The organism is thiotrophic endosymbiont of Bathymodiolus puteoserpentis (Logatchev), from assembly GCF_900127505.1.
Classification (GTDB): domain Bacteria; phylum Pseudomonadota; class Gammaproteobacteria; order PS1; family Pseudothioglobaceae; genus Thiodubiliella.
The window spans coordinates 53,102-96,398 of record NZ_UEXF01000055.1 but is presented as its reverse complement, the minus strand read 5'-3'; the positions used below and the strand labels follow the sequence as shown (position 1 = coordinate 96,398).

Annotated in this window: 40 protein-coding genes and 1 tRNA gene; 27 read left to right on the top strand and 14 right to left on the bottom strand. The window is 40.4% G+C overall.

Annotated features, from left to right (window positions below; translation table 11 throughout):
• Positions 1-4,352, bottom strand: a 4,352-nt coding sequence (locus BHECKSOX2_RS07220; RefSeq protein WP_180323709.1) for an invasin domain 3-containing protein, incomplete at its 3' end; no start/stop codon positions are given.
• Positions 4,353-4,457: 105 nt separating this feature from the next.
• On the opposite strand from BHECKSOX2_RS07220, the gene gshB reads away from it, so the two are divergent.
• Positions 4,458-5,423 (top strand): glutathione synthase, encoded by a 966-nt coding sequence (gene gshB / locus BHECKSOX2_RS07215; protein WP_139683055.1) that lies wholly within the window; start codon positions 4,458-4,460, stop codon positions 5,421-5,423.
• A 147-nt stretch (positions 5,424-5,570) separates the two neighbouring features.
• Here gshB and crcB read toward each other — a convergent pair whose 3' ends face one another.
• From crcB to BHECKSOX2_RS07200, 3 genes are read right to left on the bottom strand one after another with little or no spacing between them, the layout of a single operon-like run.
• The gene (gene crcB, locus BHECKSOX2_RS07210; RefSeq protein WP_139683054.1) at positions 5,571-5,963 is read right to left on the bottom strand and encodes a fluoride efflux transporter CrcB; all 393 of its coding nucleotides are present in this window, start codon (positions 5,961-5,963) and stop codon (positions 5,571-5,573) included.
• Positions 5,963-7,216 (bottom strand): replication-associated recombination protein A, encoded by a 1,254-nt coding sequence (locus BHECKSOX2_RS07205; RefSeq protein WP_139683053.1) that lies wholly within the window; start codon positions 7,214-7,216, stop codon positions 5,963-5,965. Before BHECKSOX2_RS07205 ends, crcB begins: the two co-directional genes overlap by 1 nt.
• Positions 7,213-8,172 (bottom strand): FAD:protein FMN transferase, encoded by a 960-nt coding sequence (locus BHECKSOX2_RS07200; RefSeq protein WP_139683052.1) that lies wholly within the window; start codon positions 8,170-8,172, stop codon positions 7,213-7,215. Before BHECKSOX2_RS07200 ends, BHECKSOX2_RS07205 begins: the two co-directional genes overlap by 4 nt.
• Here BHECKSOX2_RS07200 and BHECKSOX2_RS07195 point away from each other — a divergent pair.
• Genes BHECKSOX2_RS07195 through BHECKSOX2_RS07180 form a run of 4 tightly spaced genes read left to right on the top strand, consistent with a single transcriptional unit; the run spans position 8,159 to position 11,344 of the window.
• Complete coding sequence (locus tag BHECKSOX2_RS07195; RefSeq protein ID WP_139683051.1) at positions 8,159-9,391, top strand: lytic murein transglycosylase; 1,233 nt, start codon at positions 8,159-8,161, stop codon at positions 9,389-9,391. The two genes, BHECKSOX2_RS07200 and BHECKSOX2_RS07195, sit on opposite strands and share 14 nt — an antisense overlap.
• Positions 9,381-9,800, top strand: a complete 420-nt coding sequence (gene ruvX, locus BHECKSOX2_RS07190; RefSeq protein WP_139683050.1) for a Holliday junction resolvase RuvX — start codon at positions 9,381-9,383, stop codon at positions 9,798-9,800. Before BHECKSOX2_RS07195 ends, ruvX begins: the two co-directional genes overlap by 11 nt.
• A 6-nt stretch (positions 9,801-9,806) precedes the next feature.
• Positions 9,807-10,769 (top strand): aspartate carbamoyltransferase catalytic subunit, encoded by a 963-nt coding sequence (locus tag BHECKSOX2_RS07185; protein ID WP_139683049.1) that lies wholly within the window; start codon positions 9,807-9,809, stop codon positions 10,767-10,769.
• Positions 10,770-10,780: 11 nt separating this feature from the next.
• Positions 10,781-11,344, top strand: a complete 564-nt coding sequence (locus BHECKSOX2_RS07180) for a UPF0149 family protein (protein WP_090714630.1) — start codon at positions 10,781-10,783, stop codon at positions 11,342-11,344.
• A 245-nt stretch (positions 11,345-11,589) separates the two neighbouring features.
• Here BHECKSOX2_RS07180 and BHECKSOX2_RS07175 read toward each other — a convergent pair.
• Positions 11,590-11,665: transfer RNA gene (locus tag BHECKSOX2_RS07175), tRNA-Phe, on the bottom strand.
• A 35-nt stretch (positions 11,666-11,700) separates the two neighbouring features.
• Complete coding sequence (gene trxB / locus BHECKSOX2_RS07170) at positions 11,701-12,645, bottom strand: thioredoxin-disulfide reductase (protein WP_090715548.1); 945 nt, start codon at positions 12,643-12,645, stop codon at positions 11,701-11,703.
• A gap of 65 nt (positions 12,646-12,710) precedes the next feature.
• Between trxB and BHECKSOX2_RS07165 the strand changes: the two genes are divergently transcribed.
• Positions 12,711-14,969: a DNA translocase FtsK gene (locus tag BHECKSOX2_RS07165; protein WP_139683048.1), complete on the top strand. Its 2,259-nt coding sequence runs from the start codon at positions 12,711-12,713 to the stop codon at positions 14,967-14,969.
• Complete coding sequence (locus BHECKSOX2_RS07160; protein WP_139683047.1) at positions 14,959-15,555, top strand: outer-membrane lipoprotein carrier protein LolA; 597 nt, start codon at positions 14,959-14,961, stop codon at positions 15,553-15,555. The genes BHECKSOX2_RS07165 and BHECKSOX2_RS07160 overlap by 11 nt, the downstream gene beginning before the upstream one ends.
• Positions 15,556-15,557: 2 nt before the next feature.
• On the opposite strand, the gene hisF is transcribed toward BHECKSOX2_RS07160, so the two are convergent.
• Positions 15,558-16,325 carry an imidazole glycerol phosphate synthase subunit HisF gene (hisF, locus tag BHECKSOX2_RS07155; protein ID WP_139683046.1) on the bottom strand — a complete coding sequence of 256 codons (768 nt, stop codon included), beginning with the start codon at positions 16,323-16,325 and terminating at the stop codon, positions 15,558-15,560.
• Between the two features lie 39 nt (positions 16,326-16,364).
• Here hisF and uppS point away from each other — a divergent pair, with 39 nt between their 5' ends.
• From uppS to BHECKSOX2_RS07135, 4 genes are read left to right on the top strand one after another with little or no spacing between them, the layout of a single operon-like run.
• Positions 16,365-17,054 (top strand): polyprenyl diphosphate synthase, encoded by a 690-nt coding sequence (uppS, locus tag BHECKSOX2_RS07150; protein ID WP_139683045.1) that lies wholly within the window; start codon positions 16,365-16,367, stop codon positions 17,052-17,054.
• Positions 17,005-17,844, top strand: a complete 840-nt coding sequence (locus BHECKSOX2_RS07145) for a phosphatidate cytidylyltransferase (RefSeq protein WP_218973230.1) — start codon at positions 17,005-17,007, stop codon at positions 17,842-17,844. The genes uppS and BHECKSOX2_RS07145 overlap by 50 nt, the downstream gene beginning before the upstream one ends.
• Positions 17,841-18,992, top strand: coding sequence for a 1-deoxy-D-xylulose-5-phosphate reductoisomerase (locus BHECKSOX2_RS07140; RefSeq protein WP_139683043.1), 1,152 nt, complete (start codon positions 17,841-17,843; stop codon positions 18,990-18,992). Before BHECKSOX2_RS07145 ends, BHECKSOX2_RS07140 begins: the two co-directional genes overlap by 4 nt.
• Complete coding sequence (locus BHECKSOX2_RS07135) at positions 18,985-19,800, top strand: peptidoglycan DD-metalloendopeptidase family protein (RefSeq protein ID WP_139683042.1); 816 nt, start codon at positions 18,985-18,987, stop codon at positions 19,798-19,800. The genes BHECKSOX2_RS07140 and BHECKSOX2_RS07135 overlap by 8 nt, the downstream gene beginning before the upstream one ends.
• 2 nt (positions 19,801-19,802) lie before the next feature.
• On the opposite strand, the gene BHECKSOX2_RS07130 is transcribed toward BHECKSOX2_RS07135, so the two are convergent.
• Positions 19,803-20,408: a hypothetical protein gene (locus BHECKSOX2_RS07130; RefSeq protein WP_139683041.1), complete on the bottom strand. Its 606-nt coding sequence runs from the start codon at positions 20,406-20,408 to the stop codon at positions 19,803-19,805.
• A 74-nt stretch (positions 20,409-20,482) separates the two neighbouring features.
• On the opposite strand from BHECKSOX2_RS07130, the gene BHECKSOX2_RS07125 reads away from it, so the two are divergent.
• The 8 genes from BHECKSOX2_RS07125 to ribF are packed head-to-tail and all read left to right on the top strand — an operon-like array spanning position 20,483 to position 27,620.
• The gene (locus BHECKSOX2_RS07125) at positions 20,483-21,358 is read left to right on the top strand and encodes a phosphoribosylaminoimidazolesuccinocarboxamide synthase (RefSeq protein WP_139683040.1); all 876 of its coding nucleotides are present in this window, start codon (positions 20,483-20,485) and stop codon (positions 21,356-21,358) included.
• Positions 21,355-22,155, top strand: coding sequence for a DUF2797 domain-containing protein (locus BHECKSOX2_RS07120; protein ID WP_139683039.1), 801 nt, complete (start codon positions 21,355-21,357; stop codon positions 22,153-22,155). Before BHECKSOX2_RS07125 ends, BHECKSOX2_RS07120 begins: the two co-directional genes overlap by 4 nt.
• A gap of 3 nt (positions 22,156-22,158) precedes the next feature.
• Positions 22,159-22,482 carry an FKBP-type peptidyl-prolyl cis-trans isomerase gene (locus tag BHECKSOX2_RS07115; protein ID WP_139683038.1) on the top strand — a complete coding sequence of 108 codons (324 nt, stop codon included), beginning with the start codon at positions 22,159-22,161 and terminating at the stop codon, positions 22,480-22,482.
• 19 nt (positions 22,483-22,501) lie between these two features.
• Complete coding sequence (gene alaC, locus BHECKSOX2_RS07110; protein ID WP_139683037.1) at positions 22,502-23,689, top strand: alanine transaminase; 1,188 nt, start codon at positions 22,502-22,504, stop codon at positions 23,687-23,689.
• 15 nt (positions 23,690-23,704) lie between these two features.
• On the top strand, positions 23,705-24,541 hold the full coding sequence (locus BHECKSOX2_RS07105; protein WP_139683036.1) for an ATPase: 837 nt from the start codon (positions 23,705-23,707) through the stop codon (positions 24,539-24,541).
• The gene (gene metA, locus BHECKSOX2_RS07100) at positions 24,541-25,596 is read left to right on the top strand and encodes a homoserine O-succinyltransferase MetA (RefSeq protein ID WP_139683035.1); all 1,056 of its coding nucleotides are present in this window, start codon (positions 24,541-24,543) and stop codon (positions 25,594-25,596) included. Before BHECKSOX2_RS07105 ends, metA begins: the two co-directional genes overlap by 1 nt.
• On the top strand, positions 25,596-26,696 hold the full coding sequence (gene mutY / locus BHECKSOX2_RS07095; RefSeq protein WP_139683034.1) for an A/G-specific adenine glycosylase: 1,101 nt from the start codon (positions 25,596-25,598) through the stop codon (positions 26,694-26,696). Before metA ends, mutY begins: the two co-directional genes overlap by 1 nt.
• 9 nt (positions 26,697-26,705) lie before the next feature.
• Positions 26,706-27,620, top strand: a complete 915-nt coding sequence (ribF, locus tag BHECKSOX2_RS07090) for a bifunctional riboflavin kinase/FAD synthetase (protein WP_139683033.1) — start codon at positions 26,706-26,708, stop codon at positions 27,618-27,620.
• On the opposite strand, the gene pyrC is transcribed toward ribF, so the two are convergent.
• From pyrC to secA, 4 genes are all read right to left on the bottom strand, one after another.
• The gene (gene pyrC / locus BHECKSOX2_RS07085; RefSeq protein WP_245391349.1) at positions 27,617-28,666 is read right to left on the bottom strand and encodes a dihydroorotase; all 1,050 of its coding nucleotides are present in this window, start codon (positions 28,664-28,666) and stop codon (positions 27,617-27,619) included. The two genes, ribF and pyrC, sit on opposite strands and share 4 nt — an antisense overlap.
• Before the next feature lie 129 nt (positions 28,667-28,795).
• Positions 28,796-30,436, bottom strand: a complete 1,641-nt coding sequence (locus BHECKSOX2_RS07080; RefSeq protein WP_139683031.1) for an RNA-binding domain-containing protein — start codon at positions 30,434-30,436, stop codon at positions 28,796-28,798.
• The gene (locus BHECKSOX2_RS07075; protein WP_139683030.1) at positions 30,433-31,512 is read right to left on the bottom strand and encodes an anhydro-N-acetylmuramic acid kinase; all 1,080 of its coding nucleotides are present in this window, start codon (positions 31,510-31,512) and stop codon (positions 30,433-30,435) included. Before BHECKSOX2_RS07075 ends, BHECKSOX2_RS07080 begins: the two co-directional genes overlap by 4 nt.
• Positions 31,499-34,207 (bottom strand): preprotein translocase subunit SecA, encoded by a 2,709-nt coding sequence (gene secA, locus BHECKSOX2_RS07070; protein ID WP_139683029.1) that lies wholly within the window; start codon positions 34,205-34,207, stop codon positions 31,499-31,501. The genes BHECKSOX2_RS07075 and secA overlap by 14 nt, the downstream gene beginning before the upstream one ends.
• A gap of 79 nt (positions 34,208-34,286) precedes the next feature.
• On the opposite strand from secA, the gene BHECKSOX2_RS07065 reads away from it, so the two are divergent.
• The 6 genes from BHECKSOX2_RS07065 to BHECKSOX2_RS07040 all read left to right on the top strand — a co-directional run bounded on the left by BHECKSOX2_RS07065 (position 34,287) and on the right by BHECKSOX2_RS07040 (position 38,311).
• Entirely contained in the window at positions 34,287-34,589 is a 303-nt protein-coding gene (locus tag BHECKSOX2_RS07065) for a hypothetical protein (protein WP_180323708.1), read from the top strand.
• Between the two features lie 85 nt (positions 34,590-34,674).
• Positions 34,675-35,310: a ubiquinol-cytochrome c reductase iron-sulfur subunit gene (gene petA / locus BHECKSOX2_RS07060; RefSeq protein ID WP_139683027.1), complete on the top strand. Its 636-nt coding sequence runs from the start codon at positions 34,675-34,677 to the stop codon at positions 35,308-35,310.
• Between the two features lie 4 nt (positions 35,311-35,314).
• Positions 35,315-36,538 carry a cytochrome b gene (locus tag BHECKSOX2_RS07055; protein ID WP_139683026.1) on the top strand — a complete coding sequence of 408 codons (1,224 nt, stop codon included), beginning with the start codon at positions 35,315-35,317 and terminating at the stop codon, positions 36,536-36,538.
• 3 nt (positions 36,539-36,541) lie between these two features.
• Positions 36,542-37,228 carry a cytochrome c1 gene (locus tag BHECKSOX2_RS07050; protein ID WP_139683025.1) on the top strand — a complete coding sequence of 229 codons (687 nt, stop codon included), beginning with the start codon at positions 36,542-36,544 and terminating at the stop codon, positions 37,226-37,228.
• Positions 37,229-37,305: 77 nt separating this feature from the next.
• Positions 37,306-37,938, top strand: coding sequence for a glutathione S-transferase N-terminal domain-containing protein (locus BHECKSOX2_RS07045; protein WP_139683024.1), 633 nt, complete (start codon positions 37,306-37,308; stop codon positions 37,936-37,938).
• Positions 37,939-37,948: 10 nt separating this feature from the next.
• On the top strand, positions 37,949-38,311 hold the full coding sequence (locus tag BHECKSOX2_RS07040; protein WP_139683023.1) for a ClpXP protease specificity-enhancing factor: 363 nt from the start codon (positions 37,949-37,951) through the stop codon (positions 38,309-38,311).
• Here the strand turns inward: BHECKSOX2_RS07040 and bioD are convergent.
• Positions 38,303-38,944 (bottom strand): dethiobiotin synthase, encoded by a 642-nt coding sequence (gene bioD / locus BHECKSOX2_RS07035; protein WP_139683022.1) that lies wholly within the window; start codon positions 38,942-38,944, stop codon positions 38,303-38,305. The two genes, BHECKSOX2_RS07040 and bioD, sit on opposite strands and share 9 nt — an antisense overlap.
• A gap of 37 nt (positions 38,945-38,981) precedes the next feature.
• On the opposite strand from bioD, the gene BHECKSOX2_RS07030 reads away from it, so the two are divergent.
• Positions 38,982-39,938, top strand: coding sequence for a dihydroorotate dehydrogenase (locus BHECKSOX2_RS07030; protein WP_139683021.1), 957 nt, complete (start codon positions 38,982-38,984; stop codon positions 39,936-39,938).
• A 4-nt stretch (positions 39,939-39,942) separates the two neighbouring features.
• On the top strand, positions 39,943-42,393 hold the full coding sequence (gene leuS / locus BHECKSOX2_RS07025) for a leucine--tRNA ligase (protein ID WP_139683020.1): 2,451 nt from the start codon (positions 39,943-39,945) through the stop codon (positions 42,391-42,393).
• A 104-nt stretch (positions 42,394-42,497) separates the two neighbouring features.
• Here leuS and BHECKSOX2_RS07020 read toward each other — a convergent pair.
• A partial coding sequence (locus BHECKSOX2_RS07020) for an IS1595 family transposase (RefSeq protein WP_180323707.1) occupies positions 42,498-43,297 on the bottom strand: 800 nt, incomplete at its 5' end.

The following is a 43,297-nucleotide window of genomic DNA, read 5'->3' as shown; positions in this document are numbered from 1 at the left end:
CCAGTCGTTAGGTTATTGCCGTTAGCATCCTTAGCTTGCATGGTGATCGTTGAAATGCTTGTACCATCTGCAGCTACACCGCTTGGGTTGGCAGTTAGGGTTGAGTGCGTTGTATCAGCAGTCGTATAAATTGTAAGCCCCCCACCAGGTGTCGAATTATGTGCAGCAAAGCTTACATCAACCGTATCATCTACATTAGAACCACCAAAGGCTGCACTTACCGTTACCGTCTCAACAGTGCTGTTAGTAATAGTAGCTGTGTAAGTGCCATCAGCGTTATCGCTCACTGCTGATAGTGTTGCAGAACCGGTCGCAGACATCGTTACTGTTAGACCACCAGTCGTTAGGTTATTGCCGTTAGCATCCCTCGCTTGCATAGTGATCGTTGAAGCACTTGTGCCATCTGTACCCACATACACATAGCTATCATCTGAATTTAAAGTGGTTACACCGCCTATAAGGATTACATTATCTACAGTAATACTGGTTGGGTTGGCAGTTAGGATTGAGTGCGTTGTTGTAGCTATGCCTGCTTGTGAGTCGAAGATTTCAGATTTAATAAAGTTTACATTAACCGTATCACCTACATTAGAACCACCAAAGGCTGCAGTTACCGTTACCGTCTCAACAGTGCTGTTAGTAATAGTAGCTGTGTAAGTGCCATCAGCGTTATCGATCACTGCTGATAGTGTTGCAGAACCGTTCTCAGACATCGTTACTGTTAGACCGCCAGTCGTTAGGTTATTGCCGTTAGCATCCTTAGCTTGCATGGTGATCGTTGAAATGCTTGTACCATCTGCAGCTACACCGCTTGGGTTGGCAGTTAGGGTTGAGTGCGTTGTATCAGCAGTCGTATAAATTGTAAGCACCCCACCAGGTGTCGAATTATGTGCAGCAAAGCTTACATCAACCGTATCATCTACATTAGAACCACCAAAGGCTGCACTTACCGTTACCGTCTCAACAGTGCTGTTAGTAATAGTAGCTGTGTAAGTGCCATTAGCGTTATCGCTCACTGCTGATAGTGTTGCAGAACCGGTCGCAGACATCGTTACTGTTAGACCACCAGTCGTTAGGTTATTGCCGTTAGCATCCCTCGCTTGCATAGTGATCGTTGAAGCACTTGTGCCATCTGTACCCACATACACATAGCTATCATCTGAATTTAAAGTGGTTACACCGCCTATAAGGATTACATTATCTACAGTAATACTGGTTGGGTTGGCAGTTAGGATTGAGTGCGTTGTTGTAGCTATGCCTGCTTGTGAGTCGAAGATTTCAGATTTAATAAAGTTTACATTAACCGTATCACCTACATTAGAACCACCAAAGGCTGCAGTTACCGTTACCGTCTCAACAGTGCTGTTAGTAATAGTAGCTGTGTAAGTGCCATTAGCGTTATCGCTCACTGCTGATAGTGTTGCAGAACCGTTCTCAGACATCGTTACTGTTAGACCGCCAGTCGTTAGGTTATTGCCGTTAGCGTCCTTAGCTTGCATAGTGATTGTTGAAGTACTTGTACCATCTGCAGCTACACCGCTTGGGTTGGCAGTTAGAGTTGAGTGTGCTTTTGTAGCTACGCCTACTGGTGAGTCGGAGACTTCAGATGCAATAAAGTTTACATCAGCCGTATCACCTACATTAGAACCACCAAAAGTTGCAGTTACCGTTACCTTCTCAGCAGTGCTGTTAGTAATAGTGGCTGTGTAAGTGCCATTAGCGTTATCGCTCACTGCTGATAGTGTTGCAGAACCGTTCTCAGACATCGTTACTGTTAGACCGCCAGTCGTTAGGTTATTGCCGTTAGCATCCTTAGCTTGCATGGTGATCGTTGAAATGCTTGTACCATCTGCAACTACACTGCTTGGGTTGGCAGTTAGGATTGAGTGCGTTGTTGTAGCTATGCCTGCTTGTGAGTCGAAGATTTCAGATTTAATAAAGTTTACATCAACCGTATCACCTACATTAGAACCACCAAAGGCTGCAGTTACCGTTACCTTCTCAGCAGTGCTGTTAGTAATAGTAGCTGTGTAAGTACCATCAGCATTATCGCTCACTGCTGATAGTGTTGCAGAACCGCTCTCAGACATCGTTACCGTTAAACCGCCAGTCGTTAGGTTGTTGCCGTTAACATCCTTAGCTTGCATGGTGATCGTTGAGGTGCTTTTGCCATCTGCAGCTACACTAGTTAGGTTGGCAGTTAGAGTTGAGCGCGCTGTTGTAGCCACGCCTGGTGCGTTATTGACTAAAATTTGAATCTCAGATGTAGTGTCTGACTTGGCTGGTGTTGCTAATGCTACTCGTGCATTAACTTCTGCTAAACTACTAACACCAGTGACGCCTGCATAGATGTAGTCTTGCGCGGTTGGTGCACCGCTGGTGCCATCATAAAGACTGATTTTGAGAATCGCCAAGTTGCCCATTATTGAGCCTTCTCCCGTTGCTGAACCTGCTGCACCTGTATTGCCACTAGCTGCACCGTTCGTGAAATTATTATTACCGCCACTGGTTTTAAGATTATTAATAGCTGTCATTACATTGACAGTTTGTGTGCCTATATTAAGCCCTTCAATAGTATTTTGGCGGCTACCATTCATGCCTTCCAGATCATTAACAAGCACTGTAATGGTAGTATTTGGCGATGCATCAGCCGAGTTCTCACCCATTTGTGAAATAGCAGCCAAAATAAGTCCAAATCGACCTGAATTGTCATTCTGTGCAACCGCTATATTAAGGTCGGTTGGAATTGTAGCAATAACATCAGTATTACCAAGACCAAATGCTACTGCAACATTATCATTTTCTGCAGCAATTTTCTCCTTAATTACAGATAAATTACCAGCAGCAGTATCGGCCATTCGATAAGCAATCTCAGAGAGTGGTGAGGCAACCAACACTAAATCGCCTCCAGAATACACCACAGCTGAATGAAGCGTTGGCGCATTAGCTGTTAGACCAGTTGCCTCATCAACATAACTACCGCCTGTACAGACTGAATGATATAGAGAATTTGTCGACAGTTTAACATCTGGTAAATTAACTCTACCATTGGTCGTAGTTATGCCAGAACCACCTGCTACAGCAACACCTGAAGCATTATAAAGCGTACAACTTGCACCCACTGTGGTTGCATTGTATGCCCCTAAAATAATTTTGGCGCCTGCAGAAACTTTTTCAACACGAATCTTATTAGACCGCTCAACTGGATTAAGGTCGATTAAATTAACAATACCTGTATTTCTAAAAGGTTTGCTATCAATACTAAAGTTGGTAAATGACCCATTATCTTTAAGTGGCAACTGTGTTGTTAGGCGCATATAACTAGCCCTGTCTGCAGTGTTGGATTTCTCAGTACCAAGCTCAACATTAATTGATGGCGTAAGCTCAACCTCCACACCAAAAATAGTGCCCTTGATATCTGAACCCTGTTTTCCATCCCAATGATAACGAGTGCCTTTGATTTTTGCCCATGGCAAATACGGCATTTGACCTGTTAACTTAAGGTCATATCCTGCTAATGCCTCTTCGGTAGAATCACCAATATCTTTTCTATGTGAAGTTGGATAATAACTATTAACATGAGCACTAAAGTTAGAACGCTGATATTCCAAACCAAGACTTAGTCGCTTATGTCTAGATTTAGTTTCATAATCACTAAATAAATTAATACCGGCTATTGCAGTACCATCTTCAATCAAAACACGATGACCGATACCTAAATTAATAGTGCTACGGCGCTCACCGTGATTCTCACCTGAGGCTAACTGACCTTGAAAAAAAGTTAACTCCTTACTGTCGCTATCTAACTTAGATAAAGGCTGAATGGTTTTAATGCTATAAGTTGGATTTTTAGATTCAATTTTATGAATACTAATCTCACTACGACCAGGACCAAATTTATTGACAAACTGGTTAGCTTTGTCACTAATCAAACCTTCGGTAGTATTGATAGCTTTGTTTTTGAGATGGTTTTCTACATCTGTGGTGATTTTGCTACCTAGCTTATTGGCATTGTTTGAGTTGGTAGAGCCTATGGCAGAGCGTACCGTACCTGCGACTTCTTTGAGAAAAGTCGTGGCTTGGTTGTCTTTCTTGGTGGTATTGCTCTGCTTGTGTGTGTAAGGCTTACTAAGGTCTAGATAGGCTTCTTTGTTAAATTCTTCTTTGTTTAACTCTTTTTTGTTAGGTTGCTGAGAGTTATCAGCAGAAAAAGTATTAAAAGACAATGTGACTAAAAAGCCAAGAGCAAGAAAGTACTTGAATTTGTTAAGCCCATTGAATGTTGGGGTTAACTGAGGTTTTGTTTTTGCATTTACCATAGTCAAACTGCTTGTTGTTTTAAGATTAATCATGGATTATACTGCTATTTGCTATTCCCTTGTAAATTTTTTAAAACCTAACAAAAATGCACGGTATTTGAATGCCAAGTTAATACGCACTAGCAAAAGACCTTTATAATGCCTACTATGAAAATTGCTGTACTGATGGATAATATTGCCAATATCAATCCAAAAAAAGACTCTTCACTAGCCATGATGCTAGAGGCTACGCATCGAAAGTGGGAAATTTATACTTTGGATACAACCGACCTATTCGCAAATAAAGACGGTGTTTATGCACACGCTTCACAAACCACTGTGGCTGATAATCTTCAACACTGGTTTGAAAAAAAACCCAGTCAAATAATGGCATTAAGTGCATTTGATGTTATTTTGATGCGCAAAGACCCACCGTTTGATATGAATTATATCTATGCCACTTATTTTTTAGAACAGGCAGAAAAACAAGGGGTGTTGATTGTCAACAAACCACAATCCTTGCGTGATGCTAATGAAAAATTATTTGCGCTGAATTTTCCACACTGCATACCAAAGACCTTAGTAAGTAGCAATCAAGCACAAATTAAAACTTTTATTGAAGCCCAACGAACTGTAGTAGTCAAGCCACTAGATGGCATGGGCGGGCATGATATTTTCAAATTTGAAACAGGTACAGGTGATAGTGAGATAAACACCACATTAGAACGCTTGACAAACAATAATAAGCGTCCAATTATGGTGCAAGAATTTTTGCCTGAAATTGTTAAAGGTGACAAACGCATTTTATTAATTGATGGCAAGCCGATTGATTATGCCTTAGCACGCATCCCTGAAAAAGGTAGATTTAAAGGCAATTTAGCCGCAGGTGCAACGGGCATTGGACAACCTTTAAGTAAGCGTGACTATTGGCTGTGCGAACAAATAGCACCTACTTTAAAAGCTAAAGGCTTAATGTTTGTCGGATTAGATGTAATCGGCAACACCATCACCGAGATTAATGTTACTAGCCCAACCTGCATTCGTGAACTAGATACACAATTTAATTTAAATATTGCCGGTGTGTTATTTGATGCAATTGAGCAAAAGATTAAACCTCAGAAATAACCTCAAAATCATTCAAACTACCCGTAATAGCAAAACCAATGACTTTGCTTGTGTTTTGATATCAAGATTAATAACTTGCAATCGTTGTATCTTTATTTATGCAAAGGTCTCATAGTATATAGCTCGCTGTAAACTATTGTTTTAATTTTAACTGCTAAACAGATACCGAGCCAATATAACACCCAGACCTGCTGCCAATAACGATAATAATATATTAAATAAAATATTGATACTGGCTTGTCCATAATGCCCAAGACTAATCATCTCTACTGACTCCCAAGACAAAGTTGACATCGTGGTTAATGAACCCGTTAAACCGATCAACAACATTAATCGGTATGTCTCATTAAGTGCCGCTTTTTCCAATATGACGACTGCCAAAATGCCTGCTATAAATGAACCAATAACATTGGCACTGAGCGTTCCATAGGGAAGGGTATTGCCAAAAGTTGCATTCATAAACTGTGTTAAATAATAACGCATACTTGCGCCAATAGTCGCACCTAATCCAATTGCCAAAACTGTTGGGAAAAAAGTCATTATGAACCCCTTAATTGTTTTAATTTTTCACTAATTTTAATCTCTAAACCACGCTGCGTTGGTGCGTAATAATTTTGCTCGCCCAACGCTTCAGGAAAATAAGTTTGTCCTTTTGCCACAGCGTCTTGTTCATTATGTGCATAACGATAACCTTCACCATAACCCAAGTCGTTCATCAACCCAGTGGGGGCATTGCACAAATGCTTCGGCACAGGTAGATCTCCCGTTGCTTTTGCTTCGCTCATTGCTTGATTAAAGGCCTTATAAACTGCATTTGACTTAGGTGCAACGGCACAATACACCGCCGCTTGTGCAATTGCTCGATTGCCTTCTTTCTCACCTACTCGCTCAAACACCTGCCAAGCATTTAGCGTGATTTCTAACGCCCTAGGGTCGGCATTACCAATATCCTCTGAGGCGATGGCTAACAGTCGCCTAGCAATAGTTTTTGCATCGCAACCTGCCACCAGCATTCTTGCCATCCAATACAAAGCCCCATCAGGTGATGAGCCACGCACTGATTTGTGAAAGGCGGAAAGTTGTTGATAAAAAATATCCCCACCCTTATCAAAAACACTAATTTTTTCTTGCAACAACTGCCCCACTGAATCCACATCCAATTTGTCCAACTTAGCCAATGCAATTTGCTCAACAATATTAATCAGTCGTCTGGCATCACCACCACTCGCATTGATAACACTGTCTTGTGCGGGTTTTTCCATGGTTGTTAGATTTTCGTGCGTCAAGGCTCGTTGCAAAATTTGCGCCAACTCATCTGCCTTTAATGACTCAAGCACATAAACACTCAGGCGAGAAAGCAAAGCAGAATTCAGTTCAAACGACGGATTTTCTGTTGTCGCGCCAATCAGTGTAATTAGCCCTGATTCGATATGTGGTAAGAATGCGTCTTGTTGTGCCTTATTAAAACGGTGAATTTCATCAACAAATAAAACAGTTTGCTGTTTAATATTTTGAAATTTTTTAGCGTTTTCTACTACAATTCTCAACTCTTTAACACCATCCAATACCGCACTAAGCTGGGCGAAATGCCCCTCAACTTGTTTGCAAATAATGCGTGCTAAAGTGGTCTTCCCTGTGCCTGATGGCCCCCACAAAATCATTGAATGCAACTGTTTATTGTCAATCGCCTGCTTTAATGGATGCCTATCACGCAACAAATGCGACTGCCCAAAGAACTCATCTAAGATTTGTGGCCTTAAACTCTCAGCCAAAGGTTTCAATAAAGGTTTCATAAGTTAATTTTTGTCACTTTAAAATGTGCCTGTTGATTTAAAATCAAAATTACTGATAGACCCCGCTGTTTTGCTAAAGCTGTGGCTCTTTGACTGCCCATTGCCATCATGGCCGTGGCGTAAGCATCTGCTACCATTGTTTGTGGATGAATGATGCTCACTGATGCCAAATCACTATTAGCAGGTAGTCCGGTGTGTGGATTAAGAATATGCATATAACGCTTGCCTTGCCAAATAAAATAATGACGATAATTACCAGAAGTGGCAATTGCTTGGTTTTTTAGAGTCATGGCAATTGGCGCTGCCTTGTTTGGGTGTTCCACGCCCACTGTCCACGCTTTCCCCTCATTGCTACCAGCGCTTCGTACTTCGCCACCAATTTCTACCAAATAGTTTTTTGTATTGAGCAGTTTGGTGATTTCATCTACGCCATACCCTTTGGCAATGGCTGATAGGTCAATATAGATATCTCTGGTTTTTTTAACCATTTTGTGAGTGTCATCTTTAAGCATTAAATACGCAATTGAGCTGTTTTCAAATGCTTGTTGCACTTGAGATTGGGTTGGTCTTTGCGCGGTTTTATTAGCGCCAAAACCCCACACATCAACTAAATGTCCAATGCCGGGATCAAAATAGCCATCGGTTTGTTGATAGATTTCTTTGGCTGCTTTTAAAACATAAAACAACTCACCAGAAACTTTAGTCCACTTATTGACTGGCTGTTGATTAACCACAGATAATTCAGATTTAGCATCCCAAGTTGAAAAGATTTGATTGATTTGCGCAAGCCTGTCGTCAATTTTTTGCTGAGATATGCCCTTGTCACCAATCGTTTTCACCGTATAAGTGGTGCCCATAATTGAGCCAGTAAAGGTGTTGATTTTTTCACTCACGCCACAAGCACCAAGCACCAGAACAATGCTGATAAGGTATAATTTTGCTATGCTTCGATTCATATTTCTCTTTATTTTCACGATTTCAGCAGGTTTAAGCAATTTAAGCCTTGCTAAGACAGATGATACCCTTAGCGCTGATACCACGCAAAATTTTGAAGCATTCTTGGCACAGATCCGCATCAAAGCAATCAAACAAGGTATCTCAGAAACAACACTAGAGCGTGCTTTTAACGGATTAACGCTCAACCCAAAAGTCATTCAATACGACCGCAATCAAGCAGAATTCACCTTAAACTTTTGGCGTTATATCAATTCAAGAGTGAGCAATAATCGCCTAGAAAAGGGCAAGATTAAGCTTGAAGAAACTCGCCCTCTGTTAGAGCGCATTTATAAAAAATATGGCGTGCAGCCTTCAATCTTAGTGGCCTTTTGGGGGTTGGAAACCAACTACGGCAAACATGTAGGGAAAATGGCACTTGTGCGTTCATTGGCAACATTGAGTTTTGATTTGCGTAGACGCGCCTTTTTTACCAAGGAGTTATTAATTTTGCTCAAACTGATTGACCAAGAAAAACTACCCCACAACGCACAAGGCTCTTGGGCAGGTGCCATGGGTAATACACAATTTATGCCAAGCAATGTTGAAGCCTACGGCGTGGATGCAGACAAAAATGGCAAATTAGACCTCTGGGATAGCAAGGAAGATATTTTTCATTCAAGTGCTAATTTTCTAAAGCGCATTGGTTGGCATAGAGGCGAACGCTGGGGTCGTGAGGTAACAGTGCCTGAAGATTTTGATTTTTCATTGTCAAACTTAAAAATCAAAAAAACCATTAGAGAATGGGCGTCTTTAGGGGTTAAACCCGCAAATGGCAAAAAAAATACTCGCTCATTGCCCTCACCACTTAAAGCATCATTGATTTTACCAATGGGACATAAAGGCCCTGCTTTTTTGATTTATAGAAACTTCCATGCCATTCTCAGATGGAACCGTTCAATTCTCTATGCCTTATCTGTTGGTCATCTATCTGATCGCCTTAATGGACAATCTGTGCTTATCGCTGAATCTGCTGATGAGCCATCGCTGAGTCGTGACGATGTATTTGCTATTCAAACCATGCTCAATGAATTAGGTTTTGACGCTGGTAAACCTGATGGGTTTTCAGGTCCAAAAACTCGCAACGCTACTCGTGAGTATCAGCGTGCAAACAATTTAGCCATTGATGGTTATGTTGGCTACCAGTTATTACAAGCGTTAAAGAAACGAAATGAGCATTGAAACCTACTTAGGCTTTGATGTGGGGACAAAACGCACGGGAGTTGCGATTGCTAATAGCCTAACACACACAGCAAACGGCATTGGTGTGGTTGAAAATAACAAAAATGGCGCTATCAATTTTGCAAGATTTGATGCAATTATCAATGCACATAATGTGGATTTATTTGTGGTTGGTTTGCCCCTTAATAAAGATGGCAAAGAGCAAGAAATGACCTTTATTGCTAAGTCATTTGGACGCAAATTGACCAGCAGATACAAGTTAGAAACTGTGTTTATTGATGAGTATTTATCATCATCTGATGCCAAAAAACAACTAAAATATAACCATTATCATCCGAATGCAAAACGCGGTGATGTAGATAAACGCTCAGCTGCGTTAATTTTGCAAACTTGGCTAGAGGACAACTAAACACTGATGAATAAAGATTTGATTAGTAATGATATTCAACTAGACTCATCTGGAAAGTTAATCCATCTATTAGGTCTTGAAGGGCTTTCTAAGAATCATTTAACCCACATTTTAGATGTTGCTGATGGTTTGCTTGATGTTCAAGGTAATTTAAAAAAATCCAAAGCGCTCGACGATATGAGCATTGCTAACTTGTTTTTTGAGCCCTCTACCCGAACACGAAATACTTTTGAAATTGCTGGAAAACGCACCAGTGCCAATATTATCAATGTTGATTTAGCCAACTCAGCCACCAAGAAAAACGAATCCCTATTAGATACCATGCACACGCTCAAAGCGATGCAAATCGATATGTTTGTTATTCGCCACAAACAAAGTGGCTTGCCACATCATGTAGCTGAAAACATTGATGGTGTTTCTATTTTAAATGCGGGCGATGGTATTAACGCTCACCCAACACAAGCATTATTAGATATGTTGACCATTCGCCAACACAAACAAAGTTTCGAGGATCTATCCATAGCCATTGTGGGCGATATCACTCACTCACGCGTGGCACACTCTGATATTCAAGCACTCAAAACCTTAGGGGCAAGTGATATTCGTCTCATTGCGCCAGCAGGTTTGCAATACGACTCTAAGCAATGTGCGACAGTTAAATGTTTTGATAATATTGAAGAAGGCATCAAAAACTGTGATGTGGTGATGGTGTTGCGCCTACAAAAAGAACGCATGTTAGAAGCCGATATTCCTAACGAACAAGAATACTTTGACAATTACGGCTTAACACCTGAACGCCTAGCATTGGCAAAATCGGATGCCATTGTGATGCATCCTGGTCCGATTAATCGTGGCGTTGAAATTGATTCCTCTGTTGCCAATGGCAAGCAATCTGTGATTCTTCAACAAGTAAGCAATGGTATTGCGGTGCGTATGGCAGTGATGGAAATCTTGGCTGGAAACTCTTAATGGAAGACTTTATGACAGACAATAACCTCATTGACTACGACGAAGTCAAGAGCACTCTGTACAACTTAAATACTGATGATACTATTGCCAATGCACACGGAATCTTATGTGGTTTTTCCTGTGTTAAGCCTGAGCTTAAGTTAGACGATTGGCTAAATGAAATCTTGGTGAGTATCGATTTAAACAATGTGAATGAAAAGGATGCTCACGAACAATTAGCAAAAATCTACAACACCACGCTATCGCAACTTAGCGACACCACACTCAACTTTCAACTGCTGATTGCCGATGAAAACTCTAAACTCAGAGAGCAAGCTGATACGCTTATTCAGTGGTGTCAGGGATTTTTAGTTGGCTTAGGCTTACAAAAAGTATCCACCACTGATGAAGATGTCTTGGAAATGATTAAAGACTTCAGTGAAATATCTAAACTTGATGGTAATGTTTTAGATGATGAGCAAAACGCACAAGACCTCAGTGAAATTATTGAGTTTGTGCGTATGGGTACCTTGCTCATTCAAGAAACCCTGCAACCTTCCAAGCAAGATTATATCTCTCCAGACACGCTACATTAAGCTTAATTACTGATAATCCAAAAAAAACCCTTGCCAGAGCAAGGGTTTTAGAGGAATTAGTATGTCACCATTTATTTATCTACTTGAGGAGAGGATAAAATTTCATTGGGGGAAAAATGGTGACATGTGAATATTATATCACGAAAATATAATATTACAAGTCTAGTATATATATAAATTCTAATATAGTTTTGTAGAGCACAAATAAAAAAAGCCCGTAAAGATACGGGCTTTTTTAAAAAATATGGTGGCCACACCTAGAATTGAACTAGGGACACAGGGATTTTCAGTCCCTTGCTCTACCAACTGAGCTATGTGGCCTTACGACAAAGATGGCATTATACCTATAATTAAAACTACTCACCTAAAAATCTTTCAGCATCAAGTGCTGCCATACAGCCTGAACCTGCTGAAGTAATGGCTTGACGATAAATATGGTCTGCTACATCTCCCGCTGCAAATACCCCTTCAACACTGGTCTGAGTAGCATTGCCTTGTGTGCCACTTTGTATCTGAATATAGCCATGATTCATTTCTACACTGCCTTCAAAAATACCCGTATTTGGTGTATGCCCAATAGCAATAAACACACCATGCACATCAATATCTTTAGTGCTGCCATCATTGTTCTTCAGCCTCAACCCTGTCACGCCTGCATCATCGCCCAATACCTCATCAAGGTTGTTATTGTATTCAATGGTAATATTGCCCGTTTTTGACTTCTTAATAAGTTGCTCAGACAAAATCTTTTCACTAGAGAATTTATCTCTACGATGCACAATAGTAACATGGTCTGCTATGTTTGATAAGAATAATGCCTCCTCTACTGCGGTATTACCTCCACCAATCACAGCAACCTTCTGCCCACGATAAAAGAAACCATCGCAAGTTGCACAAGCGCTTACACCTCTACCTTTGAAGGCTTCTTCTGATTCTAGACCTAAGTAACGCGCACTTGCGCCTGTGGCAATAATCACAGCATCAGCAGTGTAAGTTGTATCAGCACTGTTTAATTTAAAAGGCTTAGATGAAAAATCAACTTCAGTAATAGTGTCATTAATAATTTCAGTGTTAAAACGCTCGGCGTGTTGCTGCATACGCGTCATTAAATCAGGGCCTTGCACACCTTCATTGTCACCCGGCCAATTATCCACATCGGTGGTGCTCATTAACTGACCCCCTTGCTCCATACCGCTAACAATAACTGGGTTAAGGTTTGCTCTGGCCGCATAAATAGCCGCAGAATAACCCGCAGGGCCAGAACCAACAATTAAAACTTTACAGTGTTTATTCTTGCTCATTTAAATACCAATCCTTTATACTTATACAAATTAAAATAGCTATTATAAAGCAAACACAAATCACCTTGAAAAAAAATAACAAACTCACCTCTCGCAATATTTCCCAGCCTCGCTCACGCATAAAAAGCGAGATATTTTTTATCGCACTTACCACCTTCGGCTTAGTATTCCTTGTTGCGCTTATATCTCATTCACCAATAGAAACACCACTGTCTAGCGCACTTGAAGAGCCAATAACAAATTCAGCAGGGATTGTTGGCGCCTACTTAAGTGATATTGGCTTATCATTTTTAGGTTATAGCGCCTACCTGATTCCAATCTCATTAATTTGGCTGGGTTATAAAATCCACAAAAATGCTGAGCAAAAGCCTGCCAACCCCAATGTGGCTAGAGTTCGATTTATTGCAACGATTGTACTGATTATCTCGTTTTCAGCATTACTTGCATTACTTGCACAACTTTCCACAAACAAGGGCCCTGCAGGTGGTGATATTGGCAATATATTACACAACTACTTTGGCGTATTATTTGGCTCAATATCCATTGTTGTTTATCTTGGCGTTATTATGATTAGCACTGGTATTGCTAGCCCACCACTATGGAAAAATGTCTTTGCCTTCATTGCCACTTTGTTTGCAAAATTCAAAATGAAAAGCTCTAAAGCTAAAGCGACCATCACGCCTACATCAAAGCTAGCAACCAAAAAAATAGGCCTATTTGGCAAGCTAAGGCCTACTAAAACAAAACCAGTAAAGAGAAAAACCACAGCTACTACAAGCAACGCCAGCCTGCCTAATAATAAAACATTAACGGGTCTGCCTGATTTGTCACTACTTGATGATATTAAAAAGAACACCAGGGGTTACTCTGAAAAAGAAATTGAAGAAATGTCACAGCAAGTGGAAATCAAACTCAAAGATTTCGGCTTTGATGTCAGTATCACCGCGGTCACACCCGGTCCAGTAATCACACAGTTTGAGTTGTCACTAGCACCAGGCGTAAAAGTATCACAAATTATGAACCTGAACAAAGACCTTGCTCGCGCCTTGTTGGTTGAAAGCGTTCGTATTGTTGATGTTATTCCAGGTAAACCTGTTATTGGTTTAGAAATTCCAAATACCCAGCGAGAAATGATTGGACTTAAAGAGGTTTTATCTTCTAATGAATTTAATAACTCACCTTCTATGCTTACCGTGGGGCTTGGTAAAGATATTAACGGTCAGCCCGTGGTTGCAAATTTGGCAAAAATGCCACACTTGTTAGTAGCAGGATCAACAGGAATGGGGAAATCTGTTGGCTTGAACGCAATGATTTTAAGTGTGCTGTATAAAGCCACACCAGAGCAAGTGCGTATCATTATGATTGACCCTAAAATTGTTGAGCTGTCTTGTTACAACGATGTGCCTCACTTGCTAACCCCCGTTATCACTGATATGAATCAAGCGGCTTCTGCACTGTGGTGGTGTGTGAATGAAATGGAGCGTCGTTATTCACTATTGGCTACATTTGGGGTGCGTAATATTGAGGGCTTTAACGAAAAACTTGAAAAAGCCAAAAAGAAAAACTCGCCCTTACTTGACCCGTCTTTTAAAGAAGAAACCGCTGAAGAAGGCGAGAGCGCACCTGAATTAGAGTCGTTACCACTGATTATGTTGGTGATTGATGAATACGCCGATATGTTAGGTGCACTGCAACAAGAAGATCGTACTAAGGCTAAGCGTGTAGAAGCACTTATTATCCGTCTTGCACAAAAGGCGCGTGCTGCAGGCATTCATTTAATTATTGCCACTCAGCGCCCAAGTGTTGATGTGATTACCGGACTTATTAAATCCAATGTACCTTCTCGCATTGCTTTTAAAGTTACTTCAAAAGTTGACTCTCGCACCATTCTTGACCAAGGCGGTGCAGAGCAATTGTTAGGCATGGGTGATATGCTTTATATGACACCAGGCATCTCACATCTATCTCGTGTGCATGGTGCTTTTGTTAGCGATGATGAGATTGCAAATGTGGTTGGTTTCTTGCGTGAACACTCACAAACCAATTATCTTAATAGTGTTGTAAACTCTCATAGCGAATCCACTGATTCGCATGAAGGCACTGGGGAGCATGTAGGTGAGACGGATGAATTGTATGATAAATCAGTACAGATTGTTACCTCAACACGCAGAGCCTCTATTTCAAGCCTACAACGACGCTTGCGTATTGGCTACAATCGTGCGGCGCGTATTATTGAAGACATGGAAGCAGCAGGTGTTGTTAGTGGCATGAATAGTGCAGGCAATCGACAAGTATTAGCACCGGGACCAATTGATGAAAATTAAAGTATTCATTCTAATCACCGCCTTATGGGCAAATGTTGCCATCAGTGGCAATAGCAAAACCAACCAGTTCTTTGAGTTTTTCAATTCGGTAGAGTCGCTGAAAGCCAACTTCTCACAAACAGTTTATGACGAAGGCTTTACATTGATAAGTAGCACGACAGGTAGTTTTGCATTTCAGCGTCCAAAAAAATTATTCTGGCACACGAAAAAACCCAACGACCAAATATTGCTACTGAACAATCACGAATTATGGCAAATTGATACCGAGCTTGAGCAGGCTGTTTTACAAGAAAAAAAAGACCTTTCTAAAACGCCGCTCTATTGGCTGATTAATAGACCTGACTCCCTCAAAAATACGCCAAAATTTTCTCATAGTGAAGGCGGCATTGATTGGTACTTAGCAGCAAACACATACAGTCAGCCAATAGAGTTTGGCTTTACAGATGGTTTGTTGCGTGCTATTTCACTAGATAATGAACTTGGGCAAATTATCACCATTACCTTTGACCAATTGGCTATTAACCCCACTATCACACCAAAAACTTTTGAGTTAAGCATTGACTCAAGTTTTGATATTATTAGGTAGCTTTACAACCTAACTTCTATGCCATTTTCTTGCATGGCTTGCTTAGCCTGCTCGATAGTATATTCACCAAAATGAAAAATACTAGCGGCCAATACCCCGTCTGCACCGCCTTGTAAAACGCCTTCAGACAAGTGTTCTAAATTACCCACACCGCCAGAGGCAATCACTGGCACATCAACTGCATTTGCTACTGCCCTGGTAAGCGCTAAATCAAACCCTGCCTTAACACCGTCGCAATCCATTGATGTCAATAGCACCTCACCAGCACCGTTCTCACCTTGTGTCATTTTTACCGCCCATTCAAGTGCATCAATACCTGTTGATTTACGCCCACCATGAGTGAAAATCTCCCACTTGCCTGCAGCTACTTTTTTAGCATCAATCGCAATCACAATACACTGAGAGCCAAACTCTTCACTGAGTTGGTTGATTAAACGGGGGTTAAAAATAGCAGCAGAATTTACTGCCACCTTATCTGCACCTGCATTTAACATATCGCGCACATCGCGCGCTTTGCGGATACCTCCGCCCACAGTCAAAGGAATAAACACCTGATTAGCAATCGCCTCAACCATATGTACCGTGGTACCTCTATCCTCGCTCGTAGCAGTAATGTCCAAAAAAGTAATCTCATCAGCGCCCTCTAAATCATAGCGCTTAGCTACCTCAACGGGATCACCTGCATCTTTAATATCTACAAACTGTACACCCTTGACCACGCGACCATCACGCACATCAAGACAAGGAATAATTCTTTTCGCTAAACTCATAAGTTTGAATTATACCGAATTACGGTAAAATCTGCATTTATGAATATCCCTAAACATATTGCAATTATTATGGACGGCAACGGTCGCTGGGCAAAAAAACGCAAATTGCCCCGTATTGCAGGGCATAAAAAAGGGGTGGATGCAGTGCGAAACATTGTTAAACATTGTGGTGTACTCGGCGTGCAAACACTCACCTTGTTTGCCTTTAGCAGTGAAAATAAAAACCGTTGCGAAAAAGAAGTAACTTTATTGTTTAAATTATTTTTAAGCGTGCTCAAACAAGAGGTTAAAAAGCTCAAAAAATACAATGTCCGACTCAAAATTATTGGCAAACTATCGCTATTTCCTGATGCTGTACAAAAAACTGCAGTAGAAGCGCAAGCCTTATTAGCAGACAATACAGGGCTAACCTTAGTGATTGCTGCTAACTATGGTGGCAGGTGGGATATTGTCAACGCTTGCAAGCAAGCAATTGCCAGTGGGGTGGATGCTGATGCGTTAAATGAACAAAACTTTGCACAATATTTATCATTAGAGAATAATGCCGTAGATTTACTCATTCGTAGCAGTGGCGAGCAACGCATCAGTAATTTTTTACTTTGGGATATTGCTTATAGCGAATTATATTTTACCGGCACACTTTGGCCTGATTTTAATACGGGGGAATTAGACAAGGCAATTGAAAGCTTTAATCAGCGTGATAGACGCTACGGAGGGCGAGATGAGTGAACTGTCTAAAAGAATACTAACCACTTTAGTTTCAATACCGCTAATATTGTTCTTGTTATTTGAATTGCCAATTAGTTTTGAACTATTCATAATTATGACGGTTGTGATAAGTATGTATGAATTCCTTAAACTTATCCAAATTTCAACCACAAATAAAATTATTAGCATCATTATGTTGGCACTCGGTAGTTATATTACGATAATTGCACCAGCAATTTTTTATTATCTTACATTCACAAAAATAGCATATGCTTATGCACTAGCGGTCGTGTTGCTTTGGTGGGCTAATAACTTTTGGATGGTTGTAAACTATCCAAGATCAAAGCCTCTGGATATTTTTACGCCTATTAAGGCCATATTTTTGTTCACCCCTTTGTTTTGTTTGTTTGTTTTTAAGCCTTACTTGATATTGTTATTGTTTTTAATTGTTTGGGGCGCAGATAGTTTTGCTTATTTCTCAGGCAAAGCCTTTGGCAAACACAAACTTGCGCCTAGGTTAAGTGGAGGGAAAACCGTTGAAGGCGTTGTTGGTGGCTTAATAGGCGTACTTTTAATTACTGGTGCATGGATGTATTTTTACAATGAAACAAATTGGAAATTCTTACTGCTTGCGCTGATCACTGGTGTCTTTTCTGTAGTGGGCGACTTGTATGAGAGCATCTACAAGCGTGAAGCAGGCGTCAAAGACTCTGGCAATATTTTGCCTGGACATGGCGGAGTATTAGACCGCATTGACGGGCTTTTAGCTGCCACACCAATCTTTGTAATAGGCTTAATATTTTTGTTATGAAAAATATCACGGTTCTAGGCGCAACAGGCTCAATTGGCGATAGTACGCTATCAGTGGTAGCACTACATCCTGATAAATTTAATATTTTTGCCTTAAGTGCTCACGCTAACTGGCAAAAAATGCAAACACTGTGTGAAAAATTCCAGCCTAAGTTTGTCGTGATGACGGATGAGTCCGCTGCTGAAGCGCTTTCAAAAGTGGTGAGCAACAACACAGAAGTTTTACATGGTGCAGAGGCGCTCAACACCATTGCCGCACACGATAAAACTGATTATGTCATGGCTGCAATTGTGGGTAGCGCAGGTATGGCATCAAGTCTTGCCGGCGCCAAAGCAGGCAAACGCATTATGCTCGCTAATAAAGAATCTTTAGTGCTGGCAGGTGATTTATTTATGCAAACAGTGCGTGACAATAATGCTGAACTTATTCCTGTGGACTCTGAACATTCAGCAATTTTTCAATGCCTACAAAGTGGCAAATCTGGACTAAGTAAAATCCAACTCACTGCCAGTGGTGGTCCATTCTTGCACACACCACAAAAAAAATTATGTGCCATTACTCCTGATGAGGCCTGCGCTCACCCAAACTGGTCAATGGGTCAAAAAATATCAATAGATTCTGCCACCATGATGAATAAAGGTTTGGAGGTGATTGAAGCGCATTATTTATTTGGCTTACCCGCTGAAAAAATCGATGTAGTCGTACACCCACAATCCATCATCCATTCTTCGGTTTATTATGCAGATGGCTCAACGCTATCCCAACTTGGCAACCCCGATATGCGCAGCGTCATCTCTTATGCGCTGAGCTATCCCAATAGAATTGCCTCTGGTGTTGAACCGCTAGACTTAACCAACAACCCCCCACTAGAGTTTTACGCACCTGATTTAGACAAGTTTGCTTGTTTAAGACAAGCATTTGATGCGCTCAAACAAGGTGGTAATGCAATGGGCACACTCAATGCCGCTAATGAAGTTGCAGTTGAGCATTTCTTAAACAATAAAATTTCATTTTTAGACATTACAAAAGTTATTCAACACACCCTAGATACTGTCCAACACACGGATATTTCTTCATTAGAGGCCATTATTGCTAACGACACAACAGCGCGCGAAACAGCGCGCGCAATCATCAAAAAATATGCGTAAATCTACACTACTTTTATTACTTACATTATTTTTTATAAGCAGCGCCAATGCGCTTGAACGCTCTACTATTTATATCACTCGTTCACTTGCCTACGATGCACAGAAAATGGGTATTAACCAAAAAACCATTAATAATATTGTGCGTATCTTCTCGTGGAGCATTGATTTTAATCGAGATTTAAAAAGAGGCGACCGTTTTATTATTATTGGCAAAAGGCGCACCGCACCAAGCGCATTAATTTATATTGGCAAGAAAAAGCGTGTTGCTGTTTTCTCACACACTGACAAATATGGACGCCTTGGTTATTACGGCATTAATGGCAAAACACTCTACCCTAGCTTTTTAAGAGCACCTTTGAAGTACAAATACATTAGCTCAAAGTTTCAACTAAAGCGCTTTCACCCAACTCTAAAAACTTGGCGACCACACAGAGCTGTTGATTACGCTGCAAAATACGGCACACCTGTTTACGCTGCAGCCGATGGCATCATTAAGCATCGCAAAAGAATGGGGGCACTTGGCAAATCTGTGCATATTACACACGGCAGTAATTATTTAACCGTTTATGCACACTTGTCTAGATTTTCTCGTGGGCTCAGAGCATCATCTAGGGTTAAAAGAGGGCAAGTGATTGGCTATGTAGGCTCAACAGGTCGCTCAACGGGGCCACATTTACACTACGAATTACACTACAAAGGTAAGCGCAAAAACCCACTCACATGGCGACTACCTAAACAAAAACGCATCGCAAAATCTGATTTAAAGCGTTTCCAAAAAAGAGCAAGATCTATTCTGCGTAGTTTGTAAAACTATTGTCTGTCTATCCAAGCGCGCCAATTTTTCACTTTTAGCTTTTGTGCTTTATTATCTATATATTGCGCTTGATACTCAGCTGCGCCTTTAACATTGTTTAAAATTGCAAAAGTAATCAACTCGTCAATGCGTTGTTTGTCTTTAATAATAGGCGCTAAGGATTCATTTCTGATAACTGCGGCGACGAAAGCAGACTGTGGATTGGAATATATCTGCGTTGACTTTTCTAATAAATTGAGCGCCATTAACGCATCTTTAACAAAGCCACTATCGCCATCAAGCAGATATAACGCACTGTCATAAATTGCTGGTTCGTAGCCTTGATTGAGCAGTTTGCTTAATATTTTATTGGCAATTTGCACTTGTGGTGGATAGCCCATTATTTGATTACCTGAACGCGTTTGCTTTGATGCTTCGTATGCTGCATCAAAGTCGTTTAATTCAAACATCCCTTTTATCAGTAAATCTTGCCCATTCTTTACCACGGCAGGCGAACCAACCTCATTGCCTATTTTGATCATTCTAAGTGCGCTATCACTCAACGGCGATGCTGTTGCAAATTGCGTAATAAATAGGACGGTGATTAGAAGTTTTTTTATCATAGTGCTAAGGTGAATTTTACCATAGACATTTTTAACAAGTTAAAATAGCGCTTAAATCACTATTTAATACAAGCGTGCAAACACTTTTTGAAACTTCAATCGGCCTGCCATTAATCCAAAAAGGCAAAGTGCGAGACATTTATGATATTGACGAACATCGACTGCTAATTGTAACCACTGACCGACTTAGTGCCTTTGATGTGGTGTTCAATCAGCCAATTTCTGGCAAAGGGCGTGTACTGAACGAAGTGGCTAATTTCTGGTTTGAAAGAACCTGTCACATCATCTCTAATCAATTAACCCATGAATCGCTTGATAACGTTTTAACACCAGAAGAAATTGAGCAAGTAGATGGTCGTGCAATCATCGTCAAAAAACTCAAGCCCCTTCCTGTTGAGGCAATTGTTCGAGGCTATATTATAGGCTCTGGATGGAAAGACTACCAACAAACAGGCTCAGTTTGCGGCATTAAACTACCAAAAAACCTGCAACTGGCAGAAAAATTACCACAAACACTTTATACGCCCTCTAGTAAAGCAACGGCTGGTGAACACGATAAAAATATTGACTTCAAACAAACCGTGCAACTTGTAGGTAAAGATTTAGCACAACAAATCAAAGATGCCAGTTTGGCTCTGTATCAGTTTGCGGCGGATTATGCGCTAGAGCGCGGTATTATCATTGCTGACACCAAGTTTGAATTTGGCTTAGACGAAGCAGGCAAACTGACATTAATGGACGAAGTGCTAACACCGGATTCTTCACGTTTCTGGTCAAAGGCCAATTATCAGATAGGCATTAGCCCAAAAAGTTTTGACAAACAAATTGTACGCGATTATTTAGAAACATTGGATTGGGACAAAACCGCACCCGCACCAACCCTACCTGATAATATCGTGCAGGAAACTGCCGACAAATACAAGCAAGTGCAGCGGTTATTAACACAATGACTAAAACTGGCAACATCCAAAAAATGCAAACCTCGCTTGAGCGTGATAATGCAATCTACCAACTGCCGATTGGCAATGATTTGATCTCAATGAATGAATTAATAGGGCAAGAAATTTCCCTCATATTCAATGGCGAAATCACTTGCTCAAACTGTAACGCAATAATTCGAAAAAGTTATTCTCAAGGCTATTGTTTTCCGTGTTGTCGAGATTTGGCGCGGTGTGATTTGTGCATTATGAAACCCGAAACTTGCCATCATCACCTTGGCACTTGCCGTGAGCCACTGTGGGGGTTGGACAATTGCTTTGCACCACATATTATTTATTTGGCAAACTCATCAGGCATCAAGGTCGGCATTACTCGCAAGCGCAATACCCCCAGTCGTTGGATTGACCAGGGTGCTGTCGCTGCTCTGCCAATACTTGAGGTGGATACACGACTCAAATCTGGGCAAATTGAAGTGGCTTTAAAAACATTCGTCAACGATAAAACCAACTGGCGCAAAATGCTTAAAAACGAGGTGAATAAAGTTGACCTTGTAGCAACAAAAAACCAACTGTTGCCAGAGGTATCCGATATGATGGCGGATTTAGACGCAATAGAGTTAAACAATGAAGTCGTAAAAATTCACTACCCTGTGGTAGAATATCCAAGCAAAATAGTATCGTTAAATTTTGACAAAATGCCTGAGATTACTGGTATTTTGCAAGGCATCAAGGGGCAATATTTACTACTAGATTGTGGCGTCCTTAATGTTAGAAAATTTGGCTCATATAATATAACTTTAACTTATTAAAAAATGGCAGAATTACAAATAGAAGACATTGAAATTGGCAAAGGTACAGCTTGCAAGGCTGGAGACTTTGTGTCTATGCACTATACTGGCTGGCTAACCAATGGCAAAAAATTTGACTCAAGTGTTGACAGGAATGAACCTTTTGACTTTAAACTCGGGGCAGGACAGGTCATCTCCGGCTGGGACACGGGCATTGAAGGTATGCTGATGGGTGGCAAGCGCAAACTTACTATTCCATCAAAATTGGCTTACGGTGAGTTTGGCGCAGGCCCAATTCCACCCAGTGCAACCATCATTTTTGATGTTGAATTATTAGATATTAAATAAAGAACGACTCTAAAAATCCATGGATAACGATTTCCCACGAATAAAAAGATTGCCAGAATATATTTTTGCAATTACCAATAAGCTAAAAGTTGAAGCCAGATCTCGTGGTGAGGACATTATCGACTTTGGCATGGGTAACCCCGACCAACCAACGCCTGAACATATTGTAGAAAAGTTAGTGGAAACAGCACGCCGTGGCGATACACATCGTTATTCTACTTCTCGCGGCATTCCACGCTTGAGACGCGCAATTTCAAACTGGTACAAAAATCGTTTTGATGTTGATATTGATGCGCAAACCGAGGCGATTGTTACCATTGGTTCAAAGGAGGGTTTGGCAAATTTAGCACAAGCGGTTGTTGGTAGTGGCGATACGGTTTTAGTGCCCAACCCTGCTTACCCTATTCATCCCTATGGGTTTGTGATTGCAGGTGCTGATATTCAACATGTGCCTTGTGGGCCTGAAGATGATTTTTTTGCAGCGTTAGAGCGCTCAATTAAAAATACTTTTCCAAAGCCAAAGATGTTGGTGCTTAACTACCCATCTAATCCAACTACTGAGTGCGTTGAATTAGAGTTTTTTGAACGCGTTATCAAAGTTGCCAAAGAGCACAAGATTTGGGTGGTGCAAGATTTAGCCTATGCAGATATTGTTTTTGATGGTTATGTGGCGCCAAGCATTTTGCAAGTAAAGGGGGCTAAAGATATTGCGGTTGAGTTTTTCTCACTATCAAAAAGCTACAATATGCCAGGTTGGCGTGTTGGCTTTATGGTGGGCAATCCAATCTTAGTAGGCGCACTGGCTAAAATCAAATCTTACTTAGATTATGGTATGTTTACCCCTATTCAAGTAGCAGCAATTGAAGCGTTAGAAGGCGACCAAACCTGTGTTACAGAAATTGCACAAATGTATCAAGATAGGCGTGATGTTTTGTGCGAAGGCTTAAATTCTATTGGCTGGGCAGTAACACCACCCAAGGCCACAATGTTTGTTTGGGCAAAAATTCCTGAATTTTATCAAGCAATGGGCTCATTAGAGTTTACCAAAAAACTCATTGCAGTGGCAAAAGTTGGCGTCTCTCCTGGTATTGGTTTTGGTGAATATGGCAATAACTATGTACGCTTTGGTTTGATTGAAAATGAACATCGCACCCGCCAGGCTGTTCGCGGCATTCGTGAAATGTTCAAACAAGATGGTTTGTTATAATGTCTTTGCACTATTATGAAACTTGCTGCTAAAGAGTTTTCTAAGTCAAAACACAAACACCTAACACTGCTCGGTATGTCAGGCGTTGGCAAAACACACCTTTCAAAGTTACTTGGTCTTGATGATAAGTGGTATCACTATTCTGGCGATTATCGCATTGGTGCTGAGTATTTAAATAATGCTATTCTTGCTAACATCAAACAACAAATTAAACAAGATGGATGCTTAGCAGATTTGTTAGACAATGACTCTATCACGGTTCAAAATCATATTACTTTTGACAACCTGTCTTCGGTGTCAAGCTTTTTAGGTAAAGTCGGCAACCCCGAATTGGGTGGGTTGCCAATTGGTGAATTCAACCGCCGACAAGCGCTACACAGAGAAGCTGAAGCCCGGGCTATGTTGGATGTTGGAGAGTTTATCACAAAATCTCAAGCGCAGGGCTATAGGCATTTTATTAATGATGCAGGAGGTAGTTTATGTGAATTGGATGATAATAAGGTCTATCAATCATTGGCAGATAATACGCTGATTGTTTATATTCGCGCCCACGAAGATAACGAGTCTGCCTTGATTGAGCGTGCACGAACGCACCCCAAACCACTTTACTATCAACAAAATTTCTTACAACAACAACTAGAGATTTACCTACAAGAAAATCAATTTTCCTATGTCGCACAAATTGACCCCGATGCGTTTGTGCGTTGGATTTTTCCACGCTTACTTCGGCACCGCAAACCAAAATATGAAGCGATTGCCAGCCAATATGGCTGCACGATTGATAGCATAGACTTACACCAATGTCAAAATAGCAGCGAGGTAATGGAGCTAATCACAGGGGCAATACGCTAATGCCTTTAATCGCCCATACCAACTTACCTTCTTTTGAACGCCTGCGTAACGAAGGCGAGACGGTGTTAAGCAAAGACCGTGCTAATCATCAAGTCATTCGTGAATTACACATTGGTTTATTAAACATGATGCCAGACCCAGCACTTGAAGCAACTGAGCGGCAATTTTTCCGCTTGATTGGACATTCTAACCAAATTGCGCAATTTTATCTGCATCCGTTTACACTGCCTTCTATTAAACGAGGTGAAAAAACGCAGACACATATTGACCAATATTACCAAAATTTTGATGATATTAAAACGCAAGGATTAGATGCATTAATCATTACAGGCGCACATATTGAAGATGCCGATTTAAAAAAAGCACCTTTTTATGAGCAACTTAAAAAGGTGATTGATTGGTCGTACAGTCATGTTACTTCAACGCTATGCTCGTGCTTGGCAACACACGCTGTACTGGAATTTCGCTATGGACAAAAGCGTCAAGCCATTGGTAAAAAATGCTGGGGCGTATTTCCACACCAAGTGTTAGACCGACAACATCCTTTAATGAGTGGTGTGAATACGCGTTTTGATGTGCCTCACTCTCGTTTTAACGAAATCACGAAATCACAACTTGACGATGCTAAGATTAAAGTTTTGGTTGAAGGAAAAATCGGCGCACACTTATGTGTGAGTGAAGATTTATTAAGAATTGTATTTTTTCAGGGGCATCCAGAATACGATACTATTAGTCTATTAAAAGAATACAAGCGCGATATTATTGCCTATTTAGCAAAAACACGCAACGACTATCCGCCTTTTCCTAAGCACTATTTAACCGAACAAAGCAAAGCCATTCTCAATGAGTATAAAACCAAGCTATTATCTGGCGAATTTACGCTAGCAGATTTTCCTGAACAACTTATCAGCAAAACCTTAAACAACACTTGGGGCAACGCCACTAATGTCATTATCAATAACTGGATTGGTTGCGTCTACCAAGTAACGCATCAGGACATTGACAAGCCATTTATGGAGGGCATTAATCCAGATGACCCGCTTAACTTAAAATAGTGCATCCAATTTCAAAGCCATTGCTAAAGTGGTTTGAGCAATTTGGTCGTCATCACCTACCTTGGCAAGCGACAAACAGTAGCCCTCTAGGAGGGCAGGCAACACATAGCGACCTATCATACAGCACGAGCAATTTACAGCAGTTCGCTAAGGGGAAGACAATCAACCCCTACCATGTTTGGTTGAGTGAAATTATGCTACAACAAACGCAAGTAACCACGGTTATCGGCTACTTTAACAACTTTATTCAACATTTCCCAACAATAAAGGCGCTTGCCAATGCCAGCGAAGATGCAGTATTGGCACAATGGGCTGGGCTGGGTTACTACGCACGAGCAAGAAACTTGCACAAATGCGCGCAAATTATTGTTGAGCAGCATCAAGGCGCACTCCCAAAAAAGTTTGAACAAGTGATTGATTTGCCAGGTATAGGTGAATCTACAGCGGGCGCTATTCTATCCATTAGTTTTAATCAGAACCACGCCATACTTGACGGCAATGTTAAACGCGTACTTTCAAGGTACCATCAAGTTAAGGGGCATTACGGACAAAGTGAAACCCTTAAAGAATTATGGCGTTTGGCTAAGTATCACACGCCCAATAAACGCAACGCCAACTACACACAAGCCATTATGGACTTAGGTGCAACCCTGTGTACACGCAGCAACCCAGAGTGTGATCGTTGCCCCCTTGCTCAACATTGTCAAGCAAAACAACACAACACACAAGGCAACTACCCCAACCCAAAACCAAGAAAAAACAAACCAACGCGCTCAGTTGCAATGCTTATTTATCAAAACACAGCAGGGGAGGTTTATTTAGAAAAACGACCGCAAAAAGGCATTTGGGGTGGACTTTGGAGTCTTATGGAGTGTGAAAATGATAAGAAAGCCATTGACCAAGCCATTAAAAAATTTGATAAAAATGCAAAAATAGAACAGAAGCTACCTACTATTAAGCATAGTTTTACCCACTATCACTTAATGATTAGCCCTATTATGGTAACTTGCTCAAAGAACACTGAGGGTTTTCGCTCTATTGCTGAATTAAAAGTTGGTTTGCCGGCACCTGTTAAGAAAATCATTGCCCAATTAGACTAAAATAGCCCCATGAAACTTATTCGCGGTCTACAGAATTTAACAACTTATGCGGGCAGTATTGTTACCATAGGTAACTTTGATGGCGTACATATAGGACACCAAAAAATCATCTCGCAACTGGTGAAAAAATCCAAAGAACTGGGCTTGCCCTCTGTGCTGATTTCATTTTCCCCCACGCCGCAGCGTTTTTTTTCTCATGAGCAAGCATCGCTCAGCAGTTTTAAAGAAAAACACCATCTATTGGACAAACTAGGCTTAGACACACACCTAATTATTCGCTTTAATCAGGCCTTTTCTCAATTAGAAGCGCAAATTTTTGCACAAGAAATATTACTCAACAAGCTAAATATGAAATATTGTCTGATTGGTGATGATTTTCGTTTTGGCAAAAAGCGGAAGGGTGGCTTTGAATTGTTACAAAACTTATCAAAAGACCAGGATTTTACGGTGGAACAAACACCCAGTATTCTGTGTAATAATCACCGCATTAGTAGTTCAGAAATTCGCAAACTTCTAGCAAATGCTAACATACAATCAGCATCAAAAATGCTGGGGCGTGAGTTCTCTATCACTGGCAAAATTATTCACGGGCTAAAAAACGGTCGCTCTATTGGTTTTCCAACTATCAACATCCCCATTAAACGCAAAATCAGCCCAGTTTATGGAATATTTGCTGTAACTATTGATCTGGATGGTACTACTTATCAAGGTGTATGTAGTGTCGGCAATCGCCCAATAATTGGTGACAAGAAAACTCTGTTGGAAGTGTTTCTCTTTGATTTTAACCAGAAAGTGTACGGACTTGAGGCGAAAATCACCTTTAAACACAAGATTAGAGATGAGAGAAATTTTAATGATTTTAAAGCGTTAAAACAACAAATTGAGCTCGATGTTCAAAATGCCAAAGATTATTTGACGAATTAAACCACTTTCCAATTAAGCATTTTTTCTGCCATAAATGGCACAATATCGCCGCTTATGAAAGGATAACTTGCTGGCACGATCCAATCTTGTTTTTTCAAAGTAATGGTACTTGTATTATACGCCAAACCATAAAAATCTGCACCAAATTTTGAAGCAAAGCCCTCCAGCTTATCTATTGCACCTGCTTGGTCAAATGCTTGCGCATAAAGTTCAATAGCATGTGGTGCAGAAAATACGCCTGCACAACCACAACTAGATTCTTTATCAGTTTTGGCATGTGGTGCAGAATCTGTACCTAAGAAAAACTTAGGATTGCCACTGGTTGCCACCTCAACGAGTGCACGCTGATGCTCAGCTCGTTTTAACACAGGCAAACAATAAGTATGTGGCTTAATACCGCCCACTAACATATCATTACGATTATTTAAAAGATGTTGAGGTGTGATAGTTGCCGCAATACGATCACCACTCTCACGCACAAAATCTACTGCATTTTTAGTGGTGATATGCTCAAATACAATTTTCAATTTAGGGAAGTCGTTCACCGTCTGACTTAAAACCTCATCAATAAATACCGCTTCACGGTCAAAAATATCCACCTCACTACGCGTTACCTCACCATGCACTAATAATAGCATACCCAGTTTTTGCATTGTCTCTAAGCTACGATAGATATTTTTAATATTACTCACGCCACTATCAGAATTAGTGGTTGCACCTGCAGGATATAGCTTTGCTGCCACCACGCCTGCGTTATAAGCCTGAGTAATTACCTTAGATGTGGTATTGTCAGTTAAATACAAAACCATCAAGGGTTTAAACACGCTGTCTTTTGGCAAAGCATTAAGGATTTCCTCTTGATACGCATTCGCACCATTTGCATCCGTCACAGGTGGGCTTAGATTGGGCATAATAATCGCTCTGCCCATTTGTTTGGCACTCATGCCAATGACTGATTTTAACGCTTCGCCATTACGCACATGTAGGTGCCAATCATCTGGTTTAATTAAGGTTATTTGTTGTTGTTTCATCTGTTCAAAAATCATTGTTTTTTTACTTAAAGTTTGTCTAATTAAAATTTATTTTTATTTTTAAACATTACCTTAAAGTCTTTATACAACTATCATTTAATAAAAAAATGTCTAAAAAATGTCTAAAAAATGTCTAAAAAATGTCTAACTTTTAGGTTTAGACATTTTCCATGACTTGCCATATGGCTCTATTAGTTTTTGTTTTTTTAAACTTTGTAGGTTGTTCCGAACCTTGTTTCTTTTTTGTTGTTTGTTTAATACATCAGGCAACTTATCTAACAGCATTTCTTCAAAATCTTGTCGTCTGCCGTTTTTAAATTTTTTTAAAAAATCAAGTATCATTTTTTGACAGTAATCATTGTCAATACCTTTGTGTTTAATATAAACAGATTTTCCACCTGTTGATTCTGCAATAAAGGATGAAATATGAAAGTTAGGCTTGCGCCCCTCAATCAACTTCTTACGCCTCAACACCTTAACCTCGGTATTCAACAAAGGTAGGCGTTTAGCGACTTTATCTAACAAAATAATCTCTTGTAAAGTTAAATCATTTTTTGATTGTGCAAGTCTGCGCGCATAGTTCACATCCAGTACTTTACCAATAATTTTTACTTTGACTTTGTTGTCACCTAAGCTATATATTGGTAAAGGAAAGAACTTGTCCTCTTGCAGCTTAAACATTTTTTTAATACCACTACCAATGGTGTCAATCATACCTAAACCAACCATAGCGTCTGCTAAAAATGGGTTGCGATAACAAGTTTCGGGCGCATCTACCTCAAGAACTTTTTCTATGCTTTCAGGAATGAATCCACCTGAGTTAATAAAAGTCAAAATACCGTCTTCCCTTTCCACCACATTAATTTTTCCGCCAAGTGTGTAATCTTGATGGGCAATACAGTTATTTAATGCTTCACGAATAATATAAGGGTCAAACTGATTGGTCTGTTCAGGGAATAAAGTCTCTTCTGGTAAATAACGGTATTTTAAATTTCTAATTTTCGCATAAACATTATCAATATTCGCCAGCAATGGGCAGCTAAAGTGTTCATAATCTTTTTCAAGGTTGTCCTTGTCTTTTAATATCCAAGTGATTTTCGCCACAGCGGGGTTAATAAAATGTTCAGATTCTGGCTCTCCAAGCAGTAGTATCGCAGTATTGGTTATTTTTCCCTTAATAGTAACCTTGGACTTGTCTAGAAATTTGGCATTATTCCACAAGTTTATCTCTGTTGCTAAATTAGGATTTTTTGTCAAAAATTGCTCTCGTGCTAGAACGATCGCTTCTGTAGAAAGATCTTCAATTGTAGCATTATCAATAGTTTTTGCGCTCCAGTCAAAGGCAATATTTTGTCGTATAATTCGCTCTAATTCTTCTATATTAAGCGCGCCCAAACTTTCTCCATCTCTACCATAATGGTGACCCTTCCAACTGGTTGGCGCGCCCTTTGACGCAGGTGGAATTTGAAACATTAACACCTGTTTATCTTTAACATCAACACGATGAATTTTTATAAAATTAGATGTTGGCGAGGTACTATTTGCTATTTCTCGCTTATATTCATTTAATGTTTGGTCGGTGATTTGTGTGCCAACAATACCACGGTCATCGTTAACACCAAAAATCAACCATGCACAAGATTTATTGGCAAGATTGGCTTCATTGCTAAGTGCAGAAAAATATTTTCCTAGTTTATCTGCTTGAAAAGTGCGTTCGGCTGTTTTAAACTCTAACACTTCTGTTTCCATGCCTTCTGCTAATAATCTTTCTAAAGTGTCTATCATAGAATATTCTTATCAATTTGATAAATTGCACCTAAAATCCGCCTGCCTTTAGCGCCGGTTACCAGCGGTAGGTTTGATGGCTCACCATTCATTGTTTGTTTGGCAAAATAAGCAAAAGCCGCCGCTTCTACATAATCCACTGGCACGCCTAAATCATCAGTCACTGAGATTTCACTCTCAGGATTTTGATAAGTTAGGCGTTCGCATAAAAACAAATTATGTACACCGCCGCCGCATAAATAGACATCTTCTCCCTTAGGGATACTTACAGAAATGCTCATTACCGTTAGTTCTATCAGGGTTCTTTGCACATCTTCAGGTGTCTCAGCACTTGTTAAGTGTTGTGATAGCCAGTCTAGGTTAAAGTATTCTGGTCCTGTACTTTTGGGGTACTTTTGCTGAAAGTAATCATCTGCAAGTATTGAGTCTAGTAATACTGAATCAACCACTCCAGAACGAGACCACAGTCCGTCTCGGTCATAATTTGTGCCTTTATTTTTCTTTACCCAATTATCTAATAATGTATTGGCAGGGCCTGTGTCAAATCCAAACACCTCATTGTTTTTAACAATCGTAATATTGGCAATACCACCCAAATTAATAATCACACCCTCTTTGCCATTAAGCATATATTGGTGGTATGCCGGCGTGAGTGGTGCGCCTTGCCCGCCAGTGGCAATATCTTGCATACGAAAATCTGCCACTGTGGTAATGCCTGTTTGCTCAGCAATAAGTGCGCCGTGTCCGATTTGCATAGAATACTTGCTGCCTTGATGGTAGATAGTCTGTCCATGAGAGCCGATCGCTCGGATGTCACCCTTATTCAATGAGCTTTGCGTTAATAGTTGATTGGCAGTTTGTGCAAATATTTGTGCCACCTCAATATCAACTTGCGCCAAGTCTGCCAAAGAGGTGCTTCCAGTTTGGCTTAATTGTTGCAAGCGTGTTTTTAGCTCTATGGAGTACGCCGTATAAGCTGAGGTAATAATTTTTTGACGCTCGTCAAGTATAACACCGTCAACACCATCCATGCTGGTGCCTGACATTAGTCCTATATAGGCACTAGCTTTTGCCATGGCATTGTTTGTATTTTTTGCCTGAGCCACAAGGGCAAGGGTTATTACGCCCTATCTTCGCACCACTGCGTTGATAAGTTTGCGAATCATTTGGGGTCTCGCTATCTGTATTTTCCATTGCTACAGCTTCGTGCTGTGTGTTTCCCCCCAGAGGATTGCTGTGTATCGCTGATATGTCGCTATTGTCTTGTTGCTCTACATTCTCAGCGCTAGTGTTCTCATCAATGGCCACACTGGAAAGCGCCTTAACAATCTCAATATTAATCGTGTTTAACAGGGTTTCGAACATTGCAAAAGACTCACGCTTATATTCTTGCGTTGGATTTTTCTGTGCATAGCCTCGCAACCTCACGCTTTGACGCAAATAATCCATCGCTGCCAAATGCTCTTTCCAAAAATGATCCAAGGTTTGCAGCATCACTGCTTTTTCAAAGCCACGCATTTGCTCACCACCCACAATCTCTTCTTTATAATCACAAATTTGCCCCAAACCTTGGGAAATTCTTGATTCCAATTCATCTACATCTACACCTTCATCCAGCCATTCTTGTAGCGGAAAATCTGCCGCATAATCTGCCTTTAAAACATTGTGTAGACCTTCAACATCCCAATCTTCTTCAGCTTGTGCTGGGGAAATGTAATCAGCAAACAAATCACCAATAACCTCTTGACGAATAGCAATAAATCTATCTTGCACATCGTTAGAGTCCATCAATTCATCGCGTAATTTATAAACAATCTTACGCTGGTCATTTGACACATCATCATATTCTAAAAGGTTTTTACGCGCGTCATAGTTCATTTCTTCGACTTTTTTCTGTGCATTTTCAATAGCGCGATTCACCATCTTGTGCTCAATCGCTTCGCCTTTTTCCATGCCCAATCGCTGCATCATCGCCGCCATTTTTTCACTGGCAAAAATACGCATTAAATTGTCTTTTAAAGATAGATAAAAACGCGTTGAACCTACATCACCTTGACGACCAGAACGACCACGCAACTGATTATCCACACGACGAGACTCGTTACGCTCGGTACCCACAATATGCAATCCGCCCGCTTTAATCACATCATCATGGTGTTTTTGCCAATCTTGTTTTTGCGCATCGGTTGCATCTTCTGCTAATTTGCCGCCCAGTACAATGTCCGTGCCTCGACCTGCCATATTAGTCGCAATTGTCACCGCACCAATCGCACCTGCGTTGGCAATAATTTGCGCTTCACGCTCATGCTGTTTAGCGTTTAAAACCTCGTGTTTGACTTTCTTTTGCGTCAGCAGCGCTGAAATAGCTTCGGAATTTTCGATACTACTTGTGCCTACTAAAACAGGCTGCCCTGTCTTTTGACAGCCTTCTACATCTTGAGCGATTGCTTCTAATTTTTCATCTAATGTTAGATAAATTTTGTCAGACATATCGTCTCGTGATGACGCCCTATTCGGTGGCACAACCACAGTTTCTAAATTATAAATTGCTTGAAATTCAACCGCCTCAGTATCTGCTGTACCTGTCATACCTGAGAGCTTATTGTAGAGTCTAAAATAGTTTTGAAAAGTAATCGACGCTAAGGTCTGATTTTCATTTTTAATGCTCACACCTTCTTTGGCTTCAATCGCCTGATGCAGGCCTTCAGACCAGCGACGCCCCGGCATCGTTCTACCAGTAAACTCATCAACAATCACCACCTCATCGCCATCAACAATATAGTTGTCATCTTTATGAAACAAAACATGCGCACGCAGCGCTGAATTAATATGTTGCATCAGCAAAATATTGCTAGCGTCATATAAACTCACGCCTTCTGGTAAGACACCAACTTCAATTAATAAATTTTCTGCTTTAGCGTGCCCCTCATCAGTCAAAAACACCTGCTGATGCTTCTCATCAACGGTGTAATCACCCACTTTTTCAACCACAACCTCTTTACCTTCACCGCTCTCAGTTTGTTTGGTAAAGTTTGGAATCATGTGGTTAATCGCCTGATAAATCTCAGAATAATCGTCTGCTGGTCCAGAGATAATAAGTGGCGTTCTGGCTTCATCAATTAGAATAGAATCAACCTCATCAATAATAGCAAAATTAAGTTCACGCTGTACTTTTTGCTCAGTAGTGAACGCCATGTTGTCTCTTAGATAGTCAAAACCTAACTCGTTATTCGTTGCATAAACAATGTCACAATCGTAAGCGACTTTTTTATTTTCTGGCAGCATGTCTGAGGTGATAACGCCAACACTTAAATCTAAAAAATCAAATATTTTGCCCATCCACTGCGCATCACGCGCTGCCAAATAATCATTCACCGTAACGATATGGACACCCTTGCCAGTCAGTGCGTTTAGATAAGCGGGCAAAGTTGCCACTAAAGTTTTGCCTTCGCCCGTACCCATCTCAGCAATATTGCCGTCATGTAACACCATGCCGCCGATCATTTGCACATCGTGGTGTCTGAGCCCTAGCACTCTAACGCTGGCTTCACGAATCACTGCAAATGCTTCTGGCAACAGAGACTCTAATGTTGCTTGATTTTCCAATTTTTGCTTAAGTTCTTGTGTTTTAGCGCTTAATGCTTTGTCATCCAAAGCTTGCAACTCAGGTTCAAGTACATTAATGCCTTCAACTACCTTGCTTAGTTTTTTTATTAGTCTATCATTGCGAGAGCCGACAATTTTAGTGGCAATTTTATTTATAATGCTCATTGTATGTTTATTGAAATATGATTTTAAAATTTTCTCTATTTTCCCACAGATAACGCAATATATATAAGTTAAAACGCCCGTGTCAGAAAAAATAACAAACTTATCAAAATTTACTCCGAAAGGAGCGTTAGGGCAATTGTTTCAGAAAGCTAGAACCTTAAATCGTCTCAACGAACAACTCTCAGTGCACTTGCCAGAACAATTTGCATTGCTATCTTTGTGCGCCATTGAAAACAACACCGCTATTTTTGTCACTGACAATCAAGCGATAATTTTTCGCGCGCAAAAACAAAACGATATCTTGCTAAATGCAGTAAAACAAATAGAGTCACTTATTCACATAGAAAAAGTGGTTATCAAAATTGATTTGAAAGAATATTAGAATAAGTTAATTCAATAAAGCTGATATACATTATAATTATTGGGTTTTTATATTCATCATTTTTTCAAAAAGGAATAGCAATCTTATGTCGGAACAAACAATAGACCTTAAGAAAAGACGCTTCCTAACCAACGCAACAAGCGTGGTTGGTGCTGTTGGCGTTGGTTTTGTGGCATGGCCATTTTTATCAACATGGAATCCATCTGCTAGAGCAAAAGCTACGGGTGCGCCCGTTGAAGTTGATATCAGCAAACTTGAAGAGGGGCAATTGGTGCGTGTGTTATGGCGTAAAAAACCGGTTTGGATTTTCAAACGCGACAAAACCACTATTTCAAATTTAAGCACATTGGATAGCATGTTGACTGACCCAAACAGTTTAAAAACCTCTCAGCAACCAGAATACGCCAAAAACCTTTATCGTTCAATTAATCCTGATATTGCTGTCATTATTGGCGTTTGCACCCATCTGGGTTGTTCGCCAACTCACCGCCCTGAAATTGGTGCTGCCGACCTTGGTGGTGATGCTTGGAAAGGTGGGTTTTATTGCCCATGTCATGGCTCTAAATTTGACTTGGCAGGGCGTGTTTACACAGGTGTTCCTGCACCCACTAATTTGGTGATTCCGCCTTACCACTTCGTATCAGACACACTCATTCAAATTGGTGTTAGCCCAGAAGAGCACGAAGTAACCCCTATTTTTAAATCTAACAAACTCACTTAGCATTATGGATAATAATAAAAACTGGATTGATCAAAGATTCCCGCTAACTAAAGTTTGGAACGAGCATTTAGCAGAATATTACACACCAAGAAACTTTAACTTTTGGTATTTCTTTGGCTCGTTAGCTATGCTGGTATTAGTAATGCAAATCGTTACAGGAATATTTCTAACCATGCATTTTAAACCTGACGAATTAAAAGCCTTTGCATCGGTTGAATACATTATGCGTGATGTTAACTGGGGTTGGTTAATTCGCTATATACATTCAACAGGCGCATCGGCATTCTTCGTGGTGATTTACTTGCATATGTATCGTGGCTTGCTTTATGGCTCATACAAAGCACCGCGTGAACTCATTTGGATTCTTGGCATGGTGCTCTACATTGCATTAATGGCTGAGGCTTTTATGGGCTATGTATTGCCGTGGGGGCAAATGTCTTATTGGGGCGCACAAGTGATTATCTCATTATTTGGCTCGGTGCCCTTGATTGGTCCCGACCTATTGACATGGATTTTAGGTGACTACGCAGTAGGTGACCCTGCGCTAAACCGTTTCTTTTCATTGCATGTTATTGCATTGCCGCTTATCTTGGTAATACTGGTATTCCTACACATCGTAGCATTACATACGGTTGGTTCAAACAATCCAGATGGGGTTGAGATTAAAGAGAATAAAGACAAAAATGGCATCCCAAAAGACGGTATTCCGTTTCATCCATACTACAGCGTAAAAGACATCGTTGGTGTGGTGGTATTCTTGATGATTTTCTCAGCAGTAGTATTCTTTGCACCAGCAATGAACGGTTACTTCTTAGAACATGCTAATTTTATTGAAGCAAACCCACTCAAGACACCTGAGCACATTGCACCACTTTGGTACTTAACACCTTTCTACTCAGTATTAAGAGCAATTCCACCTATGTTTGGCTCACAATTCCCAGGGGTTGTGGGTATGTTTGCAGCGCTACTAATTCTATTAGCACTACCATGGTTGGACCGCTCTAAAGTGAAGTCAATTAGATATCGATCATGGCCTTATAAGGTTGCACTAGGCGTCTTTGTCATTAGTTTTATCACGCTTGGCTGGCTAGGAATGGAGCCAGTAAACTATACTAACACCAAATTAGCACAAGTTTTCACTGTTTTATATTTTGGCTTCTTTATTTTGATGCCGTGGTTTACTTCAATCGGGAAAACCAAACAAGTACCTGAACGGGTAACGGAGTAACACATGAAAAAATTATTAACAACAACAGTGTCTGTTTTAGCAGGCTTAGCAATTTCATTCAATGTATTGGCTAGTGCAGATGTACATCTAGACTATGCAAATACCAATATCAATGACCAAAAATCACTGCAAAATGGTGCAAAGTTATTTATGAACTATTGCTCAGGTTGTCACTCAATTTCGTTTATGCGTTACAACCGCATCGGCAAAGACCTTAATATTTCTGATGCCGATGTTGAAAAAAACCTAATCTTTGGCGATGCAAAAATTGGCAATCAAATCATTTCATCAATGTCGAAAAAGGGGGCAGAAGTTTGGTTTGGCACAACACCGCCAGACTTGTCTTTGGTCTCTCGCTCTAAAGGTACAGATTGGATTTATACTTACCTGCATAGTTTTTACAAAGATGACTCTCGCCCCTTTGGTGTAAACAACAAAGTACTGGTTAACGCCTCTATGCCAGATGTTTTATGGGGACTTAAAAAGACCAAGTCACCAGAAGCATTTGACCAAGATGTTAGGGATATTACCAATTTCTTAGATTATGTTGGTGAGCCCGCAAAACTAGTACGCGTTGACCTAGGTTACAAAGTGTTGGGCTTCTTGTTTATTTTATTTATCCTTGCTTATTTAATGAAAAAAGAATACTGGAAAGATGTGAAATATGGCAAATGGCGCGCCAAGGATTAATTAGTCTCATTTTCTCTAATACACCAACTCAGTGTTCTAGTAATGACGCTGTTTTTTATTTTTAAGGATAACTCAATATGTTAAGTAAACCAAACCCATCTTCAACCATTCTTTACTCTTCTGCTAGCGAAATGGAATCTCATATAGTGCGATTCATTATGGCAGAAAAGAACATCGAAAGAGAAGTTGCCAATCTAAAAACTGAAGAAATTCCTGAAGAAATCCTAGATTTAATGCCTTACCCAACATTACCAACATTGTTTGACCGTAATATTGTTTTATATGACCTTTCTGTCATTATGGAATACTTAGATGAGCGCTTTCCGTTCCCGCCATTATTACCCGTTGACCCAATTGAAAAATCAGAAAAACGCTTGCTAATCTTTAGATTTACAAGGGCAGTTAATAGCTGGTTTGAATTAGCAAATACTATCGAAACAGGCGCGAAAAAAGATGCCGACAACGCAAGAAAAACACTTAAAAGCAGCCTAATTGAATTAGTGCCTTTGTTTGCACACCAACCTTTCTTTAAGAGCAACGATATGACAATTGTTGACGCTTGTTTAGCTGTATTATTATGGCGCTTAAAAAGACTTGATATTGATTTAGGAAAACCTGGAAAAGCGGTCACTGACTATGCAAGCCGCTTGTTTGCAAGAGAAAGCTTTAAAGAAAGTTTGACCGATTGCGAAAAGGAATATAACGCTTAAAAATACCGTCATGGCATCAGTCGTACCTTATTTGATTCGCGCTTATCATGAATGGATGGAAGACAGTGGGTTTACGCCACATATTTTGGTTGACTGTTCAAAATCTGATGTCGTTGTACCCAAACCCTTTATTCAACAAGACAAAATTGTACTCAATATCAGTAGCGATGCGACCACCTCCTTGATGATAAACAATGAAGCGATTTTATTCAAAGCACGCTTTGATGGAAAATCTCAAGACATATATGTACCTACTGATGCAGTGCTAACAATTTATACGGGTGAAAATGGTGAAGGTATGTTTTTTGAAAACAAAGCCGAGCCCACTGACACAGACAAACCTAAAAAAACCAATCTGAGCGTATTAGATTAGTGTCAACACCTTGGCATTAAAGCCGTCTAAATTGTCTTTGTTAAAAACCACCACATCAACATCTGTATAAGCACTGAGTGCCTTGGCATTGTCTAAGTTGTTGGGTGTTATTTGATTTAACACCAATATTGCAATATTGAGCTTGTGCTTTTTAGCAGCCTCTATGCTGAGTAACGCCTGATTAATAGCGCCCAACTCATCCTTAACAACAATAACAATAGGTAAATTAACAACAATAGCAAGCTCACTATTTAACACTTGTTGTGCAATGGGTGAATATAGTCCGCCCGCACCCTCAATCACCACAAAATCATCACCGCCACTTGGTTGTGCCGCCTTAACCAAATCCTCAAGCATAACACTCAAACCTTGCTCTGTACTGGCTTTTTCACCACTCACACAGGCTTCAAATTTAAATTGACAAACTGCATCAATCGGCTCTGGGTTGGTACAGACATTATTTAATAGCACTGCATCTTTTGGCAACAAACCATCACTAGTTTTGACGCAGTCACTCTCAATTGGCTTTCTAGCCACAACGCGATATTTTGCATTAAGCGCTTGAATAATATAACTGGCAACAAATGTTTTTCCAACATCGGTACCACTGCCACTGATAAACAATCCTTTCATAGTGAATGATTTTAACAAAAAATGTATAATAGCGCCTATGCATAATAACTTAAAAACTAAGTTCTGTGGAATATCGCTAGACTCACCAATTATCCTGCTTTCAGGCTGTGTTGGCTTTGGCGAAGAATATACCCGCATTCAAGGCTTTTCCAATAAAGATGTGGGTGCAATCTGCCTTAAAGGCACGACACTTGAGCCACGCCTTGGCAATATCCCACATAGAGTCTGTGAAACACCCGAAGGCATGATTAATGCCATCGGTTTGCAAAATCCAGGTAGCGATGCTGTCATTAACGACATTATGCCTAAGTTAGATAAGACTGAAACTCGTTTTATCATTAATATTTCAGGCTCGTCTGTCCAAGAATACGGTGAAATTGCCAAACGCTTTAATAACACTGATATTGACGCTATAGAAATCAACATTTCATGCCCAAATGTCAAAGAAGGGGGGGTGGCATTTGGTAACGACCCTGATATGTCCTATCGTGTGGTTGAGATTTGTCGCCAAAACACAACAAAGCCAATCATCACCAAACTCTCGCCTAATCAAACTGACATCGCTAATAGCGCACAGCGTTGTATTGATGCAGGCACAGATGGTTTGGCCGTCATTAACACACTCATGGGTATGGCAATTGATACCAACTCACGCAGACCTATTATTGGCAATAACCAAGGTGGCTTGTCAGGTCCTGCTATCAAACCCGTTGCGCTACTCAAAGTGCATCAAGTCTATCAGATTAGTAAAAATCACAATGTGCCGATTATTGGTCAAGGCGGTATTATGAGTGCAAATGATGCGATTGAATTTATCATTGCGGGATCAGCCACTGTTGGTGTTGGCACAGCATTATTTTATGACCCTTTGGTATGCAATAAAATCAACGATGGTATTAGTCAATATCTCACAAACAACAATCTAAGTGGTGTCGATGAACTGGTTGGCACACTGGAGCTCCACTCTGCTATTTCGCCTTGTAACTCAAAATAAAACTATGAATTCAGAATATAACGCTCAAGAAATTGAGGCACAAGCACAAAAATATTGGCAAGAAAACAAGTCATTTGAAGCTATTGAGGATAATTCAAAAGAAAAGTTTTACTGCTTAAGTATGTTTCCATACCCTTCAGGTCGCCTACATATGGGGCATGTGCGTAATTACAGTATTGGTGATGTCATTGCTCGCTATCAAAAAATGCAAGGCAAAAATGTACTGCAGCCGATTGGTTGGGACGGGTTTGGCTTGCCTGCTGAAAATGCTGCACTTAAAAACAAAGTACCGCCTGCAAAATGGACTTATGAAAATATTAACTATATGCGCCAACAGCTTACCGAGTTGGGTTTTGGCTATGATTGGTCTCGTGAATTAGCAACCTGCCACCCGCAATATTATCGCTGGGAACAATGGCTATTTGTTAAACTCTTTGAAAAGGGCTTGGTATATAAGAAAAATTCGGTTGTTAATTGGGACCCTGTAGACCAAACAGTGCTCGCCAATGAGCAAGTGATTAATGGACGCGGTTGGCGCTCAGATGCACTGATTGAAAAAAAAGAAATCTCTCAATGGTTTATGCGTATCACTGATTACGCTGATGAACTATTAGAGGGTTTAGACAAGTTAGACGGATGGCCCGATGCAGTTAAAACCATGCAAAAGAACTGGATTGGTAAATCAATCGGTTTAGAAATCGACTTCACCAGAAAAAATTTTGACACGCTAAGTGTTTACACCACACGCCCAGATACGCTGATGGGTGTTACTTATTTGGCAATTGCAGCCGAACACCCTTTGGCACTGGAGGCTGGCAAAGACAACCCTGCTGTGCAAGCCTTTATTGATGAATGCAAGGCTATGGAAACTTCTGAAGCCGCTATGGAAACCATGGAGAAAAAAGGCATTGATTCAGAGCTTAAATGCACTCACCCGATTACGGGTGAGGTGGTGCCAATTTGGATTGCCAATTTTATACTCATGGGCTACGGTACAGGTGCAGTAATGAGTGTTCCAGCACACGATGAACGCGATTATGAGTTTGCCAAAAAATACAACATCAACATCAAGCAAGTTATCAATAAAGACAAAAACACCAATGAAGGCGCTATTACTGATAAGGGGGTTTTATTTAATTCTGGGCAGTTTGATGGTTTAGGTTTTGACCAAGCTTTTGATAAGATTGCCAAGACCCTTGAGAATAAAAACCTAGGCAGTAAAAAAACCAACTATCGTCTGCGTGATTGGGGTGTATCGCGTCAACGCTATTGGGGCTGTCCAATCCCTGTTATTAACTGTCCAAGTTGTGGCTCAGTGGCTGTGGAAGAGAGCGACCTACCCGTTGTTCTCCCTGAAGAAGTGAGCTTTGATGGTGTTGGCTCACCGATTAAGAAAATGCCAGAATTTTATACAACCACTTGCCCAAAATGTGGCAAAGCAGCACAGCGTGAAACTGACACCTTTGACACTTTTTTTGAGTCTTCTTGGTATTTTTCCCGCTATACCTGCAAAGATAATAGCAAAGCAATGTTAGATGAGCGCGCTAACTATTGGTTAAAAGGTGGTGGTGTAGACCAATACATTGGTGGTATCGAGCATGCAATCCTGCATCTTTTGTACGCACGGTTTTTCAACAAATTACTGCGAGACGAAGGCTTGGTTGAAAATAATGAACCCTTTAAAAACTTACTCACACAAGGCATGGTCTTAAAAGACGGCGCTAAGATGAGTAAATCCAAAGGCAACACAGTTGACCCACAAGAAATGATAGCCCAGTATGGTGCAGATACAGTGCGCTTGTTTATCTTATTTGCTGCCCCACCGACACAAGATTTAGAGTGGAGCGATTCTGGACTAGAAGGCGCACACCGCTTCATTAACAAGGTTTATCGTTTAGTCAAAGACTTTATAAAAGACCAAGTAAGCAACCCTGTTGGCTCTTTAGACAATCTCAATGAAACCCAACAAAATATTCGCTTTAAAACCCACCAAACACTCAAAAAAATCACTGATGATATGGAGCGCAGACACCTGTTTAACACAGTGATTGCCGCACTCATGGAGCTTAGCAACACACTATCAAAGTTCACTGATACCACAGACACTTCAATGGTAGTGCGCAAGGAATCATTGCATATCTTACTTAAAACTCTCAGTCCGATTGCACCACATCTATGTCATCACCTGTGGCAAGAATTGGGACATAAGACAGCGATTATCAATGAACCTTGGCCAAGTATTGACGAGAGCGCTCTCGTGCAAGATAAGGTACAAATTATCGTTCAAGTTAATGGCAAACTGCGCGCTAAACTAATAACACATGCTGATACTAGTAAAACACAAGTGGAGGCACAAGCTCTAGCTGACGAGAATGTGGCTAAATTCATTGATGGCAAAACCGTAATCAAGGTTATTGTTGTGCCAAATAAGTTGATCAATATTGTTGTTCATTAATGATGAATAAAACTATTTGTCTATCAAAATATTCAAAAAATTATTAACAAATAACCTTGTTGGTGTAAAATTTATTTTTTTGATATAAAAAATAAGGGACTAACTTACATTAATACCAACATCTTATAAGACAGTCTATTACCACTAAATCCAGACACAATTGAATCAATTCTATCCAGTGTCGATCGTTTAACATTGCCATCATTCAACCTAAAAACAAACTCATCAACATAACGCCCGATATGTTTATCTGAAAAATGATGAAATACACCATGATAACCGCGTTTTAATAACGCCCAAACACTCTCAATGCCATTAGTATGCACAATACCGTTAACATACTGCCCAGCAGAATGATTGACCATTAGCTGTTTATAGCCCTCTATGCCTTTATATATTGTTGCTTCATCAGTGCAAAGCGTGGCATTGGCATCAGCATGCTTATCAATCATAGTCTGAATATTGGCACTATTGACTTTATCCATTTTGGCAGCAACGAGCATGCCACCACGAGAGCGCATGCCAACCACAGGGGTTTTGGTTTTTGTGCTTCTGCCTTGTGTGCCTTGAGTTTTCTTATGTTGGTGTTTGTTTTTCTCTTTACCGCCTATATAGGTTTCATCCATTTCAATTATTCCAGAAAGAATAGCGTCGTTATTTTTGCAAGCCTTGCGTATTCTGTGCCCCATAAACCATGAGGATTTTTGGGTAATACCCAGTTCTTTTGCAAGTTGGTAACTGGATATACCCTTGCGAGCAGTCACAACTAAATACATACCATAAAGCCATTTTCTTAACGGTATTTTGCTGGCATGCATCACTGTGTTACTACGAATACTGAATTGGGTTTGGCAACATTTGCAACGATATAATCCAGTGCGTGAAGGATGATGATAAACTTGTG

Coding starts and splice junctions, on each gene's coding strand:
- gshB (WP_139683055.1), top strand. CDS start 4,458: ATGCCTACTATGAAAATTGCTGTACTGATGGATAATATTGCCAATATC.
- crcB (WP_139683054.1), bottom strand. CDS start 5,963: ATGACTTTTTTCCCAACAGTTTTGGCAATTGGATTAGGTGCGACTATT.
- BHECKSOX2_RS07205 (WP_139683053.1), bottom strand. CDS start 7,216: ATGAAACCTTTATTGAAACCTTTGGCTGAGAGTTTAAGGCCACAAATC.
- BHECKSOX2_RS07195 (WP_139683051.1), top strand. CDS start 8,159: ATGCTTCGATTCATATTTCTCTTTATTTTCACGATTTCAGCAGGTTTA.
- BHECKSOX2_RS07200 (WP_139683052.1), bottom strand. CDS start 8,172: ATGAATCGAAGCATAGCAAAATTATACCTTATCAGCATTGTTCTGGTG.
- ruvX (WP_139683050.1), top strand. CDS start 9,381: ATGAGCATTGAAACCTACTTAGGCTTTGATGTGGGGACAAAACGCACG.
- BHECKSOX2_RS07185 (WP_139683049.1), top strand. CDS start 9,807: ATGAATAAAGATTTGATTAGTAATGATATTCAACTAGACTCATCTGGA.
- BHECKSOX2_RS07180 (WP_090714630.1), top strand. CDS start 10,781: ATGACAGACAATAACCTCATTGACTACGACGAAGTCAAGAGCACTCTG.
- trxB (WP_090715548.1), bottom strand. CDS start 12,645: ATGAGCAAGAATAAACACTGTAAAGTTTTAATTGTTGGTTCTGGCCCT.
- BHECKSOX2_RS07160 (WP_139683047.1), top strand. CDS start 14,959: ATGAAAATTAAAGTATTCATTCTAATCACCGCCTTATGGGCAAATGTT.
- hisF (WP_139683046.1), bottom strand. CDS start 16,325: ATGAGTTTAGCGAAAAGAATTATTCCTTGTCTTGATGTGCGTGATGGT.
- uppS (WP_139683045.1), top strand. CDS start 16,365: ATGAATATCCCTAAACATATTGCAATTATTATGGACGGCAACGGTCGC.
- BHECKSOX2_RS07140 (WP_139683043.1), top strand. CDS start 17,841: ATGAAAAATATCACGGTTCTAGGCGCAACAGGCTCAATTGGCGATAGT.
- BHECKSOX2_RS07135 (WP_139683042.1), top strand. CDS start 18,985: ATGCGTAAATCTACACTACTTTTATTACTTACATTATTTTTTATAAGC.
- BHECKSOX2_RS07130 (WP_139683041.1), bottom strand. CDS start 20,408: ATGATAAAAAAACTTCTAATCACCGTCCTATTTATTACGCAATTTGCA.
- BHECKSOX2_RS07120 (WP_139683039.1), top strand. CDS start 21,355: ATGACTAAAACTGGCAACATCCAAAAAATGCAAACCTCGCTTGAGCGT.
- BHECKSOX2_RS07115 (WP_139683038.1), top strand. CDS start 22,159: ATGGCAGAATTACAAATAGAAGACATTGAAATTGGCAAAGGTACAGCT.
- alaC (WP_139683037.1), top strand. CDS start 22,502: ATGGATAACGATTTCCCACGAATAAAAAGATTGCCAGAATATATTTTT.
- BHECKSOX2_RS07105 (WP_139683036.1), top strand. CDS start 23,705: ATGAAACTTGCTGCTAAAGAGTTTTCTAAGTCAAAACACAAACACCTA.
- metA (WP_139683035.1), top strand. CDS start 24,541: ATGCCTTTAATCGCCCATACCAACTTACCTTCTTTTGAACGCCTGCGT.
- ribF (WP_139683033.1), top strand. CDS start 26,706: ATGAAACTTATTCGCGGTCTACAGAATTTAACAACTTATGCGGGCAGT.
- pyrC (WP_245391349.1), bottom strand. CDS start 28,666: ATGATTTTTGAACAGATGAAACAACAACAAATAACCTTAATTAAACCA.
- BHECKSOX2_RS07080 (WP_139683031.1), bottom strand. CDS start 30,436: ATGATAGACACTTTAGAAAGATTATTAGCAGAAGGCATGGAAACAGAA.
- BHECKSOX2_RS07075 (WP_139683030.1), bottom strand. CDS start 31,512: ATGGCAAAAGCTAGTGCCTATATAGGACTAATGTCAGGCACCAGCATG.
- secA (WP_139683029.1), bottom strand. CDS start 34,207: ATGAGCATTATAAATAAAATTGCCACTAAAATTGTCGGCTCTCGCAAT.
- petA (WP_139683027.1), top strand. CDS start 34,675: ATGTCGGAACAAACAATAGACCTTAAGAAAAGACGCTTCCTAACCAAC.
- BHECKSOX2_RS07055 (WP_139683026.1), top strand. CDS start 35,315: ATGGATAATAATAAAAACTGGATTGATCAAAGATTCCCGCTAACTAAA.
- BHECKSOX2_RS07050 (WP_139683025.1), top strand. CDS start 36,542: ATGAAAAAATTATTAACAACAACAGTGTCTGTTTTAGCAGGCTTAGCA.
- BHECKSOX2_RS07045 (WP_139683024.1), top strand. CDS start 37,306: ATGTTAAGTAAACCAAACCCATCTTCAACCATTCTTTACTCTTCTGCT.
- BHECKSOX2_RS07040 (WP_139683023.1), top strand. CDS start 37,949: ATGGCATCAGTCGTACCTTATTTGATTCGCGCTTATCATGAATGGATG.
- bioD (WP_139683022.1), bottom strand. CDS start 38,944: ATGAAAGGATTGTTTATCAGTGGCAGTGGTACCGATGTTGGAAAAACA.
- BHECKSOX2_RS07030 (WP_139683021.1), top strand. CDS start 38,982: ATGCATAATAACTTAAAAACTAAGTTCTGTGGAATATCGCTAGACTCA.
- leuS (WP_139683020.1), top strand. CDS start 39,943: ATGAATTCAGAATATAACGCTCAAGAAATTGAGGCACAAGCACAAAAA.